The following is a 57,671-nucleotide window of genomic DNA, read 5'->3' as shown; positions in this document are numbered from 1 at the left end:
ATGGCCTGGCGGATCCGGGCCAATACCGCGGCCGTGCAGGCCATCCGGCTGTGGGACGCGACCCTGCTAGCGAACTTCTTCGAGGCGGGCTCGATCGACGAGGTTTCGGTGTCCGGGCCGGCCTCCGTGGCGCTGGGCCGGACGAAGAACGGCTGGCAGCTGGCTGTTTCGGATCCGACGCAGAAGCAGGGCGTCATCCGGGTGACGGTGCGGCGCAAGACCGTCGAGGTGCCGGTGAAGGGCACCTTCGGCGCTACTCAGGTGGTCTCGCTCGGCCGCTGAAAACCGCGGTCGTCGTGAGGCGATCGAGTTCGGTCGAGGAGTAGGGCGGATGTGGCATGTAGGGATCGGCGACGCAGCGGACTCGTCAGTGAGCACCGGCGCTCCCTTGCTGTCCACAAAGGACGTTCTTCGTGACGTCGGCGACCGTTGTGAGCTATTCGCACCGTTCTGGATGGGGGTCGTGAGTGATAAGGAGGGTTATTGAGCAGAAAGGCAGAGGTGGCGTGTTCTGTCGGTCGCCCGCACGCCGGCCTCGGGTGTTGCGAAAGCCACTTTCGCAACGTTGAAGGTTGTGGAAGTGGCTTTCGCAACACCCGGGGCTCTGCCGCCCACGAGGACCGCAGACCCGCGTCGAAGGGGACTTTCCCCTCACTGTACGAGCGGAAAGTCCCCTTCGCTCCGCTGATCACCGGTCCGTGAAGGCCTCCTTGAGGGACCCAGAGTCCCTCAAGGAGGCCTTCACGGACTCGGCACCCGACACCTTTGCCTCACCCCTCAATAGAACGACACTTATCACTCACGACCCCCGTCCACGCTGCCGACGAGACCGCGGGGCCATTTAGGCCATGATCTGTCCTGAATGGCCCCTACGGTCGCCCTATGACCGACATCGAGCAGTTCCGCATCGACATCCCGCAGTCCGACTTGGACGACCTGACCGACAGGCTGGCCCGCACCCGCTGGCCGTCGGCGCTACCCGGTGCCGAGTGGAGCCGGGGCGTGCCGGTCGGCTACCTCAAGGACCTGGCCGAGTACTGGCGCGAAGGCTACGACTGGCGTTCGTGGGAGAAGCGGCTCAACGAGTTTCCGCAGTACATCACCGAGATCGACGGCCAGCGTGTCCACTTCCTGCACGTCCGCTCGCCGGAACCGGACGCGATCCCGCTGATCCTGACGCATAGCTGGCCGAACTCGATCGCGGAATTCCTGAACGTCGTCGGCCCGCTGACCGACCCGCGAGCGCACGGTCTCGACCCTTCTCTGGCCTTCCATGTGGTCGCGCCGTCGCTGCCCGGGTTCGGGTTCTCGCCGTTCCCCGAGCCCGCCGACGAGCGGCCGTGGGACATCGAGAGGGTGGCGCGGACCTGGGCCGAGCTGATGAGCCGTCTCGGCTACGAACGCTATGGCGCGCACGGGAACGACGCCGGCGCGCTGGTGACCCCGCGGCTGGCGGTGCATGCGCCCGACCACGTCATCGGCTCGCACATCACGTCCGGACTCGGGGTCCCGATGGGGGATCCGGCCGACTTCGAAGGACTCACCGAACAGGACCAGGCCGATCTGGCGGGGCTGATGGAGCGCTTCGCGGGCGGCAGCGGGTACGCGCCGTACCTGACGAACAGGCCGCAGACGTTGAGCTTCGGTTTCCTCGATTCACCGGTCGCGCAACTGGCTTACCTGGTCGAGCGGTTCAAGGAGTTCGACGGCTGGCCCGAAGGCGCGGCGCCCGCCGAGCCGATCGACCGCGACCTGCTGCTCACGAACGCGACGCTGTACTGGCTGACCGCGACCGGCGCGACCTCGTTGTGGCCGTACTACGAGGGCCAGGCCGCGATGCCGATCGACCAGACCGTGGTGCCGACCGGCGTATCGCATGGTGGGCCGTCCGTGCTGCGCAGGATCGCGTCGCGCAAGAACGACCTCGTGCGCTGGGCCGACCACGAGAGCCCCAGCCATATGGTCGCGATGGCCGTCCCGGACGACGTGGTGAACGAACTCCGGGAATTTTTCGGCGGACTCCGGCTGTGATGTCGAGCGGTGGTCATCGGCTCCGACCCAGGGACGTAGCTAGAGTCGAATGGACCCTGTGGAGGACCCGATGACCACCTCGTTCGAGACCGTGACCTCGGCCGACGGCACCCCGATCGCCTTCGACCGCACCGGTGACGGCATACCGGTGATCCTGGTCGGCGGCGCGTTCAACGACCGGACGACCGTCGCCGGCCTCGCCGCGACGCTGTCCCCGGATTTCACCGCGATCGCCTACGACCGGCGCGGCCGGGGCGACAGCGGTCCGGGCGCGGTCTACTCGGTGGAACGTGAGGTCGAGGACCTCGCCGCGCTGATCGACCACGTGGGCGGCTCGGCCGCGGTCTTCGGACATTCGTCAGGGGCGGTGCTCGCGCTGGAGGCCGCCGCCAGGGGCGTCGCCATGACCAGCCTCGCGGTGTACGAACCGCCGTACGTCGTCGACGACAGCCGCCCGAAGCCCGCCGCCGACATCTTCGACCGCGTCCGGGCGCTGATCGCCGACGGCAACCGGGACGACGCGGCGGAACTGTTCCTGGTCGAAGCGGCGGCCACCCCGGCCGAGGTCGTCAAGGGGATGCGGGACGACCCGTTCTGGGCGTGGTTCACCGGGCTCGCCCACACGCTGCCCTACGACCTCGCGCTCTGCGGCCCCGGCAGCGTGCTGCCTGCGGGCAGACTGGCCAAGATCACCGCACCGACGCTGGTCCTGGACGGCGGCGAGAGCGACGCCTGGATGCGAGCCGGCGCTCGCGCTGTCGCCGAAACGGTTCCCGGCGCCCGGTACGTCACCGTCGAGGGACAGGACCACGGCGTCCTGCACCAGCCCGACGTGCTGCGCGGCCTGCTCACCGAATTCCTCAGGTGACGACCTTCAGCGGTTCGGCGGGCAGGCCCAACGTGGCGTAGAGGTCACCTGCGGCCCGGAGATCGGCGTCGGCGTCGTCACCCAGCGCGGCGCGGGCCTGGCCGATCCCGGCGAGCGCGCGGGCCTCCTGCAGCCGGTAGCCGATCCGCCTGGCCGTCTCCAGCGCGAGGCGGTGCCGCGCCAGGCCCGCCGACGCCTCGCCGAGCGCGAGGCAGGCGGTGCCCACGCTGTTGGCCGCCATGGTCAGCAGCAGCGGATGGTTGAGCCGGGCGAGGATCGCGCACGCGAGTTCGGCGTGCTCTCGCGCGTCACGGGGCCGGTGGGCGAGCAGCAGGGCGTCGGCGTGGTCGATCCGGCTCCACGCCTCGCCGAACAGATACCCGAGGTCCTGTGCGGACCGGATCGCGCGTTCGGTGACCTCGAACGCCTCGTCGAACCGGCCGTGCCGGGCGAGGATCAGGCCGAGCTGGGCCGAACTCAGGACCGTGCCGCGGGGATTTTCGCGCAGCGCCACCGACCGTCGCGCCGAGTCCAGCGCTTCGTCCAGCCGGCCGAGGATCTCCTGCGCGTTGCTGAGATTGGTCCAGAGCGTCGCCGCGGCCTCGAGGTCGACGGCCCGGCCCACGGCGGCGAGGCCGTCGCGATAGAACCGGATGGCCTCGGGGTAGCGACCGAGCATGCTGTGCAGAGCGCCCACCCTGGACAGCGCGATGGCCTCGGCGGCACGGTCACCCGATTCGCGGATCACGTCGAGCCGCCGCAGCGCGCAGTCCATGCCCTCGGTGAGCCGCCCGTTCTCCCAGAACCCCAGGGCGAGGCTCGCGAGGCTGAGCTGGATCGCGTGCGGATCGCCGATCCGCTCGGCGGCGACGACACCCGCCTGGGCGATCGTGAGCAGTTCGTCGAGGTGACCGCTTTCCCGGAGGTGCTCGGCGGTGCTCTCGGCGATCCGCCAGGCGTGGGCGTCCTGCCCGGTGTCGAGGGCGTGACGGGTCACCGCGACCAGGTTGGCCCGTTCGGTCGCGTACCAGCCGTCACCGCCACCGTCGCGGTAATGGTCGAGCAGCCTGCCGAGCGCCGGAGCCGCTTCGTCGTCGCGTGCGGCGTTGCGGGCGTGTTCCGCGATCAGGTCGTGGAAGGAGTACCGGCCCAGGGCCGGCTGCCGCAGCAGGTGGGCGTCGAGCAGGTCTTCCAGCAGCCGTTCGGCTTCGGACTCGCTCGTCCCGGCGAGCGTGGCGGCGGCGGGAACGGCGATGTCGACGCCCGGATTCCGCCCGAGCAACCGGAACATGCGCTGCTGTGCGAGGTCCAGTTCCTGATAGGACAGTGCGAACGCCGCGGCCACATCGCGTCCGGCGACCTTCAGCTCGGCCAGCCTGTCGTGTTCGGAACCCAGTCGCTCGGCCAGGTTCCGCACGGTCCACTGTGGACGATTCTGTAACCGGGCGGCGGCGATCCGGATCGCCAGCGGCAGGTTTCCGCACAGCGCGGCGACCCCGGAGTCGGGACGTCCCGCCGCGGCGGCGAAGAGTGCGCCCGCCTGTTCGTCCGGCAGCACTTCGAGGCTGATCGCGGCGGCGCCGTCGACGGCGGCCAGACGGCGCCTGCCGGTGACCACGAGCGCGACCGTCGCGGAACCGGGCAGGAGCGGTCGTAACTGCTCGGCGCTCGCCGCGTTGTCGAGCACCACGAGAAGCGACCGGCCCGCTGTCCTCGACCGCCACAGTTCGGCCCGCCGGTCGGCGCCGCCCGGCAGGCGGCTCGCCGGGATGTCCAGCTGCCCGAGCAGCGCTTCGAGAGCGGCCTCGGGTGCGAGCGGATCGCGGGCGGGGGAGTGGCCGTGCAGGTCCACGAACAGCTGTCCGTCGGGGAAATCGGCGGCTAGGCGGTGCGCGGCGTGGACGGCGAGCGACGTCTTGCCGACACCGGCCATCCCGTCGACGACCACCGGGCGGCCGAGCCGGACCGAGTCGAGAAGCCGCCTGATCTCGCCCTCGCGTCCGGTGAAATCCGGGACGTCGTAAGGAAGGAAGCAGCGGATCTTGCCGTACTCCGGTTCGTCGCGCAGGATTCGTTCGTAGAGTTCGCGAAGTTTGGGGCCGGGGTCGATGCCGAGTTCGTCCGCCAGCCGCGTCTGTGCCTGACGGTAGGCGCTCAGCGCGTCGGCCTGCCTGCCCTGCTGGTGCAGTGCCCGCATGAGCAGGACGACGAACGCCTCCCGGAACGGATGTTCGGCGACCAGGGCCGTCAGCTCCGCGACGGCGTCCTCTCCGGCGGTGATCTCCTCGTCGAGACAACGCTCCACAACGGACAGACGTCGCTCGTCGAGTTCGTCCGCCTCGCCGCGCAGGACGGCACTGTCCATACCGGACAGTGCTGGGCCGCGCCAGCACGCGAGCGCCTCGCGGAACTCGCCGCGCGAGACGTGCTCCTCGAAGGTGCGCACGTCGAAGGAACGTGGCCGCAGGACGAAGCCGGGGCCTTCGGCGGTCAGGACGTCTTCGGTGGCGCCGTCGGCGACCAGCGTTCGCTTCAGCGCCGTGGTGAGGTTGCGGATCTGCCGGGTGGCCGTGGCGGGCGGATCCTCGTCCCAGACGACGTCCACCAGCCGCGAAACGGACACCACGCGGCCCGCGCCGAGCAGCAGGGCGGCCAGGATCCGCTCCTGACGCGGACCCGCCAGCTTCAGCGGCCGTGCGCCGCTCCGGCACTGCACCGGCCCCAAGATCCGGAACTCCATCGCACCCCCTCCCGCGAGGTTAACCGGCCGTGCACCGGGGCCGGTGTGGAAGTGATGCAGCTGTGATGCGCGGCCGGACGAACCTGCAGGTGGACGAAGTACCGGACGTGATGAGGAGAACCCTATGCGCAAGCGGTATTACGCGGCGTCGGCCGGACTGGTCGTGGCGGCGGCGGGAATCGGCGTGCCCGCCGCGGCGACCGCCGGCGAACAGCAGGCCGAGAGCGAGCGACAGTCCTGTCAGCGCGCGTTCGACCGCGCCGTCTGGGAGGACATGGACAGCTACAACAAACGCGACGAAGCCCGTTACCGGGCGATCATCCACCAGAACATGGTGACCGTCGGACGCAAGGGCAACCTGTACATCGGCTACGACGCCAACGTGGAACCGGTGGTCAAGGAACAGTTCACCCTCCCGTACGAGTGGAGCATGCCGTGGACGGTCACCCACACCGTCGTCGAGAACTGCGCGATGGGTTTCGCGATCCTCGACGCCTACTACAAGGTGCCGTCGCAGAACATCAACCGGCACTACACGATCAGCCTGACGCTGGTGCGCGAGCACGGTAAGTGGCAGGTCATCAAGGACACCGTGACCGACGTCCTGCCCTGACGTGGTCGTGAGTGGCGATTCGGGTTCTAACCCGAATCGCCACTCACGACCACGGTGACCAGGCGCTCAGGGTTTGCGGCCCACCCCGGCGTACGGGAGCGAGTTGATCTCCGGGTTGTCCGACATGTCGCCGGCGCCCTGGGGGTTCCACATCGCGCAGCCGACGACGCCGGGCTCGATGACGTCGAAACCGTCGAAGAACGACAGCACCTGGTCGTGGGTCCGGGGGATCGGGTCGTTCTGCGTGCCCTTGTACGCCTCGATGGCCTCGTCGAGCCCCTGCGAGTCCGCGTCGGCGGCGACGTGCGAGAGAGCGAGGAAGCTGCCAGGGGCGATCCGGTCGCGGTAGCGGGCCAGGATCGTGTGCGGATCCCAGGAGTCCGGCACGAAATGCAGGAGCAGCAACATGAACACGCCGACCGGCTGGTCGAGGTCGAGCAGTTCCTTGGCCTCCGGCGCGTTGAGGATGTCGTTGACGTCTCGCAGGTCCGCCTGCAGCGCCGCGCACCGGTCGTTGTCGCGCAGCAGCAGTTTCGCGTGTGCCACGGCGACCGATTCGCGGTCGACGTAGACGACCCGGCACTCCGGGTCGATCTGCTGGACGATCTCGTGCAGGTTGCCGACGGTCGGGATGCCGGAGCCGATGTCGAGGAACTGCCGCACGCCCGCTTCGACCATGTGCAGCGCGGCACGGCGCAGGAACGCGCGGTTGAGGCGTGCCGCGTCGCGGACCCCGGGCATGATCTTCAGGACCTGGTCGCCCAGGTCGCGGTCGGCCTGGAAGTTGTGGTCGCCGTCGAGCCAGTAGTCGTAGACCCGCGCGGGATTCGGCACGTTCGTGTCGACCTCTGGGGGGACCCAGCTCAGGTTCGAAGTCACCGTCGTCGCCGCCGTTCCGTTGGGAATCCGTTGGGGCACAGGAGTCTATCGGGCATCCGGGAGCGCGTCGCCATCGTCCGATCGTGTGGATGTGCGGCGGCGGAACCCCGTCCACCCTCCTGCGGCCCTAAGGTGGCCGGGTTCAACGCCTAGGCACGGGAGACGAGCACGATGGCACCACGTCCGGACGTCCCCGTCGCACCCGGTCGCTGGCCCCTGCTGGGGCATACCGTCCCGATGCTCCGTGACCCGCTGAAACTGCTGTCCTCACTGGGTTCGAGCGGTGACGTCGTCCGGCTGGACTTCGGCCCGATGCCGGTCTACCTGGTCACCACGCCGGAACTGGCCTGGCGGCTGCTCGCCGCCGACGCGGGAAAATTCGACAAAGGCATCGTGTTCGACAAAATGCGGCCGCTGTTCGGTGACGGCCTCGCGACTTCGAACGGTGCCTTCAACCAGCGGCAACGGCGGATGATGTTGCCCGCGTTCCAGCGAAGCCGCATCGCGCTCTACGCCGAGACGACGATGACGAAGCTCGCTGTAGACCTTGCCGACTCGTGGAAACCGGGCGAGGTGGTGGACTTCGACCGGCGGATGCAGGATCTCGCGCTGACCATCTCCGGGCGCACGCTGTTCTCCACCGAACTCGGCGACGACGCGCTGTCGGAGATCCAGCGGTCGATCCCGATCATGCTGAAGTACGTGATGGTGCGAGCCTTCTCGCCGAAGTTCGTGGAACGGCTGCCGATCCCGGCGAACCGCGAGTTCGACGCCGCGGCCGCGCGGCTGCGCCGGGTCATCGGCGACGCCGTCCTGAAGGCGCGGGAGAAGGGTGGCGACCACGGCGACCTGTTGTCGATGTTGTTGCTGGCCAAGGACGACGAGACCGGCGAGAAGATGACCGACCGTCAGGTGGAGGACGAGGTCATCACGATCCTCACCACCGGCGCCGAGACCACCGCCGTCGCGCTGGCCTGGTTCTTTCACGAGATCGGCGCGCATCCGGAGATCGAACGCCGGTTCCACGCCGAGGTCGACGACGTGCTGGCGGGCGGTCCCGCGCGCTTCGAACACTTGCCACGCCTGGTCTACACGCAACGGATCATCAACGAGGTCGTCCGCCGCACGCCGCCGGTGATCCTGATGCGGCGCGCGCGGGAGGACGTCGAACTCGGGGGCGTGCGCATTCCCGCCGGTACCGAGGTCGCGGTCAGCCAGCACACGCTGCACCGGGATGCCCGCTGGTTCCCCGATCCCGAGCGATTCGACCCCGATCGCTGGGAGCCCGAGCGAGCCGCCGCGGTGCCGAAGGGCGCGTTCATCCCGTTCGGCGCGGGGGCCCGGCTGTGTCCGGGCCATCAGTTCGCGCCGACGGAGATCGCCTTGGTGGCGGCGACGATCGGCGCGAAGTGGCGGCTGGAGCCGCTACCAGGGGTGAAGGTCTTCCCCAAGATCAAAGCGACGATGCAGCCGAACCGGTTGCCGATGACCGTGGTGCGGCGAAATCCGGGCTGACGGTGCGCGTTCGATTACCGGGTGTAGGGTTCATCCTCCTTCCGAGCGTTCCGATTCCGGAGAGGGTTCTGTGCGAATGCCGCTCAAACTGGCCACGGCGATGGCCGCCTGCTGCGTACTCCTCGGTGGATTCCTGGTAGCCGCGCCCGCCGAGGCCGTCGACGTCCGCTGTTCCGACACGGATCTGCCGGTCACCGGTCCGCTCGGCGAGCAGGCCACCGTGCACGGCCGGTTCTGCCTGCCCGAGGGCCCGGCGCCCAAGGCGGTCCAGTTGCTGGTGCACGGAGGCACCTACAACAGCGCCTACTGGGACCTGCCGTACGACCCGGATCGCTATTCGTACCAGCGCGACATGGCCAAGAACGGCTACGCGACCTTCGCCGCGGACCAGCTCGGCTCGGGCGGAAGCAGTAAACCGCTCAGCCTGCCGCTCCTGCTGCCGGTGCTCGCGCGCTCGATGCACGAGGTGGTCGGACACCTGCGCGCCGGCCGCGTCGGTGGCGTGCCGTTCGAGAAGGTCGTCATCGTCGGACATTCGGTCGGCTCGGGCATCGTGGCGGCCGAGGCGTCGACGTATCACGACGTCGACGGCGTGATCCTCACCGGCATGACGCATCTGCCCTCGGTCCCGGCCTTGACGCTCGGCGTCCTTTTCGGGCTGCAGCCCGCATTCGCGGACGACCGGCTCGGTTCCCTCGGCAGCGATCCGTTGTATTTCACGACGAAACCGGGAGCGCGTGCCGGACTGTTCTACGCGACGGAAAATGCCGACCCGCGGGTCATCGAAGCGGATGAGGCGACCAAGGACCAGGTTTCGGTACCGGGAATGGGAACCGTCGCCGTGTTCGGCATCGTCCTGCCCGCGACCAAGGGGATCCGGGTGCCGGTTTTCCAGGCGGTCGGTGAGAAGGACATCCTGTTCTGCGGTCTCTTCGCCCTTCGGGACTGCTCGAGCGGGCAGACCCTGCGGCCGTCGGAAGCGCCGTACTACCGGCCCGAAGCCGAGCTTTCCACGTATGTTCTGCCCGGTGCCGGACATTCGCTGGCGTTACATCGCAACGCGGCCGCGTATCGGGATGCCACCCGCGCTTGGCTTCGGGAAAAGGTCGGTGTTGCAGTACCGTAGGGTTACCACCCGATTGGGTGACGGATAAACCGTGAGTATGGCCAGAGAATCGTGGAGGATGTTCCTCCACCACGGAATACGAAAACGACCCCAGGACCGGCAGACGTGACTGCCCCATTTCCGGACGGCGACGAGTACCCCGCGTCCCCGAACGCGCCCAAGATAACCGCGTCCTCCGCTTCGCCCAAGAGGAAGAATTCCGCGCCGACGCGGGCGACACTTGCCCGCAAGTGGGCCTACCTGGTCACGAGCGCGGTCTATCTTCCGTACACCCACGCCCAGATCGAAGAGCATTTCACGGCTCTCCTGGACCAGGTGTTCGCGGCGGTGCTGAGCGACGAAGCCGAGCCCGCGCAGGCCACCGAGGCAGGCGCGCGGCTCGTCGCGCTCAGGTGTGTCGGGCCGGACAGCCTGCGTCGCACGATGGAGGTACTGGGCAAGGGGCTTTTGCACGAGCCGGAATTGCGGAGCGTGAGGTCGCTTCCCGAACGGGTGCTCCAGGTGCTCGGCGCGCTCGCGGCCGGCTACGGCGAGGCCCTGCGGGAGAGCATCCAGCGGCAGCAGGAGGATCTGAGCCGCACACTGGTCACCCTCGAACGCGAGACCCGGCGTGAGCTGGTGCTCACGCAGGCACGGTTCGAGCAGCTGTTCTCCGGTTCGTCGACCGGGGTCGCCGTCACCAGGGTCGACGGTCGCGTCCAGCGGGTGAACCCGGCACTGGCCGACCTCTTGAACCGGCCGGTCGCCGACGTGATCGGTCTCAATCTCTACGACCTGCTCCACGTCGAAGACGCCGACGGCCTGCGCGAGGGTTACCGGAAGCTGCTCGAAGGCGAGAGCCAGCGACTCGAACTGTCACGAAGACTCGTCGGCGAAGAGGGCGACACGATGTGGGCCGCGTTCACCGGCGCCGTCATCCGCGACCCGGCGGGCGAGCCGCAGCAGCTGATCACCCTGGTCGAGGGCGACACCGACGTCTCCCTGCTCCAGCGGCAACTGAGCCGCCAGGCCCTGCACGATCCACTGACGGGCCTGCCGAACCGGCAGTTCTTCAGTACTCGTCTGGAGCGGGCGCTGCGGCACGCCGACCCCGCTTTCGGCGTCACGGTCTATCACCTCGACCTCGACGGGTTCTCCCTGATCGCGGGCGGGCTCGGCCAGAAACCGAGCGACGACCTGTTGAAGAACGTCGCCGCGAAGCTGCGAGCCGTGGTGGGCGGCGAAGAGGCGATCGTCGCGCGGATCGGCGGCGACGAGTTCGGCATCCTCCTCCAGAACACCGCCGCCAGTCCCGACGTGGCGACCGTCATCGGCATGATCAACCAGGAACTGTCCGAGCCGGTCTACCTCGAGGGCGGGAGCGGTGTCGCGGTCTCCGCGTGCATCGGGGTCGTGCACCGGCCGCCGAGGGACATCGCGCCGACCGAGCTGCTGCGCGTCTCCGGCATGACGCTGCGCCGGGCGCAGGCCAACGGCTACCGGCAGTGGGCGATGTCCGATTCCGCGCTCGATACCAGGGAACGGCACGAGTTCGGCCTGGCCGTCTCAATGGCCAGCGCCTGGGAGATCGGTGAGATCGAGGTCGTGTTCCGGCCGCTGACGTGGCTGGCGAACAGCACGCCGGCGGGGATCGAGGCCAGGCTCGCATGGAACCATCCCCGTCACGGCCGGATCGGTCACGACACCTGCGTCCGCTTCGCCGACGAGACCGGTCTCATCGTCCCGCTCGGTGAATGGCTCATCCGCACCGCTTGCCAGGAGGCGGACGACAGGCTCCCGATGGTCGTCGGACTGACACCGCACCAGGCCGCGGACCCGGATCTCGTCGGGACGATGCGGCGCGTGCTCACGGAGACCGGGTTGGGACCGTCGCGGCTGAGGCTGGGCTTCCCGGCCGGTGCCGTGCTCGGCGACCTCGGTGAGACCGTCGACAACCTGAACCTGCTCGCCGAGATCGGGGTCGACGCGGAACTCCAGGACTTCGGCGCGGCCGGGGACGTCCTCTGTCTCGTGGACGTGCCGGTGCGGACGGTCCGGATCTCGCCGCGCCTGGCCGAACGCCGGACGGAACCGCTGGCCGAGCGCTCGTTGCGGAGTCTCATCGACACCGTGAAGAGTGCCGGTGCGACGGTGATCGCCGACGGGATCGACACCACGGGCGACGCCGGCTGGTGGCAGTCCGTCGGCGCCGACATCGGGACCGGCCGCTACTTCGGTTAGGCCATCTGCCGCACCGGGGCGGGCGTAAGTTACCGGAGGGTTGACGTGCGCGGGCGTATTGGGCAACATCCCAGGTCCCGCACCGCACCTCGGAGGCATGCACATGCAGGTAGGCCCGAGGCGTGGACGGCGTTCCCACGCGCCCGTCGTCGTCTTGAGCCTGTTGCTGGTGATCGCGCTCGGCGCCTGGTGGGGCGTCGACTATCTGCGTGCCCGGTTGGCGGGCAACGGTTGTGACGCCCTGACCCCGGTCGAGATCACCGCCGCACCCGACATCGCGCCGGTGCTCACGCGGCTCGCGGCGACCGTGCCGCAGGAGGAATGCTTCAGCGTCGACGTGACCGCGAGCGAATCGGCGAAGACGGCGGACGCGCTCGGCACCACCACCTCCTCGGGGCCCGACGTCTGGGTTCCCGAGTCGAGCACGATGTTGTTGCAGGCCAGGGACTCCGGGGCGTGGAACCTGCCGGAGTCCGGTCAATCGGTGGCGAGTTCCCCGGTGGTGCTGGGACTTCCCGACGAAAGCGCGCGGCGGTTCGGCTGGCCGGGCAGGGGCCTCGCCTGGCAGGAGGTCCTCGACGGGGCGCCGGTCGGGATGCCGGATCCGGCTCGTGATCCGCTGGGTATCGCCACCTTGCTCGGCCTGCGGAAGCTGACCGAGAAGGCACCCGATCCGGGCGCGGCCTTCACCGCCGCCATCCGCAAGCTCTCCGTGCCGGAGCAGACGCAGGGCCGGTTCCCGGCCGCCTTCCCGGCGACCGAACAAGCCGTGCTCGCGAGGAATCTGGTGGCGGCGTACCTGGGAGTCCCGGTGCAGGGCTTCGACTATCCGTATGTCGTGCTGCCCAAGGCGTCCGAGGCTTCGCGGGGTGCGGCGGAACGTTTTCTGCGGCTGCTGCTCGATCCTCTCGCCGGCGCGACCTTCGCCGACGCGGGTTTCCGGGCGCCCACCGGACAGTTCGCCGTTCCGCGAGCACAGGACAGCCGGACCGATCCGGCGCCGCAGCCGTCCGGACCCCCGCCCGCAGCGGACCTCTACGCCGCACTGCAGGCCTGGGCAGGAGCGAATCTCAGCGCCCGGGTCCAGGTCCTGCTCGACGTCTCGGGCTCGATGGCCGCCGCCGTACCCGGCGCGGGGAAGAGCCGGATGGAACTCACCCTGCAGGCGGCCACACAAGGACTCGGGCTGTTCAAACCGACCACGGAACTGGGCCTGTGGCTGTTCTCGACCAAATTGGACGGTGACAAGGACTACCGGGTCCTGTTGCCGATGCGGACGATCGCCGAGCAGAAGACCTCCGGCGGTGTGGAGCAACTCCAGGCCGTGCGCCCGAAACCCGGCGGGGCGACAGGGCTTTACGACTCGATCCTCGCCGCGTACCAGAATGCCAGGCAGAACTGGAAACCCGGCCGCATCAACCTGGTCGTCGTGCTCACCGACGGCCGCAACGAGGACGGCGACACGATCGGCCTGCCGCGTTTGCTGGAAGAACTGGGCAAGCTCCAGGACCCGCGGAAACCGTTGCCCGTCATCGGGATCGGCATCGGACCGGATATCGACGCGTCCGAGCTGAAGCAGGTTTCCACCGCCACGGGAGGGGATTCGTTCACCACCCCGGATCCGCGGAAGATCTCCGACGTCTTCTATCAGGCGCTGAGCAAGATCATGTGCCAGCCGCCCACCTGCAAGAATTGAGGCGAAAAGTGCTGGTATCGGGGGAGAAGACTCGCCTGTGGAGACCGTCGGCGATCGTTTTCGCCGCGTTCGCCGCCGGTGTGGTCCCGTTCGCGCTCCACGTGTGGGCGGCGTTGCGCGGCAGTCTCGCGCAGGACGACTTCGTCATCACCTACCACGCCGCGAAGGCGGGGCCGTTCGACTTCGGCTACTTCTTCCAGGACTACCACGGACATCTGGCACCGGGCGGGTTCCTGCTCGCCGACCTGCTGACGGCGTGGGCGCCGTTGAACTTCGCCGTGCTGATGGCGCCGGTTCTGCTCATGCAGGCGGTGTCGTCGATGCTCCTGTGGGCGATCCTGGTGCGCTGTTTCGGTCGCCGCTGGGGGATCCTCGTCCCGTTCACGATGTTCACGACGTCGACGCTGCTGCTCGTCCCGACACTGTGGTGGGCCTACGCGATCCAGATCGCACCCGTGCTGCTGGCCACCACCGCCGCACTGCACGCCCATGTGCGGTATCTCGCCGACGGCGGCCGCTGGGCGATCGCCACCGTGGCATGGACGGTCTTCGGCCTCGCTTTCTACGAGAAGGCCGTGTTCATCCCGCTCCTGGTCGCCGGGATCACCGCGCTGCTCGGCGTTTCCCTGCGACGCCAGGTCGTGCTCTGGGGCGTTTTCGTGGTGGTGCTGGCCGGATACGCCGCCGTCTTCCTCGCGTCGACCACCAGCCAGGTCGGGCAGGGCGGGGGACCGGTCACCGTCGGCACGGTCGCGGACATGACCGGCCGGATGATCGGCGACACGCTGGTCCCCGGGATGGCGGGCGGGCCTTGGTCGGGCCCGGGGCCCGGCGCGACCTTCGCCCCTTCCCCGGTGGTGGTCAGGATTCTGCTCCTGCTCGCGGCGGTCCTGATCCTGGTCGCCGGGGTCCGCGTCGGCGGACTCCGGGCGCGGAAGGCGTGGCTCCTGCTCGGTGTCGTGTTCGTGGCGGACATCGGGCTTTCCGCGGCGACCCGGCTCACCGAGGTCGGCCCGGAGCTGGGCAGCGATCCGCGCTATGTCGCCGATCTGGCGCTCGTCGTCGCGCTGTGCGTGGCTTTCGCCTTCCTGGAGCCCAAACCCTTCGACCGTGCACCGGATCCTGAGCCGTCCACGGCGAAACGTCCGCTGGCCCTGGTGCTGAGCCTGGCGCTGATCGCGAGTTCGGCCGTCGGGTTCACGCGGCTCGCACCGGGTTTGCGGTTCGAGCATTCCCGGGAATTCCTCGCCAACGCGCGTGCCTCGATGGAACGGGATCGCGATCTCGTCCTGTACGACACGACGGTGCCGGGTGACATCCTGCACGACTGGTTCGGCGAGAACGCCCGCACCTCACGGGTGGTGGGCCTGATCCCGGGAGTCCTGTTCGACCAGCCGACCAGCCGGATGTCCCTTTTGGACGCTTCGGGCACCGCGAAGACCATCACCGGGGTGGAATCGGTCGCCCGCGGGCTGCCCGGTCCGGTGGCGGGCTGCGGGTACACCGTCGGCGAGCAACTGGTGCGCGTTCCTTTGGACACGCCTGTTCTCGGGCGGTACCTGCTGCGGATCGACTACTTCACCGGGGACGGCGGCGAAGGCGTCGTGGACCGCGACGGAGTGCGCGTGCCGGTCTGGTTCCAGCCCGGTCTGCACACGATGTACCTGCCGATCGAGGGACTGTTCGACAAGGTCGGTTTCCAGTTGTCCGCCAAGGGCGCTCCCGTCTGTGTCGCGAAGGTCGACGTCGGCAGGCCGCTGACTCAGTAAGGGTCGTACGGGCTGTCGTGGCCGAAGACCTTCGCGACGGGACCCAACCGCAGGCGCAGCAGGATCTTGATCCCGACGTTGCGCAGGAACCACGGCATCTGGGCGACCACGCGCAGGCGATCCCTGGTCGAGGGTGGGGTGAGCCGGAACCGCGCCATCGAAGTGGCCCTGTCGAGATAGGTGTACCGCCGTCCGAAGAGGACCTTCGCGATCGTGCCCAGGGTGACACCGATCGAGGAAAAGCAGTCGTGGACCAGGATTTCCCCACCGGCCGCCAAGTTCGTCGACCAGCGCAGGTCGTCGGTGTAGGTCCAGTAGTCGTGTTTGCCGTCGATGTAGAGCAACTGGATCGGCCTGTCCCAGCGTGGCCGGAGTTCCGTGCTGTACTCCGCCACGAGTTCCACGACGTCTTCGACACCCGCCTTGCGGAGATTCGCCTCGAACCGTTGGCGTGTAGGTGATCCGCCGAAGAGCCGTCCGTCGACGAAGGGATCGACGGCGACCACCCGCGCGCCGACCGTGCGGGCCGCGGTGGCGAGCACGATCGTCGAACGGCCCTGGTGACTGCCGATTTCGACGATCAGATCGTCTTTGTCCAGGCGGCACGCCGCGTTCCACAGGGCCAGGCCCTGATCTCGCGTCATCCAGCCCTTGACGGGTTCGGCGAGCGACCACGCTTCTTCGAAACCGTCTGTCAGCGGTCTCTGCTCCTGAGTGATGACAGCACCTGCCTAGACCGCGGGGACGAAATGGGTAGGCGCATAGTAGCCACGTTTCCGCCTAGTATCTACCGGATGGTAACCACCGGCGAACGAACGGGTCGCGAGACGGTGCGGCGATCCGGACGTCGGTTTTCGCCGGGCGCGCTCGTCAAACGGCCGAGCACGTGGATCGTGCTCGCACTGACCGTGCTGTCCTTCCTGCAGCGTCCCGGCAGGACGACGTTCGACACCAAACTCGACCTCGCGGTGGACCCGCTCGCCTTCCTCGGCCGGGCGCTGCACCTGTGGAATCCCCAGGCGACGGCCGGGGAACTGCAGAACCAGGCCTACGGCTACCTGTTCCCGATGGGTCCGTTCTTCGCGCTGTGCCAGGCCGTCGGGATGCCGGTGTGGATCGCGCAGCGGCTGTGGTGCGCGATCCTGCTCTCCGTCGCGTTCGGCGGTGCCCTGCTGGTGGCCCGCGCGCTCAAAATGGGGAACGAACGGACTCGGCTGATCGGAGCAGTCGGTTACGCCCTGGCGCCGCGGATGGTCACCGAAATCGGTTCGCTGTCCTCGGAAATGCTGCCGGCCGTCCTGCTGCCGTGGGTGCTGCTGCCGCTGATCCTCGCCGACCGCATCGGTTCGCCACGCCGAGCCGCCGGGCTGTCCGCGCTCGCCGTCCTGTGCATGGGCGGGATCAACGGCGCGATGGTCGTGATGGCGCTCGTCCTGCCCGGGCTCTGGCTGCTGACCCGGAGATGGCGCAGCACGCACGTCGAACTCGTCATCTGGTGGTTCGTCTTCGTGATCGGCGTGGTGCTGTGGTGGATCCTTCCGCTGGTGCTGCTCGGCCAGTACAGCCTGCCTTTCCTGGACTACATCGAATCCGCGACCAACACCACGGCGCCGATGTCGTTGTTCGAGGTGCTGCGCGGCACGAACCAGTGGGTGGCCTACGTCGTGCAGGGCACGCCGTGGTGGCCGTCGGGCTGGGAGCTGATCGACAATCCCGTGCTGATGGCGGCCACCGGGCTGGTGGCCGCGGTCGGACTGTTCGGCCTGGCCCGGAGAGGGCTGCCCGAACGACGGTTCCTGATGCTCGGTGTCCTGGTCGGACTGATGCTGCTGACCGTCGGCTACGTCGGCACGCTCGACAGTCCGCTCGCCGAACCCGTCCGGCATCTGCTCGACGGCCCGCTCGCACCGCTGCGCAACGTGCACAAGTTCGAGCCCGTACTGCGGTTGCCTCTGATGCTGGCGTTCATCCACGGCATCACCAGTGCGGCACCGGCCCTGCGGCGGAATCTGCGGCCCGCGCTGGGCGCGTTGCTGGTCGTCGTGATGGCGGCGCCGGTGTGGCTGCTGACCCTGCGGCCGGGGCCGGGCTGGGACGAGATACCCGGTTACTGGTACGACGCGATGGGCTACGTCGCCAAGACCGACCCGAACGCGCGCACGCTGCTGCTGCCCGCGACGGGGTTCGGCGAGTACGACTGGGGCCGCACCGTCGACGAGCCCGCCCAGGCCATCGCGGACAGTCCGTGGGCCGTGCGCAACCAGGTTCCGCTGGGCTCGGAGGGCAACACACGGCTGATGGACTCGGTCGACGCGGCTCTGGCCGACGGCCGCGGAGATCCTGGGCTGGCCGCGCTTCTCGCGCGGTCCGGCTACCGGTTCCTGATGCTGCGCGGGGACATCGACCGCGCCAAGGTCGGCGCACCCGACTTCGCGACGTTGCGCGCGGGCCTGGCGGGTTCGCCGGGCATCGGGAAAGCGGCCCAGTTCGGGCCACTGGAGATCTACGAGGTGCGACGACCGGTACCGCTCGTCACCGCGACGTCCACAAAGGACGTTCCGACGGTGAGCGGCGGCCCGGAGAACCTGCTGCCACTACTGAACTCCGGACAACTCGATCCGGGCACCCCGACGGTGCTGACCGGGGACGGGGGTTCGCCGACCGGACCGCGTCTGGTCACCGACGGACTGCGGCGCGCGGAACGCAACGTCGGCGGGGTGCGGGACAACCTGAGCCAGACGCTGACCGCCGGGGAATCGCCGAGACAGCAACGGGCCGCGCTGGACGTCCTCCCGTTTCCCGGGGAACAGCACCAGACCGTGGCCGCGTACCGGGGAATCCGTTCGGTCAGCGCCTCGACGGCCGCGTCGTTCGCCGACGCGTTCGGCGGTTCGGATCCGAGCCATCAGCCGTTCGCCGCGCTGGACGGAGATCCGCGCACGGCTTGGCATTCCTCGACGTTCACCGGCCCGCTCGGAGAATGGCTCGAGGTCGAATTGGACACCCCGCGGCTGGTGAACACGGTCGATCTCGCGATGGTCGACGACATCCGCGTCGGCTGGCCGCCGACCCGGGTCCGGATCACCACCGACAACGGATCCGTCGATCACCAGGTCGTCCGGGGCGAAGGCGCGCACACCTACCAGGCGCCGGCGGGCGTGACCCGCAAGGTGCGGATCACGTTGCTGTCGCTGGTGGTCGGCAGGCAGGACGGCAACGTCGGCATCTCCGACCTGAAGATCCCCAGCGTCGAACCGCAACGCGCGCTCGAAGTCCCCGCCGACCTGTCCGCGGGGACGGCGCCGGGCTTCGCGTTCACGCGCGGCCAGCAGCCGAGGTACGCCTGCGTGCCGGACGACGGGCACGTGCGCTGCGACGCCAACGCGTCCCGCGACGGTGAAGAACCGGACGGGATCCGGCGGTTGTTCTCGACGACGTCGCAGAGCGCCTACGAATTCGGCGGCACCGTATTGCCCGCGGCCGGCGGGCGGAGTCCCGTGACGCTGCCCGGTGTGCAGGTGGCGGGGACTTCGCAACTGGGCGGTGATCCGGCGGCCGGCGCGTTCGCCGCGGTCGACGGCGATCCCGCGACAGCGTGGCTGCCCGACGTCACCGACCTGCGGCCGACCATGACACTGGACTGGGCGAAACCCCAGACGATCTCCGGAATCCGCGTCGCCGCGGATCCGGAAGGGACGGCGAAGGCGCCTGTCCGGTTGGAACTCACGACACCGACGTCGAGCCGCTCTGTCGAACTCGACGCTTCCGGTGCCGCGACCTTCCCGCCGATGGACACCTCGCAGCTCAAGATCGCGTTCGCCGGTCTCGACGACGACCAGCGGACGCGGAACTCGCTGGGGATCGGAAGCCTGTCCCTGACCGGTGCCGACCTTCCCGCGCCGTCCGCGGAGTTCTCGCTACCCTGCGGCGCGGGTCCGAACGTCCACCTGAACGGCCTCGACTACGACACGTCCGTGCGCGGCACCCTCGCGGATTTCGCCGCTCACCGGCCGCTGTCGCTCTCTGCCTGCCCCGATTCGCAGGGCGGCGTCGACCTGGCGGCGGGCGGGCACGAACTGCGGACGGACCGCTCGGAGTCCTTCGTGGTCCAAGACCTCTGGCTCAAACCCGTCGGCCAGGCTCCCGGCCCGGTCGGCCACCGAGCCGTCTCCGTGGACTCCTGGGACGCGACGTCCCGGACGGTCACCGTGGCCGGCGGCGACGAGTCCCTGTTGACCGTCCCCGAGAACGCGAACGCCGGCTGGACCGCTTCACTCAACGGAACTCCGCTGGTGAAGACACGCGTCGACGGCTGGCAACAGGCATGGATCCTGCCCGCCGGTTCCGGCGGTGTCGTGCAACTCGAGTTCACCCCCGACTGGAAGTACCGCTCCGGCCTGCTGATCGGCGCCCTCGCGATCCTCGCCGTCCTGATCGGCGTCCTGTGGCGGGTGCGTCCCAAGCGCGTGTCCGTCGAGGCGGGTTCGGGGACCGTGGTCCCGGTGGTACTCATCGGCCTCCTCGCCGTACTGGGCGGAATGCTGCCGATCGTCCTGCTGATCACCGTCCTGCTGGCCCGCCAATTCACCGAGCGGGCGCCCCGATATCTCGCTTTCGGCGGGATGGTCGTGGGGACCGTCGTCGCGGTGGTGGGGCGACTGCTCGGGCACGGGCAGGAGTGGGCCTATGGGCCGGTGACCCAGGCCTCGCTACTGCTGGCGGCGGCGGCGATGGTGACGATGTGCGTGCCCTGGTTCCGTGGGCGGGAGGCCGAGACCGGTGAGGTGTGAGGGGGGTGTGTGGAAATAGGGACGTTGAGTGTCCCTATTTCCACACACCCTGGCATGAGAGGACCGGTCACGACCGGGATCGCCGGTTTCTGTCGGTGGCCGGGCTCAAGCTGATCAAGTGCGACGAGGAGAGTGGGCACGGCACCCACAACTGACAGAGGGCCCGGCCGTGATCGGGGTCAAGCGGCTCGAAGCCCTGGGTGTGCCCAGGAGAACGATCTGGCGTCGTTGCGAACCCGGCGGCGTCTGGCGCATGGTGCTGCCCGGCGTGGTGTTGCTCGGAAACGGCGAGCCGACCGAGGAGCAGCGCATCGAGGCCGCGTTGGTCCATGCCAGTGAAGGCTCGATGCTGACCGGTGTGTTCGCGCTCAGGCGCTACGGCCTGCGTAACCTCCCCGCCACGGAGGAAGTGCACGTCCTCGCCCCTGCCGAACGAGCCGTCGCGGGAACGGGATTCGTCCACATCGAACGGACTCGGCGGTTGCCGGAACCGAGGATCAGGTCTGGGCTTCCGACCGCCCCGGTACCTCGTGCGGTGATCGATGCGGCTCGCCGAACATCAGAACAAGACGCGGTCGCGGCGATGATGGCCGAGGCCGTCCAGCGGCGCTTCTGCCCGCCGTGGGCTCTCGCCGAGGAGGTCGATCGGTTGAACCTGTCACAGGCGACGGCGCTGTTCCCTGCACTCGTCCCGATCCTGGGCGGTGCCAGGTCGGTCGCCGAGGTCGACGCGTGGAACCTTTGGCAGCGTTCAGGGCTGCCGGAAGGCCAGTGGAACGTCCGGATCTTCGACGCGAACGGCCGGTACATCGCGACACCGGACAACTGGTGCGACGAAGTCGGCTTCGCCTGGGAAATCGATTCCTACGGCTTTCACGCTTCGGGCCCCGGCTTCCGCGCCACCCTCGCGCGAAACGCGCGTTACGCCGCGGCGGGAATCGTCGTCCTGCAGACGCTGCCGTCCCGGCTTCGATCCGAACCGGACGCGGTCATGGCCGAACTCAGGGCGGCACACGAGAGTGCCCAGCGGCGCCCGCGACCGGATGTGCACGTCCGGTGAGTCACGTCAACCCTTCCGCCGCCGCGACCGGAGTTCCAAAGCGACCCCCGAAAGTGCCAAAGCCCCGGCACAGCAAGCCGCGACGGTCACCACCTGCGTGGCCGAGGAGTGCAGCCAGGCGGTCACCAGCACGGTCTCCACGATCACGGTCGCCCACATCAGCACGGTCACCCGCCGGTCGCCGGCGGCGAGGCGCGAGAACAGCAGGATCTGGACGAGGGCGAGCATCGAGCCGGCGAGGGCGAACGGCCAGACGGGCATGGTGCTGGCGGCGTAGCCGGGGCCGCCGATGACGGCCAGCAGCCGTGGCCCGAAACCGAGGGACACGGCGAGGACGACGGCGTCGAGGGCGGCGCAGACGGCGAGGGCGGCGGGGAGGATGCGGCGGCGGTCGTCGCCGTTCGCGAAGCGGGGGAGGACGAGGACGCCGACGGCTTGGGGGAGCCAGTAGGCGATTTTCGTGACGATCGCGCCTAGGGCGTACTCGCCTGCCACGCCGGCGGGGAGGGTGTGGCGGGCCAGGACGAGGTCGAGGTTCACCAGCAGGACCAGAGCCAGCATCGCTTGCGCGGCGTGGAGGACTTCGCCGGCTTGCCAGCCGGCCTTTCGCGGTCGCGGCCGTCCACAGAGGAGCCAAGCGCAGAAGATCACCAGGTACGAGCCGATCGCGGTACCTGCCAGGGCACCGGTGGCGTTGCCGCCGATGACGAGGCCGATCAGCGAGCCGCCGACCTTGCCGACGCCTTCGAGTGACATGAGCCCGGCGAGCAGGGCGAACCGGCCGCTGCCCTGGAGCAGGCCGTGGAACAGCCCGAGCAGCGTCAGCGGGCCGAGGGTGACGGCGAGCAGCAGGGCGGGGACGACGGAATCGAGGTGCAGTACGAAGACCAGGACCGGCGCCAGGATCAGGCCGATGGTCGCGACGATGGCGCTCGTGGTGAGGCCGAGCGCGAGCAAGGTGCCGCTGTCCTGGGGTTTGCGGGCGACACGGAGCGCGACCACGGTCTGCAGGCCCATCGCGGGTACGACGCCGATCACCAGGACGGCCAGCAGCGAACTCAGCTCGCCGAACGCGCTCGGTGCGAGCAGGCGTGCGGCGACGAGGCTCAGCGCGTAGGCACCGGCGTTGTTGCCGGCCAGCGCGAGCGAGACGAGGATCGCCGCGACACGCTTGTCGGTGGGGGCCTGGTCAGCCTCGACGTCTACGCTCAAAGGCGCTCCCATTCCCGGAGATTACCGGCGAGTAATCGAGCGACCATAACCGCGGACGAGGCGGAAAGGGAAGGCCATTGGGCGCACGTGGCGGGCCACTGGGCGAACGCCTCGTCCTGGCCGCGGTTTCGGCCGGGCTGGCGTTGCTGGTGTTCCTGCCGGTGCTCGGACGCGGGTTCGTCCTGAGCTACGACATGGTTTTCGCCCCACGTCAGTCGCTGGTCCCGGACGCGTTCGGCCTCGGTTCCGCGCTGCCGCGTTCAGTGCCCGCCGATGCCGTGATCGCGCTCGCGACGGCGATCGTTCCCGGCGACATCGTCCAGAAAGCCGTACTCCTGCTGTCGCTGTTCTTCGCGGCATACGGCGCAGCGCGGCTGGTCCCGACGGAGCAACTCGGTACGCGGATCGTCGCGGCCACCGGTTACGCGTGGACGGCCTACTTCGCGGAGCGCCTGTTCATCGGACATTGGCCGCTCCTGCTCACCTACGCCTGCCTGCCGTGGATCGTGCGCGCCGCGCTGTCCTTGCGCGAAAGCGAGCCGAGAGCGCTCGCGCGGCTGGTCCTCGTTTGCGCGCCCGCGGTACTCACGCCACCCGGCGGGGTTTTGGCCGCACTGACCGCGATCGTCCTGGCGGGACCGCGAAAACTCGGCCATACCGTCGGTATCGCCGTCGTCCTCAACCTGCCGTGGCTCGTGCCGACACTGCTGCATCCCGGCGGTTCCCTGTCCGATCCCGCCGGAGTGGCCGCTTTCAGCGCCCGCGCCGAAAGCTGGGGCCCGGCGATCCTGAGTGTGCTCGGACTCGGCGGTATCTGGAACGGCGACGTCGTGCCGGGCAGCCGCGGCGCGCCGATGGCCCCCTTGCTGATCCTCGTCACCGTCGCGGTGGCCCTGGCGGGACTCCGTCCACTCGCTCGAAGGTGGGGGATGCCGCCGGCGAGGGCGTTGCTGGTGCTGGGGGTTCTCGGCGTCGTGCTGGCTTCGCTGGCGACCTTGCCGTTCGGCGAACCCGTGCTGTCGTGGGCGATGGAACACATCCCCGGTGCGGGTTTGCTGCGAGACGCCCAGAAATGGGTCGCGTGGTGGGCCCTGCCGGTCGCGCTGGGATTCGCTCTCGCGATCGAAGCGGCCGTGACGCGTCTGCGAACCGAGGCGGCGAAGGTGGCGCTCGTCGTGGCCGCGGCGCTCTTTCCCTTGCTCACCATGCCCGATCTCGCCTGGGGCGGCTGGGGCCGGATCGAAGCGGTGAGCTACCCCCAGGACTGGCAAGAGGTGCACCGGGTGCTCGCGGAAGACGACCGGCCCGGCGACGTCGTCGCGCTGCCGCTGTCGACGTTCCGCAGGTTCGCCTGGAACGACGACCGGACCCAGCTCGACCCGGCACCGCGCGCACTCCCGGAAACCGTCCTCATCGACGACACCTTGCGCGTCGGCACCGAAGAGGTCGGCGGTGAAGATTCCAGAATGGACCGTGTCCGCGCCGCGACGTCGCCCGAAGACCTGTCGGCGGCCGGAATCGGCTGGATTCTCGTCGAACACGGGACGCCCGGGCGGATCGATCCGAAGTTGCTGACCGGCGCGGAACGGGTGTGGTCCGGTCAGTGGCTCACGCTTTACCGCACTCCCGGTGAGCCCGCCGTGACCGAGACGGGATCGGCGGTCCCGGTGGTGCTGGCAAACGGAGTAGCGCTGGTGTCGATCGCGGCCGCACTGTTGTGCCTTAAGTTACCGGTGCGTACATTGAGCCGACGCAGGAATTCCCTGTCGCGGAAGGAGTAGGTCTTGGGCACCCTCATCGGCGCGGCCGCCGCCGTCATCATCGGGCTCGCAACGGCCGCAGGGGGGAGTTACGCGCTGACGAACTCCGCCGATCCGGACGCCGCACCCCAGGTGCAGGCGAAGATCAAGGAGCAGTTCAACCCGAACTCGGGACCGGACTCCGTCATCTACGGCAACCGCTGAGCCGGTGTCGCAGCTCGCCTCCGACCACGCGCATCGCGTCGTCGGGCTTTACGGCGACCCCACCGTTTCCTGGAGCATAGTCCTGGAGGCGGAGCTCTCTTCGGTCCTGACACCGGAAAAGGCGCGGATGCGACTGGCGGTCGCGACGGAGGAGCGGCCCTGGCTCGGGGCCGCTCCCGAGGTCGAAGCCGTTCCCGGGAAACAACTTCCGGCGACGCGGGACCGCTTCGCCGAGATGCCGTACGAACGCGGCGCACCGTTGATCCGGGTCGCCGTCGCCACCGACGAACCCGTCGTGCTGATCGCCGCGCACCACGGCGCACTGGACGGTCTCGGCCTGCTCGCCGTGCTCGGACTGGTCCTCGACGTCCCGATCTCCTCGGCCGCCAAGGGAATCGGCGCGCGCACGGCCGATCGATCCTTTGTCGCTTCCGCCTTCCGCAGGCTCGCTGAGGCGCTTTTCGCGCCTCCCGCGCGGATCGCCCCGGATCGGGTCGCCAGTGGCCCAGGGGATGTTTTCAGCGCCAGGAACATCCCTCGTATGCGGCTCGGTTCGCCGGTGTTCGCGGCGGCGGCCGCCACCCTGACCGAGGGATGGAATTCCCGGCACGGCGGGAAGACCGCGCGGGTGGTCGCGGCGGTCGGTGCGTCCTGGCGAGGCGGAGCGGCGCCGGAACCCGAGCACGACAGCGCGTTCTTCCGCTTGCGGCTCGGCCGGAAACCCGGCGCGGCCGAAGTGGGCGCACTGCTGGCCACGCAGCCGCCGGAACCCGATTTCCCCGCCCGCAGCAGCAGAATCGCCCGGCTGGGCACCCGCCTGCTCGCGAGCAGGCTCGGTTCGACCTACCTGGTTTCCAACCTCGGCGTCGTTTCCGCGGCGGACGCGGTCACCTCGATCGCGTTCTACCCGGCCGCCAGCGGACGCTCAGGAGTGGCGTTCGGCGCGGCGACCGTCGAGGGTACGAGCACCGTCACCGTGCGCGCACGCCGCAAGGACTTCGACGACGCCGCCACGGCCGCGCTGGCGGACGGGATCGTCGAAGCCTTGCGGCGTCAGGGTCCTGGGGTGGGGGATGGCCACCCCGGCCACGTCGCGCACGAGTGATTCGAAGCGGTTCACGCTGTGTTCCCAGTCGAACAGGCCCGCCCAGGTGACGCCGGCCTGGCCCATCTCGCTCCGGCGCACCCGGTCGGAGAGCAGGCCGTCCACCTTCGCGGTGAAGTCGTCGAAGTCGTCGGCCAGCAGGCCGGTCTTGCCCTCCACGATGGATTCCGCCACTCCGCCCGCGGCCCGGTAGGCCACCGACGGCACGCCGTGCGCGGCGGCCTCCATGATGACGATGCCCCAGCCCTCCTTGACCGACGGGCACAGGTGCAGCCAGGACCGTTCCAGGATCTCGTGTTTCTCACTCTCGTCGAGCCAGCCGTGCAGCCGCACGCGGTCCTCGACGCCGCGGTCGCGGGCGTGCTTGCGCAGGACCTCTTCCCACGGCCCCTGCCCGACCACCTCCAGTCGCAGCGTCGGCCAGCGCCGCGCCAGCTTCGCGACGACGTCGATCGCGTGCTCGATCCGCTTGTGCGGCACCAGCCTGCTGACCGCGACGAGGGTCGGTTCCGTCTCCCGGACGGCCTTGCCGCGCGGGGGAACGTCCAAACCGTTGGGTACCACGGTGATCCGCGACCCCTCGATGCCGAGGCCGGCGAGTTCGCCCTTCGTGATCTCGGAGACCGTGACGTAGCGGCAATGCCGGAACAGCCATGGCGCCAGCCGGGACTCGATCCACCAGCCGATCCGGCCCAGCGTCTCGCCGAGCGCGCTGATCCACTGTTCCTTGTGGACATGGTGCACCAGCACGAGAACCGGGCAGCCGGCCACCAGGCGGGCGAAGAACGGCATCCCGTTCTGGACGTCGACCACCAGGTCGGCGTGCGCGTTCCGGATCGCCCGCAACGCGTGCGGGTACACGCCGAACTTGTTGCCGCGGCGGCGATAGCGGACGCCGTCGCGCCATTCGCCCGCGTTCGCGCCGGGATAGGCGGCGCACTGGATTTCCACCCGGTAACCCGCCTTGGCGAGTCCCTCGGCCATCCGCTCGACGTAGCGTTCCGAACCGCCACCTTCGGGATGGCCGGTGTCGCGCCAGTTGACGAGCAGCACACGTGGCCGTTCCATCGTGGTTCTCCCAACCTGTTAGCGACAATGCTAGGTTACCGGTGCGTACACGGTAGATGAATCATTCCCCGAAAGCGATGGTTCGATGGTCGGTAATCGTTCAGTGACACTCTCGACACCGCCTCATCGCGCCACGGTGCGCAGGTCGGTGACGTTGTTCCGGACTTTTCTCACCGAGCAGACCGATCCGGACGGTTTCTACTCGATTCTCGCCGACGACTCGGTCCGGCAATTGGCCGGGCACACTCCGTTGAACGGCCGAACCATCGTCGATGTCGGCGGCGGGCCAGGCTATTTCTCGGACGCGTTCCGTGCGGCCGGAGCCACTTATCTCGGCATAGATCCCGACGTCGGAGAGCTGACGGCGCGCGGCGAGGCCGGTGAGAACATGGTCCGCGGCAGCGGCACGGAACTGCCGGTGCGCACCGGATCCGTGGACATCTGCTATTCGTCGAACGTCCTCGAACACGTTTCCGAACCCGAGGTGATGCTCGACGAGATGTGCCGGGTGACGAAACCCGGCGGGACGATATTCGCCTCGTTCACCCCGTGGTATTCGCCGTGGGGCGGTCACGAGACCGCGCCTTGGCATTTCTTCGGCGGTTCCTATGCCCGGCGGCGTTACCTCGAAAGGACGGGGAAGGAGCCGAAGAACAAATTCGGCGAGAGCCTTTTCGCCTTCTCGGTCGGCGCGGCCCTCCGGTGGGGGAAGGCCACGCCGCTCGCCGATCTCCAGGAGGCGTATCCGCGTTATCACCCCTCCTGGGCCCAGTGGATCGTCCATGTGCCCGGCGTCCGGGAAATCGCGTCCTGGAACCTCGTGATGGTGCTGCGGAAGCGCTGAGTCAGAAGGCCACGCGGCGACGGCTGTGCGGCTTCTCGGACGGCGGCGTCGGCTCGGGGCGCCGCTTCACCAGCAGGAAGACGCCGAGCGCGAGGAACGCCGCGCCGCCGATCCCGAGCACGATCGGCCCGGTGCTGCCGATGAAGTCCAGCTTGCCCTTGTTCTCGTCGACCTGCTTGACCATCGCGTCGATGGTCGCGTCGGTGAAGGTCAGTTTGCCGTCGAAGACCACCGTCGGCGTGGGATTCGCCGCCGAACGCAGTTCCTGGTGCGACTGCTGCTCCTGCTTGACCTGGATCCCGGTCACCGGCTCGATCCAGCTGGTGACGGTGCCCCGGTAGAACTGCCCCGCCTCGACGGAAGCCCCGGTTACGCCGATGAGCGAACCCGGCACCTTCTTCGTCGCGATCTTCGTGTCGAGGACCTCCTGGACGAACTTGTAGACCTCGACGCCCTTGATCTCTTCGACGCCCTGGAACCGGGCCTGGACCGGGCGACCGGTGTTGTCGTCGTAGACCTGGTAGTCCTTCTGTTCGGTGCCGAAGGGGAACTTGAAGTTCAGGCCGGGCTGCGCCTTGTTCTCCTGGATCTCCTTGGGCTTCTCGTTCTCCTTCTCGGCCTTGTCTTCGAGTTTGGTGACGAAGCTGCTGTTGGTCGAGCACTTCGCCTCCTGGTCGCCGCCCGGCGGCACGTAGCCTTCGGCCGTGCGGCGGTCGAAGCAGACCTGCCGTTTGCTCGCGCTGACCACGGTGTCGTCACGGGTGTCGACGACCGAGACGGCCAGCAGCCAGACGGCGACGTCCGTGCCCTCCCGCATCTCCGGCGGCGCGAAGTTCGCCACCACGTGGGCGGTCGCCTTCAGCTTGGCGTTGTCGCGGATCTCCGTGACCGTCGCGCCGTTCTCGGTCTTCACCGCGAGAACCTTGGACGCGGTGCCCTCGAGGATCGACGTCGAGTCCTGGTTGAGTGGCACTTTGGCGAGTTCGGGTTTCACGTAGGTGGGCAGCAACACCGCGCCGGCGATGGCGAACACTCCCAGTGCCAAGAAGATCAGGCTCAACGCACGTCGCAACGGTCCTCCTGGTGAAACATGAAACATCGACATTACCCATCGGTAATCAGTCGCCAGATACTGTCCCGCGGACCAGGCAGCGTCAAAGGTGTGACCGACGGTCACAGGAACCTCGTGCGACTGGAAGGCGGTACGGATGCCGCCATTCGGGGCAGGCAGCCAAACATGTTTGTTCCCGGGAACAACGGGGGTGGCACGACCATCGGACGACGCAGGAGGGGGAACGGAAAGGAATTCTGTGCCGCAGGACCCGATCGATCCCCGCGCGCTGGACATCGGCGCGTACTCGGACTCCATCACCGACGTCGAACTCCGGGACGCGGTCGCCGACGTCGCCGCGCTGCTTTCGTTGCACGGCAACGTGATTCGCGACCTGGACGCCAGGAGATCACGGTGGCGTCCCGGGCGGCGGTCCCCGCATCCGGACATCGTCCTGTCGGCGGCCGGACGGCGTCCACAGTGGACGCGTTCGGCGAATCCCGAAGTGACCCTTCCGGTCGGCACGACGACGCGCGGCCGCACGCTGGCGGTCCGGCTCACCGCGCGGCCCGGCCTCGGGCACACGCTGCTGGACCTCGCGAGGATCATCGACGCCGACATGGCACCGGAGCGGCACCCCTGAACCGATGACGCGGTTCAGCCCGCGTCGTCGGCCAGCCGGACGGCCTCCAGCGCGACGTAGAGTTCCCCGACGTCGACCGGGTCGGACAGGTCGCGCCGGGTGAGTTCCTGCACCCGCCGCAACCGGTACCGGACGGTGTTCGGATGCACGATCAGCCGGTCGGCGGCCTCCTTCGCCGAGCCGTGCCCGGCGAACCACGCGATCAGCGTGTCGAGCAGGACCTGGCGTTCGGCCTGGGGCAGGACCAGGATCCCGGTGAGCACCGAGCGCACGACGTCCCGGGACATCGCGGGCGCGCTCGCGACCAGGGTGGTGACGGGAGAGTCGCCGAACACGGCCACTCCGGCGGCACCGGTGGCGAGTGAACGACGGGCGATCCGGGCCCGGTGCACGGCGTCCGGGACCTCGAGGAATCCGTTGAACGGCCTGCTCATCCCCACCGCGAGCGGCAGGGTGCCCAGGACGTCGCGCAGCCGGCGGACGTCTTCGACCCGGTCGATCACGACCAGCCCGATCTCGGCGCCCGGCCGCCAGGCCGACTTCCAGCGCCGCGCCCGCAGCAGGGCCTCGACGCCGGGACGTTCCTTCGGCGCGAGGGCTTCGGTGACGACGGCGACGAACGTGCCCGCCGCGGGGAGGTCGAGTTCCTTGGCCGCGTTCTCGAGTTCGGTCTGGGTGGAGAACCGGCCCTGGAGCAGGCCGTCCAGCAGGGCCAGCTTCTCGTGGGTGAGCTCGGCGGCGACCTCGCTGTACGCGGTGGTCAGCGCGTCGGAGTAGAGGTCGATCGTCCTCCAGACGTTGGAATTGATCTCGACCGTGCGCGCGGGGTTGATGAAGCCGGGGCCCGCCAGTTCCAGCAGGCGTTCGTAGACGAAGATCCCGCCGATCCGGAACGCGCGGAGCACGGACGGTAACGGGACACCCTGCCGGGCCTGGGCCAGACCGGTCTTGCGGGCCGCGTCGAGGGGGAGTCCCCGGCCTTCGACCAGCGCCGTCAGCGCGCGTTCGAGATTCGCCCGGCAGACCTGGCGGAGTTCGTCCGGCGCGGTGCTGTCCACCTGGTGGTAGAACTCGTCCTCGTTGCTCAGCAGCTGTGCCAAGCGATCGCTGAACTCGGGTAGCCGGGTGAGCATCGCCTGCATGAGCTCGCGCTGCTCCCTGGGTACCGGAGTAGCGAGAGCTTCAGTGCCCATCCGTCAACTCTAACCCGACGGAGTGGCCGCTTTTTATCACGATGCGACGAAAGGCCGGTTTCAGGTGCTGAGCGTGGTTGACAACCGGCGCGGGATTCGGCTCCGGCCGCACCTGGCCGGCCTCGGCGAGTGATCCCGCGAGCTTGTGTTGCGAAAGTCACTTTCGCAACGTTCAAGGTTGCGAAAGTGGCTTTCGCAACCTTCACGGGGGTCTTACCCCGATGGCCACCGGCTCCCGGGCAGGGAATCCAGGGTCCGAAGTGGACGGTGCTATACCGGGACGAGCTCCGGTACGGCGACTTCCCCGATGTCCGGGACGTCGGCCGCGTAACGGGCATTCCGCTCGGTGAGCAGTACGCGAAGCCGGGCCAGCGCCCGGAACTGGGCCGCGCGGACCGCGCCGGCGCTGGGCAGGCCGAGCCGTTCGGCCGTCTCCTCCGCCGAAAGGCCGAACACGAAACGGAGTGCGAGCACCTGCCGGTGCGGCATCGGCAGTCTGGCCAGCAGCACCCCGGCCTGCATCCGGTGCTCCAGTCGTTCGATCTCGTCCGGGGAGCGGCGGATCCAGAGCGTCAGACCGTCGGCGACCTCCGGGACGGAGGCGACGGGTTCGCGCGAACGGCGCCGGTAGAGATCGGCGATCTTGTGTCCGGCGATCCCGAAGACGAACGCGAGGAACCGGTCCGGGCGGTACCGGTAGCGCGGCAACGCGATCAGGACCGCCTGCAGGACTTCCTGCGCGCAGTCCTGGGCGTCGCAGGCGCCCGATTCGGTGCGTCCGATCCTGCTGGCGCAGTAACGGAACACGTGTGGTGAAAGGAAACGGGCCAGCTCCCGGACCGCGACCGGATCACCGGCGACGGCCGCGCGGACCAGTCTGCTGTCCGGGTTGGGCAAGCTCCCGGCCGTGGCGGCGGCACGGGAGTCCGCGGGAACCGTCGATGGCGCTACCTCGTCCAAGTCGCACTCCTGGTTCGTGAGAAATGGCCGCGAGTGTGCGCCCGTCATCGGGGACTTGGACTTCGTGCGCGGTGGTTCAGCCTGCCGTGCCGCGCAAGGGATGTCCACCTGTTCGACGGGAAGTCATCCGAACCGCGCAATGTCTACTGTGGACGGCCGGGCATCGACCCCTTCAAACAGGAGAGGACCGGGGGATAGGCGGTGGTGTCGGTGCTGAGCAGATCCGAGGTCCAGACGAGGCAATGCGCGAGTACCCGGATCCGCTGGGTCAGGTCGCCGTTTTCGCAGGCCTCGCCGATCTGGTCGGCGCAGGCGTCCCGGTCGTCGCGGACGCTGGCCGCGATCGCCCGCGCGATCGCCCGCACCGCCGGATCGAGCCGGTCGGGCTGGACGGCCATTCCCGCGGGATCCCGCAGCCGCAACGTGAAGGGTTCACGAATCCGCAGCGAACGACGGCGATCCTTGGCGGCCAAGGAGAAGGTGTCGACCAGCCGTCCGACGACGTCGTCGAGTGCCGGTCCGTGCCGGGTGGATGAGGCGGTGGAGACCAGTGCGGTGGCGAGCCGGTCGGCTTCTCCCGCTCTGGTCAGGGAAAGCAGATCGCGGGCGACGGTGTGCGCGCGTCTGGGACTGGATTTCATGTCGGGGCCCCTCGTAGGTCGTGCCGACAACCGATACCCCGCTGCGAAAAGGCTAAACGTGAACCGCTGTCAGGTTGGAGCGGGTGGGGGTACGGGTTGTGCCGTTCGGTCCAAACCGCTGCTCGGCGCTGTTTCCCTAACGAGGGGAGGGGCCCCGACGATTCGGCTACTGACGCGTCAACAAGTTCCGAAGTGCCTTCACCACATCGGAAGGCGCCTCTTCGGCCAGGAAATGCCCCGCCGTGACGGTCCGATGGTCCAGGTCCGTCGCCCACGCCCGCCAGAGCGCGACGGCGTCGTAGCCGAGTGCCGCGCCCCAGTCCTGCTGGAGCACGGTGAGCGGCATAGCGAGCCGGTTACCGGCTTCGCGGTCTGCCTTGTCGTGTTCGACGTCGATACCGGCGGACGCGCGGTAGTCGGCGACGATCGACGTCACCGCGTTCCGCGACGCCTCCAGATAGGCGGCCCGGACGTCGGCGGGGATCGCGTCCCCCCGCTGGGTCCACGCGTCGAGGAAGTGACCGAAGAACGCGTCGGGAGCGGCGCCGATCAGCTGTTCCGGCAACCCGGGCGGCTGCGCCATGAGATAGAGGTGGAAGGCCACCGCAGCGGTGGCACCGTGCAGCACGTCCCACATGTCCAGCGTCGGCAGCACGTCGAGAATCGCCAGATGACTGACGACGCCGGGGTGGTCGAGCCCGGCCCGCAGCGCGACCAGCGCGCCCCGGTCGTGCCCGGCGAGGGCGAACCGGTCGTGGCCGAACGCCTTCGCGACGGCGACGACGTCGGCCGCCATCGAACGCTTGGAGTAGGTCTCGCCGGTGTCCTCCGGCTTGTCGCTTTCGCCGTATCCGCGCAGGTCAGGGCAGATGACGGTATGGTCGGCCGCCAGATCCGCGGCCACGTGCCGCCACATGAGATGCGTCTCGGGGAAGCCGTGGAGCAGCACGATCGGGCTGCCTGACCCGCCGACGGCGACGTTGAGCGCCACGCCGTCCGCCGCGGGGACGCGCTGGTAGTCGAATCCGGTGATGCGCATGGGAGCCTTCCTGTCGTCCGCGGTCACCGCTCGGCGCCGCTCCACCAGCGTCGCGGCCCCGAATCAGCGCCCGGTCAGCGCCGGCCGAGCGGGCCGGGCACGATGATCGCTGTCAGGTGGTTCAGGGAGGTGGCGATGCGGTTCGGGGTGCTCGGTCCGCTCGTGGCCGGGAACGCGCGCGGCGAGGTCGGGCTCAAGGGTCCGCGGCACCGCGCGGTGCTGGCCAGGCTGCTGATCGCCCGCGGCCGGGTCGTACCGGTGGAACGCCTGGTCGACGACCTGTGGGAGAGCCCGCCCGAGGGAGCCGTCGGCGCCGTCCAGACCTTCGTCGGCGCCTTGCGCCGGGCGCTGGAGCCGGACCGCGCGCCCCGCGAACCCGCGCGGTTGCTCGTCACTGTCGCCCGCGGCTACGCCCTGCGCGCGGAATCCGTCGACGCCTGGGAGTTCGAGGACGCCGTCGCGGGCTGCCGTGATCTGCTCGCCGCCCACCGGCCGGACGCCGCACTGTCGCAAGTGGACGAAGCGCTCGCCTTGTGGCGCGGGCCCGCGTACGCCGAGTTCGCCGACGAGGGCTGGGCACACGGCGAGGTCTCCCGACTGACCGAACTCCGTTCGCTCGCGCGGGAACTCCGCGCCGAAGCCCTGCTGGCCCTGGGGCGGGCGGCCGAGGCGGTGCCCGACCTGGAACCGCGGGTGCGTGAGCATCCGTTGCGAGAGAACGGTTCTCGGCTGCTGGCACTAGCGCTCTACCGCTCCGGCCGTCAGGGTGACGCGCTGACCGTGCTCAGAACCGCGCGGCAGGCGCTCGCCGACGAACTCGGCATCGACCCGGGTGCGGCCCTGCGCGAACTGGAAGCCGACATCCTGGCGCAGTCACCACGACTTGAGCCGGCCGCGCCGAAACCGGCCGAGCGGCCGCTGATCGGCCGCGACGCCGAACTGGTCACCCTGGCGGAAGCCGCGACCCGCACCCGGCTGGTACTGATCTCGGGCGACGCCGGGGTGGGGAAGACCGCGCTCGCCGAGGCGTTCACCGCTCGTCTCGCCGCGCAGGGCTGGACCACGGCCTGGGGGAGCAATCCCGACGACGAGGGGCTCCCGCCCGCCTGGGCTTGGAACCGGATCCTGACCACGCTCGCGGCCGCGGGACACGGCCCCGCGCCGACGGCGGACCCGTCCGGTGGAGATCCCGTGACCGCGCGCTGGCGATGGCACCGGGCGGTCACGTCCTATCTGACCGGCGCCGCACCGCTCCTGCTGGTCTTGGACGATCTGCAGTGGGCGGGTGAGCAGACCCTGGCGTTGCTGACGGCGGTGCTCGCCGAACCGGACGGCGGACCGGTGCTGATCGTCGCGACCTACCGCGGTGCGGATGTTCCCGCGCCGTTGGCCGGTTTCCTCGGCCGGGCCGCGCGCGGCGAACCGGTGCGGATCTACCTCGGGGGCCTGCCCGAGGCCGACGTCGCGGACCTGGTCCGCGCCACGACCGGTGAGGACGTCGACCCGGGAACCGCCGCCGTGATCCATCGGCGCAGCGGCGGGAACGCCTTCTTCGTCCGCGAACTCGCCCGCCTGCTGGCCACCGAGGGAGCCGCCGCGCTGGACTCGGTCCCGCCGGGCGTCCGCGACGTCGTCCGGCACCGGGTCCATGGCCTGCCGGACGCCGCCCGGAACGTGGTGCGGCGGGCGTCGGTGATCGGCACCGACGTCGAGCTGGACCTGCTGGAAGCGCTCGTCGGCGAGACCGCGCTCGACGCGGCCGAAACCGCTGTCCGGCAAGGATTCCTGACCGAACTCGCACCGCGCCGGTTCCGGTTCTCGCACGCGCTCGTACGGGACACGCTCTACCACGACCTTTCCCGGTCCCGGCGCGCCCGCGAACACGGCGCGATCGCCGAGGCGCTGGAAAGCCTGCGTCCGCGGGACATCGACGCGCTGGCCCATCATTTCGTGCTGTCCGAGTCGCACGCCGATCGCGCCGCCCACTACGCGCGCGCCGCCGCGGAACGGGCCGAAAGCCGTTTCGCCTCAAGCGAAGCGGCCCGTCTTTGGGACGCCGCGCTCGTCGCTTACGACCGCTCCGGAGAGGTCGACGTCGAGGAGCGGCTGGAGCTGATCATGGGCAAGGCGCGCGCCTCGGCCGTGTCAGGCGGTCTCGGCGAGGCCCGGCGGCACCGGGCCGAAGCGCTGGAACTGGCCGAAAAGCTGGACGATCCAGCCTTGACCGCGCGGGTGATCGGCGCCTTCGACGTCCCCGCGATCTGGACAGAGAGCGACGACCCCGCCCTGGCCACGCGGATCGCGGACACCGTCGAACGCGCACTCGCCGCGCTCCCCGCGGATCGGGAGGCCGACCGGTGCCGATTGCTGGCCACCCTCGCGGTCGAACTGCGGAACGCGGGTGGGCGGCGCGCCGGAGAAGCGGCGCGGGATGCCGAAGTGCTCGCACGCCGTCTCGGCGATCCGGCTTTGCTGGCGTTCGCGCTCAACGCCCGGTTCCTGCAGTCCTTCGACACGGCGGGCCTCGCGCCGCGGCGGGCCGAGATCGGCGCGGAACTGGTCGAGCTGGCCGCACGCCACCGGCTGGTGACGTTCGAGGTACTCGGGCATCTGATCCTCGTGCAGGCCAGGAGCGCGCTCGCCGACTTCGACGTGGCGGACCGGCACGCCACCGCGGCGGACGAACTCGGCGACGAGTACGGCACCCCGCTCGTCGCGGTCTTCACTCGCTGGTATCGCGCGATGCGCGCCGCGATGACCGGCTCCGGCGGGGAAGCCGCCTATCGGGCGGCGGCGGTCGGACTGGCGGGGACCGCGATGTCCGGAGTGGACAACGGGATCCTCGCCCTCGCCCTGTTCTGCGACCGGATCCAGCGGGGTTTGGCGCCCGAAACGAGCGAAAAGAGTTACGGCGCCTACGAAAACTGGTGCCGCCCGGTGCTCCCGATCCCGGACTCGCCCCACGACCTGCTGTACGAGGCCCGGACCTGCCTGCACGCGGGCGTCGCGATCGAACGCGGCGACCGCGTGACGATGGAGCGGCTCTACGCCGAACTCCTCCCCGCGGCCGGGGAAATCGCCGGTGCCGGAAGCGGGATGCTCACCCTCCGACCGGTCGCGCACCACCTCGGCGACCTGGCCACCGCTCTCGGCCGTCCCGACGAGGCCGCCGGACACTACCGGCGGGCCCACGCCATCGCCGTCAAGGCCGGCTCGCCGCACTGGGCGACCGCGGCCCTGAAGGCACTCGGCTGACTCACTGCTCCCGCATGGCGCGACGGATCTCGGCGAGCTTGTCCTTCGCGGCCTTGTCGCGGTCGGCGATCTTCTTGTCCAGGGAGGCCACATCCTCCTTGCCGCCGATCCCGGCGAGTTCGGTCGAGCCCAGCGACGTCGTGTACCGCTGCTCGATCCGATCACGCACGTGGTCGAACGAAGGCACGCCGGACTCGCTGTAGTCCGCTTCCGGGATCTCGACCGGTGACGCCGGGCTCTCTTCGACGATCTCGGCGTCGATCACTTCCGGTTTCTTCTCCGGAACGTTGTCACTCATCGTCCACTCCGTCCTTCGTGCCAGGGCACGGCTTCGGTCATCAACCCGAGCATGCCCGAAACCAGGCGCATCTGGTCGACCGTGCGGATGTCGGCCTCCACCAGCCGCGGCGAGCAGACCACGATGGCCAGGGCCTGTGCCCGCGAGAGCGCCACGTTCAGGCGGTTGCGGGAGAGCAGGAAGTCCAGCCCGCGCGGCAGATCCACCGCCGACGACGACGTCATCGTGGTGATCACGACCGGCGCCTCCTGGCCCTGGAAGCGGTCGACCGTGCCCACCCGGACGCCCGGGTATCCGGCCTGGTCCAGGGCGCGCGCCACGACCCGGGCCTGCAGGTTGTACGGCGCCACGACCAGGATGTCCTCGTCGCCGATCGGCCGGGGATCGCTGTGGTCGGTCCAGGCGCGGCCATGGAGATCGGCCACGATGGTGGTGACGGCTTCGGCTTCTTCGACGGAGCGGGTCGTGTTGCCGTGATGGTCGACCTCGGCCAGGTACAGACCGGCCTCGACGCCGTCGATCGCGCGCTCGGCCGCCGACGGATGCGAATGCAGGCGCCCGGCGTAGGACAGCCGCGACACCGGCGCGCAGACGGCCGGATGCATCCGGCGGGTCTCGTCCAGGAAGTAGCCGAGTTCGGCCGGGATGATGTCGGCCTCGCCGATCAGGTGCCCGAGCGCGGAAGCCTCGGCGCCGGCGGGATGCGTGCCCTGCACGACCTGCGGCAACTGCTGCGGATCGCCCAACAGCAGGAGGTTCTTCGCGCACATCGACACCGCGAGCGCGTCCGCGAGGGCGAACTGCCCGGCTTCGTCGATGATCAGCAGATCGAACGGCTCTTCGCGGACGGCGGCGTTGGCGAACGTCCAAGCGGTGCCGCCGACCAGATGCCCGGTGTCGTGCTCCTCGCGCCATTTCACCAGCGCGGGGTTGGTCTTCGGCTGTTCCCACGGCGCGGCCGGATCCGGGGTCCGCTTGGCCCGTTTCGCGCATGGCAGGTCCGGGGCGTTCTTCAACGCGGCCGAAAGCACGTTCTCCACGGCCTTGTGGCTGGTCGACGTCACCGCGATCGTCTTGCCCGCACGCACGAGCTTCGCGATCAACCTGCCCGCGAGATAGGTCTTGCCCGCGCCCGGCGGACCCTGGACGGCCAGCGCGGAACCGTCGAGCTTTTCGACGGCGTCGATCACCGTGTTCACCAGGTCGGCGCCCGGTTCGGGCAGGGTCTGGTCGTCACGCAACCGGGGCGTCGTACGTCGCAGCAGGTCGACACCGGGGTGTGCGGGCAGCGCCGGCAGCGCGTCGACGACGAGCCGGGCGAGATCCGCGACCGCGTCGTCCTTGGGTGAGGGACGCACCGGGCTTCCCGGCAGCACCGCGACGGGCCGGTCGGCGGTGGTCTCGTCGGGCGGGCAGCTCTCTTCGAGCGTCAGTTCGACGGCGGTGGCGGAGACGACCTTGGCGTCCCGCGCGGCGGCGCCGTAGCGCAGGCGGACGTCGTCGCCGGGGGCGAACGGATGCGGCCGATCCGGGTCACCGCGGAGCACCAGCGACCGTTTGGCCTTGCGGACGCGGCCCGACGGCGGCACCCACTCCCCGGTCTCCATGGTCACCGGGACGGTGCAGGCGTTGTCGGTCTCCAGATCGCCGAGTGGGGCGGCGAGCTGGCGGAAGTACTCCCACCACGCCGGATTCGTCTCACGGCGGTGGTAGCCGACCGACGCGGCCAGCAGCGCGCGGGCGCGATCCTCTCCGGTGAACTCGGCCGGATCGTCGGGCAGGCTGTCCAGCAGCGGATCGACCAGCGCGGCCAGCTGCGCCGCGCGTTCGGCGCGCTTCTGGGCGGCGACGTCCTCTTCGGTCTCGCGGAGCAGAGCGTCCACATCGGACTCTTCCGGCGGCTCGGCGAGCGCGATCCCTTCCTCGGCGCGGATCTTGTGCAGGAACTCGAACAACCGCAGCGTCGAGACGCAGTCGTATTCGTTGTAGTCGCTGATCCCGCGCAGCACCTCGTCCGCGCGTCCGGTCTCGCCGGAAGCGCTGAGCGTCAGGTATTCCTCGTAGGCCTCGATGCTCGACACGGCCGTCTTCACATCGCCGTCGCGGGCTTCGGGCATGTAGAGCGGTTCGAGATACTTGATGGAGTACGACCGCTGCGAAACGCGGAGTGCCTTACGCACCACGGCGTACAGATCGACCAAGCCGCCACTGCGCAGCAGGTGGTCGACGGCGTCCTCGCGCGTTCCGTGCACGGCCGCGAGCCGCTTGATCGCGGTGACCTCGTAAGGCGCGTAGTGGTAGACGTGCGAACCGGGATGCTCCGCGAGGCGTTCGGTGGCGAAGTCGACGAACGCCTCGAAAGCCCGCTTCTCCTGAGCCCGGTTGTGCGCCCAGAACGGCGTGAACACAGTGCTGTCTTCGGCCGTCACCGCGCCGAAGAGGTACTCGAGTCCCTCGCCGGCGAGGGCATACGGATCGCCTTCCATGTCGAAGAAGACGTCGCCTGCCGCGGGCGGCGGCAGCTCGGCCAGCGCGTCCGGATCGATGACCTCGTAGGCGATCTCCCCGGTGGCGTCCTGACGGACCTGGATCGCGGCCTGCGCGCGCAGCGTGGTGAACGACGTCGCCGAGATGTCGCGCGGCTTGTCCTCCGGCGCTGCGGCCGCGAGCGCGTCGATGGTGCCGAGTCCGGCGGCGACGAACTTGCGCCGCTGGTCACCGCGCATTCCCGCGACCAGTGAAAGATCACGGTCGGCCTCGCGGGCGCTCGCGCAGTGCTGGGAGTAGGAGCAGCCGCCGCAGGCCGGGCGTTCGTCGGCCCACAACGGGACCGGCAGCGTGGGTGGCCGGTTCCGCAGCCGGGCGCGGAGCCGGTCCACCAGCGGCAGGAAGTCGTCGACGCGGAACGAGCGCGTGGTGTGGTCGCCGAGCAACAGGTGCATCCGCGGTCCGGTCGGCCAGCCGCCGCGGCGCAGGGCGTCGGCGTACGCGGTCAACTGGACGACGGCTGCGGGTTTCGCGTGCCTGGCCAGCTTCGTGTCGTACACCTCGTAGCGGCCTTCGTCGTCCCGCATCAGGAAGTCGGCCCGGCCGGAGAACTCGCCGTCGTGGAAGACGGCCTGGTAGATCACGGGGGCGCCTGCGCGCAGAGCCTCTTCGGTGGCCTTCGCGGCGACGACCGGGTCGCGTTCGTCGATCTCGACGACGGCGCTCTTCTCGCCGCGAAGCTTGTCCAGGGTCGCGGCCTCGTGCGCGCGCCCGTGGGTGACCGCCAGCTGATCAGGCCCGGAGCCCGGCCGCGGCGCTCCCGGCAGCCCGGCGGACAGTGCCTGGTTCAGGATGCTGCGGTGCTCGCATTCGAGCAGGTCGGCGAGATCGGACGGGGTGTACATCGCCCGGGAGTCTGACATGGACTCCGGCGCGGGCGGCCCCGGCACGCCGGAGTCAGCCGGAGGTGTGGTCGAACTTCAGGTGCGAGGTGATCCGGTAGCGGTCGCCCCGGTAGATCGAGCGGGTGTACTCGACGACCCGGCCACCGGTGTCCCGCGTGGTGCGTTCGAACAGCAGCGCGGGGGAATGCTGTGGCACGTCGAGCAGCGCGGACTCGTCGGCGTCGGTCACGGTCGGTTCGGTGATCTGCACGGCCGTCGCCGGGACGACCTCGTACCGCGTGCGGAGCAGATCGTAGAACGAGCCGGACTCGAAGTCGGCGCGAGTGATGTCCGGCACGAGGTCGTGTGGGACGAGGAGCCGCTCGATCGCCATCGGCGCCTCTTCGACGACGCGGACGCGGGTGACGGCCACCAGCGCGCGTGCGGGGGAGACCTCCAGCCGTTTGCCGAGCCGGGCACCGGCCGGGACGGTGTGGAAGTCGACCACCCGGCTGGTCCAGAGGCCCTCCGCGGGTGGGGCGAACTGGTCGCCGCCGGTGGCGGGCAAGAGGTCCTGGGAGATCTTGCGCGGCGCGGCGAACGTGCCGCGGCCGTGTTCGCGGACGAGGAGACCGTCCCGGGCGAGTTCCTCCATCGCGGCGCGCAGCGTGGGGCGGGAAACGCCCAGTTCCGTGCTCAGCGCGCGTTCCGAGGGCAGCACTTCACCCGCCTGCCGCTGCTCGATGAGCTCGCGCAGCCTCTCTTTGGCCTCCGTGCGCCGCATACCCGAAGTTTAACCAGTTTCGCGGGAAACTGGCTGGTGGACAACTTGTCTAGACCTATTGACTTTACCACTTTGGGGCGCGACCTTGTTAAGGATTGACCACTGGTAAACCCTGCCGACAGGAGCACAGTGATGTCGAAGATGTCGAACCCACGTAAATCCCGTCACCTCGCGCTGGCCATCGCGGGCTTGTCGGTCGCCTCGGCTCTGCTCGCGCCGGGCACGGCGAGCGGGGCGGCCGCGTGCGGGCCACTGTTCGACGACTTCCACTACGCCTCCCACACCGACGGCCTCCTCTCCCAGCACGGCTGGCAGGTGCGCTCCGGTGGCGGCGGCCCCGGCGTCGGTGGCGCGCGATGGGCTCCGGAAGGCATCACGTTCCCGACCGCCGGCGGGGACAAGGTGCTGCAACTGGCATCCAGCACCGACGGCACGCCCGAGGGCACCACCCAGACCGAGATCATGCAGCCGGACCGGCGGTTCTTCGAAGGGACCTACGCGGCGCGAATCCGGTTCTCCGACGCGCCGGCGTCCGGTCCCGACGGCGACCGGATCAACCAGACCTTCTTCACGATCAGCCCGCTGCGCTACGCCAACGACCCGATCTACAGCGAACTGGACTTCTCGGAGTACCTGCCGAACGGCGGCTGGGGCGAGGCCGGACCGGTCAACTTCCAGACCAGCTGGCACACCTACACGCCCGACCCCTGGTACGCCGAGAACAAGAGCGACAGCCAGCGCCGCAGCATCGACGGCTGGCACTCGGTCGTCGCGACCGTGTCCGACGGGCACGTCCGGTACTACATCGACGGCACGCTGGTGGCCGACCACGATCGCGGCGGACCGTTCGACGTGTACCCGCGGCAGAACATGTCCCTGAACTTCAATCAGTGGTTCATCGATCTCACCCAGCACAGCGGCGGCGTGAGCACGTACGTCGAGCAGGCGGACTGGGTCTACTACGCGAAGAACCAGGTCCTGACGCCCGAAGCCGCCGTCGCGCAGGCCGCGTCGTATCGGTCTTCGGGCGTGCGGTTCACCGACGAGACCCGAGGTTGCTAGGCCCTGTCACAACCGTCGCTTCCCGCGGGTCGTTAAATGTGACCGGGGTTCTGCGGGAGCGAGGAGTGCGGTGGACGAGCGGGATCGGCTGACGGAACGGTTCGAGGAACACCGGACGCGGTTGCGCGCGGTGGCGTACCGGATGCTGGGTTCGGCCGGCGAGGCCGAAGACGCCGTCCAGGACACATGGCTGCGGCTCGACCGGACCGACGCGGCGGAGATCGAGAACCTCGGCGGCTGGCTGACCACGGTGGTGGCGCGGGTGTGCCTGAACGTGCTGCGCTCCCGCGACCACCGGCGGGAAGAGCCGCTCGACGCCGTATCCGAAGAGCCCGCCGGCTCCGAGGATCCCGCCCAGGAGGCCCTGCTGGCCGACTCCGTCGGGCTGGCGATGCTGGTGGTCCTGGAAACCCTGGCACCCGCCGAACGACTCGCGTTCGTCCTGCACGACATGTTCGCGGTCCCGTTCGACGAGATCGCCCCACTGATCGACCGCACCCCGGCCGCGGCACGGCAACTCGCGAGCCGCGCCCGCCGCCGGGTGCAAGGCCGCTCCGCCGCCGCGGAACCCGACCTCTCCCGACGCCGCCAGGTCGTCGACGCCTACCTGGCCGCCGCCCGGGGCGGCGACTTCGAAGCACTCCTCGAACTACTCCATCCCGAGGTCGTCCTCCGCGCCGACAAGGCCGCCGGCCCCTCGCGCGCACCGATCTTCCTGCAAGGCGCCGGTGTGGTGGCCCGCGGTGCGGCCGCGGCGTCCGTGCGGGCGCAGGTCACGCGACTCGCGCTGGTGAACGGCGGCATCGGTCTCGTGATGGCCGACGAGGGACGGCCTTCGGTGGTACTCGCGTTCGCTTTCGAGGACGGGAAGATCACCGAGATCGACGTCATCGCGGACCGGGAACGGTTGCAGGGGCTGGACTTGGTGATAGTGGAGGGGTGAACGCGCAGGTGGGGCTCGTGAGTGATTTGGGTCGTTAGGGCCAACCGTGTCTTAGGTACCTACGGGTCACGCGAAAGCACCGACCCGGCCCGGCTTGGTCGTGTGGTGAAGGCGGTTAGGGCCAACCGGGTTTTAGGTGCCACTGGGTGCTGGCTGCGGTGGGCAGTAGGTTCGGTCCGTGAAGGCCTCCTTCCCTAACCTGAAAGTAGGGAAGGAGGCCTTCACGGACTTATGGGTCGTCAACGTGCACCAGCAGCGCGGGTGGCCAGGGCGCCGCGCCGTAGTCGGTCAGGGGGCTCGTGAGTGGTAAGGGCGGTTAGAACGACCCAAATCACTCACGAGCCGGCGGGGGTCAGTCCCCGAAGTAGCCCTTGAACAGGATTTCGCTGATCTTGGTCGTGGTCTCCTGGCCGGTTTCGAAACCGTTCTGGATGACCTTCGTGTTGTTCATCAGGGCAAGGGTGTACCGCTCGTGCGGCCCGACGAAGCCGACCGAGTTCATGATCCAGGAACCGTCGTCGTTGTCGTCGGACCAGCCGTCCTTGTTCCCCGGCCGCGCGGCGGCGCCGGCGCCCCAGACTCCCCACTGCTGGTTGACGTCGACGGTCCGCATCTCGCGGACGATGTAGTCGCGGTGCTGCCGGGGAAGCCGGGTGAGCACGTAGTTGACCAGCCGGTCCAGGTCGTTCGCGGTGGTCAGGATCCAGCCCCAGTGGTGCGGGTGCTGGTCGGTGAACCGCATGTCGGTCATCCCGTAGGACGGGAACCGCTTCGCGAACTCGGCCTCCCCGCCGTACCGGGTCCACAACGTATGCGCGGCGGCGTCGTCGCTGGAGTTGAGCATCCGGTGCATCAGGTCCCGGTCTTCGGCGGTCAACTGGACCGCCCCGGAATCGTTGCGCAGCAACAGGTCGACGACCATGGCCAGTTTCGGAGTGGAGCAGGCCCAGATGAGGGTCCCCGCCGCCGCGCTCCGGTAGACCGCGCCGGTCCATCGATCCCGGAGGACGATCCCGGTGTCCCCGGGCCTGCTGTCGGCGTACGCCTGGGCTTTGGCGATACGCGTTCGAAGTTCCTTGTCGAAGCGGGCGGTCGCCCCGGCGGGAGCGGCGGACGTCAACGCTAGTACCGCCAGCATCGCGGTCAGGATGACGGAAAGTCTCTTCATCTGGTCCCCAGTTTCGGTGATGGTCGTTCCTGAGCTTGAAGGCGTTCAGGGGTGCTGCAGGTTGCCACGACCTGGCCGGCAGTGACGACGGTCACTCGTTCTACACGCCCCAGTCCGGCCGCAGCGGCATGCCCGAGTCCCCGTCCGGGCCGACCTTCACCCCGAGCACCTGGTGCAGTTCGATCTCCCGTCGTTCGAAGGCGAGCCGGCACGCGGCCATGTACAGCGCCCAGACCCGGCTCCGCCCGGCGCCGGCTTCGGCGACGGCCTCGTCCCAGTTCGCGTCGAGGTTGGCGCACCACGCGCCGAGGGTGGTGGCGTAGTGCTCGCGGAGGTTCTCCGAATGCCGCACTTCCAGGCCGGAGTCGTGCATCGCGGTGGCGATCTCGCCGACCGATTCCAGTTCGCCGTCGGGGAACACGTACCGGTCGATGAACCCGCGCGAACGATGCGCGACGGAGGTGTCCGGGTTGGTGATGCAGTGGTTCAACAGGCGTCCGTGCGGCTTCAGTTTCCCGGCGAGGAAACGGAAGTACGACGGCAGGTTCCGGGCGCCGATATGCTCGGTGAGCCCGATCGACGACACCGCGTCGAAATCCGTCTCCGTGACGTCGCGGTAGTCGAGGTGCCGAACTTCGGCCCGGTCCGCGAGACCCTTCGTGACGATGTCCTTCTGTGCCCACTGTGCCTGTTCGCGGGAAAGGGTGACGCCGAGCGCCTCGACGCCGTAGTGCGCGACCGCGTGCTCGACCATCCCACCCCAGCCACAGCCGACGTCCAGCAGCCGCATCCCTGGTTTGAGGTCGAGTTTCCGGCACACCAGGTCGAATTTGTGCGCCTGAGCCTCTTCGAGCGACGCGTCGGCCGACGGGTAGGCGGCGCAGGTGTAGGCCATCGACGGGCCGAGCACCAGTTCGTAGAAACGGTTCGAGACGTCGTAGTGGTTCGAGATCGCGTTGCTGTCCCGCGCCTTGGAATGCCGCAGTCCGTCGAGGCCGCGTTTGAAGCGGTTCGGCAGTTCCTCGGCGGGCGGCGCGACGCGGCGCAGATGCGTGCGGCCGAGTTTGCGCAGCAGCCACAGGCGATCCGCGGAGCTGAGCTGATCGACCTGGGCCACCAGCGCGCGCAGTGCCGAGTAGAGGTCACCGTCCACATCGAGCGCGCCGGCGACGTACGCCCGCGCGAGGCCGAGGTCTCCCGGCGACGACATCAGGTACGTCAGCGCCAGCGGCGACCGCACCTGGATCGACACCGGGGCGTCGGCCGGACCGCTCTTGCTCCCGTCATACGCCGTGATGGAAACTTCGGCGCTCGGGCCGAGCAACCGCTCGAAGATCTTCCCGACGGGCGTCGTCTCAGCCATGTTCGTCTCTCTTCTTCCCGGACCCGATCACCGCCGCCGCACGCATTTCGCGTACAGGTCGAGGAGGCGGCCGTCCGGGTCGTAGGCCGTCTTCAGTTTCCGGTAGGCGTCACCGTTGTAGAGCCGCCAGAATTCGTCTTCCTCGTAGAAACTGTCGGAGTACAGCGACTTCCGCCCGCCGAGCCGGGTCACTTCGGCCTCGATCAGCCGATTGTGCGTATCGGGTCCCTCTCCGGGGTCCAGCGGCACCGCGGACCAGAACCCGAAATTGACGTAGAGCGTTTCGGGGTCCATTTGGTACAGCGGCGAGTTCACGCCGCCCGGCCGCTGCTTCAGCGGGCAGACCCAGATCGGGCTGATCGGGATCTCGCGGCGGAAGAAGTCCAGGAACTCCGCGGCGCGTGAAAGCGGCACCTCGATGTCCTGGACGACGGTCTCCTCCGGCGGAAGCCGCCGAAGCTTGAGGAGTTTCGCGGCGATCCCGAACCTGCGGTCGAGCGCCACCAGTTTCCAGTAGACCGACGACCGCAGCAGCCGCCTGCCCAGCAGCAGCCGGGGGAGCCGGCTCTGCACGCCGAACGCCCGTGAGCACCAGAACCAGTCCGTGTCCCAGCGCCACAGGTAGTCCCGCACGCCCAGGTGGTCGGTCCCGCGTTCGCGGATCGACTTGTAGTAGATGTCGAGCCAGGTGTAATCGCTGGTCGCGGGCGCGGACGTGGTGAACGTGCCCAGCGTCAGGTACTGCTCGCCCGGTCCGAAGACGGTCCCGTCCACGAAGTCGGCCGAGCCCTCGCGGCACGCCTCGCCGAGCGCCGCGAAGTACTCCTCGGTGTCGTCGTACCGGATGTGGTCGAGCCGCACGTACGGCTTCACCGGTTCCAGTTCGATCTTCAGCCGCAGCGCGTAGCCGAGCGTCCCGTAGGAGTTCGGGAAGCCGTGGAACAGGTCGCTGTGCTCGTTGTCCGCCCGTGCGACGACGATGCGGCCGTCGCCGGTGAGCAGGTCCATCTCCAGCACCGATTCGTGCACGAGGCCGTTGCGGAACGACGACGACTCGATACCGAGGCCGGTCACCGCGCCGCCCAGCGTGATCGTCTTGAGCTGCGGGACGACCAGCGGCATCAGTCCGTGGGGCAGGGTCGCGTCCACCAGCTGCTCGTAGGTGACCATGCCCTCGACGTCGGCCGTCCGCGCCAGCGGGTCGACGTCGAGCACGTGTGTGAAACCCGAGACGTCCAATCCGGGTGTGCTCGTCGCCGCCCGCGACCGGAACAGGTTCGACGTCCGCTTCGCGAGCCGGATCGTTCCGTGGAGACCGGCCAGCTGAGCCCGGAGCGCTTCCGCCCGCGCTTCGTGCTCGGCGAACCGGACCAACCGAGCCGTCGCGCGGGTACCGCTGTCGCCGCTAGCCATTCCTGATCGCCATCAGCTCATCGTGCCCCACGCGACGGCCTCGCGCAGCCCTCAATATCGCTACCTCAGCCGGTGCAGCGGGACGGCGTCCGCCATGGCCGTGAAACCCTTGTCGCCGGGGTGGAGGTGATCGCCCGAGTCGTACTCCGGCTTGATCCGCTGCGGGTCGGCGGGATCGCGGATCACCGCGTCGAAGTCGATGAACCCGTCGAAGAGCCGGCTGGTCCGGATGAACCGGTTGACCGCCTGCCGGGTCTCCTCGAGTTCGGGGGTGTACGAAACCCAGCCCTTCCACGGCGTGATCGTCGCGCCGAGCACCCGCAGGCCGCGGTCGTGCGCCCGCGTCGCGATCTGCTTGAGCGCCGAGATGATCTTGTTCGGATCGGCCTGATGCGGGGTCTGCTGGATGTCGTTGATGCCCTCGAACACGATCGCCGTCCGCACACCGGACTGGTTCAGCACGTCCCGGTCGAGCCGCGCGAGCGCGTTCACCCCATAGTTGCCGCCGTCGAGCAGCAGCCGGTTCCCGCTGATCCCGGCGTTGAGCACGCCGAGATTCCGGCTGATCTTGTCGGCGAGCTGGTCGGGCCAGCGCAGGTTCGCGCCCCAGGTCGAGATGGCGCCGTCGGTGATCGAGTCGCCGATCGCGACGACGCTGCCCTGCAGACCCGGTCCCCGGACGTCCACGCCGGACACGTAGTGCCACACCGTGGTCTTCTCCGGGAACGCCGCCGCAGATTCGTCGGCCGCCTTGTCGCCGTCACGGGTGAAGTACGAGTTCTGCATCGTGAGCGGGTGATAGGTGACCGGCCCGGACGGCGTCGGCGTGTACGTGGTCACCAGCAGGTCGCCGTCCCTGGGTACGGCCAGCGCCGCGCCGTCGCTGACGATGTCGGCGCCCGGTGGGACGGTGACCTCCTTGTCGCCGCCGAAGGTCAGTGTGCGCATCGTGCCGGGGACCGCCTGCGCGGTGTCCGGGCCGGCGGCGACCGCGACGGTCACCCGCCCGAACAGCACCGGGGTGCGGCCGAAGGCGTTGGACAGCCGCACGCGCACCTCGCGTCCGCCGGCGCTGGTGTGCACGATGTTGCGGATCGAGAAGTTCGGGTAGCCGTTGTCGGTCCCGGCGACCCCGGCCGCGGGCGCCGCGGACCAGGTGCCGACCCAGCCGGTCGTCGCCGCGGCGGTCGCGACCTGGTCTTGTCCCGCTGGGGCCGCCGCGGCGGCCCCAGGTACCACTCCCAGCAGCAGGATCCCTGCCACCACAAGGTTCTTCACGCGCATGTCAGTCTTGCCTCCGCCCAGTCGGCATGATCGAAGTTCCGTCCGTCGCCGCCGTCGGTCACTCGCAGGGCGACCATCCGGACACCGGCGGTGTCGACGTTGATCGGTAACGCCGCACCCTTGCGCACGATTCCGCTGTCGTACAACATCCTTCCGTCGCCGACGACCTGGAAGACGACCGAACCGGGTTCGGTGGTCTCGTCGTCGAGGCCGATCGACGCGGTGAGGGAGCGGCAGGCGCGGCCGAGGTACACCGAAAGTTCGGACGGCGCGTGCACGCCGACGCCCTTCGCGTAGGCGACGCCGCCGATGGTGAGCGCCTGGCCGTCGCCGCCGTTGTTCTCGCCGTTCGACCGGTCGCGTTCGACCGGCCCCCAGCCGTTGCTCTCGCTCATGAACGGCAGGTCGCTCACGAACGGGGTGCCGGACGGCGTGGGCGGTGGCACGAACGCCCGCACCGCCTTCTCGGTGTGGACCTGCCGTTGCCGCGCGCGGAATTCGGCGAAGACCGGCACCTCGGTCAGTCCGACCGGGACATCGTCGCCCGCTCGCACGGTCCAACGGCCCGTGATCGTCTCGCCCGCACGCAGCAGGTTCCGCGTCACCGGCGCGCCGGTGACCGTCCAGCCGGCCGGGGGAGCGGCGCGGAACACCACGTCCCGGACGTCGGCTGTGCTGGTGAACGAGGCCGTGACCTCGAACGACGAGCCCTTCGGCACGTCGGTCTGATCCGGTGACACGGTCAGTGTGGTGGCCGGGACCCGGGTGATCGGCTGGTCGCAGGTCGTCAGCCCGGGGCGGTAGCGGCAGGCGATCACGGCGAACCCGCCGTCGCGCGGCACGGAAACCGAAAGCGCGTCCGACGACCGCAGCACCTGCCTGTCCCGCACGACGTCGCCTCGCGGCGCGGCGGAGTCGCGGACCGTCTCGACGAGCCACTGGCCGCCGCCGAGGAACCCCAGCGGCGTCCGCACGGTCCTGGCGTCGCCGGTGGAGATCCCGCCTACGAACCACCGCTCGCCGTTGCGCCGCGCCACCGTCGCGCCGGAGTCGGGATCACCGCTCAGCAGCCGGGTCTCGTCCCAGACCGTCGGCACCTGGTCGAGATAGCGCAGTGCCTCCGGATGTCGTTCGTAGGCCTCGGGTCCGTCCGCGAAATGCGTCCAGCCGGATTCGTAGACGACCGGCAGCGCGACCTCGTGCGCGATCGACGCCTCCTTCGTCCCGACCTCCAGCGAAACCGGCGTGTAGTCCATCGAACCGGCCACGTTGCGGGTGAAGAACTGGACCGGGTTGTTCGCCACGGGCGGGTAGTTCTCCGCGCCGCGCACGGCTTCCATCGTCATCACGTGCGGCCACGTCCTGGCCAGTCCGTGCGGGATCGTCGAGCCGTGGAAGTTCACCATCAGCCGCAGTTCGGCGGTTTTGGCGAGCACCGCGTCGTACCACTGGTACCGCTCGCGGGAGTCGGACTCCATGAAGTCGAGTTTGACGCCCTTCGCACCCCACTGCTTCACCTTGGGGAGTACGGAATTCCGCTCCTGCCGGGTGTCGAGGTCGGTCCACCGGAACCACAGCAGGATCTCGACGCCCCGCGCGCGGGCGTACCGGATGAGCTCCGGGACCCAGGTCGCGCTCCAGCCTTCGTCGACGAGCACGTACTGCCAGCCGTGACGCGCGGCGAAGTCGACGTACTGTTTTTGCCGCTCGTAGTTCCCCGGGCTCGAATGCTCGCTCAGCCACGACCACGCGACCTTGCCGGGTTCGATCCACGACGTGTCGGCGAGCTTGGACGACGGCGCTAGGTCGTCGACGAGGGTCGAAGTACCGACCGTCGCGAGATCGCCGATGATCGCCGTGCGCCAAGGAGTCTTCAGTTCGCCGGCGGAGACGACCTGCGGGTCCGCGAGCGCGACCTGGTAGTCGCCGTCGGTGTGCCGCAACCGGCTTCCCGGATAACGTCCGTCCACATCGGACTCGGTGAGCAGGACGTGGTCCGCGCCCACCCGGAACAGCGACGGATAGCCGAACTCGCCCTGCGCGGCACCCGCCGTGGTGCGCGTCCGATTCGCCTCGTACCAGGCGTTGTAGGGCAGCAGCCAGGCCGGCGCGTCCGCCGGGAGCGCGAACGACGACGCCTCGCCGGTGACGGTCACCGGGCCGGGTACGACGTAGCGGTACGCGACCCCGTCCGGCGCGACGCGGACGATGAGATCCAGACGCGCGCCGCCGTCGCCCTCGAAGGCAAGCTTGGTCTCGCTCATCGTCGTCGCGCGCTGGAGGCGTTTCCCGGTCGTCATCGTGTACCGCTCGGTGACGATCCGGTCCGTGCGGCCCAACGGCCGGAGCCCACGGGTGAGGTCTGCTTCCGTGGTGCGAAGGCCGACCGGCCGCGCCGGGAGCACCGTGCGGCCCGCACGCGAGACGCCGAACTTCAGGGTGCCACCGTCCAGCGAGACGTCCGCGGTGAGCGACGACGGACCCGCGATCAGCCAGCGGCCGGGCGCCGCGTGCGCGGGTGCCGGCACGGCGAGCAGGGCCAGTAAGAGAACGGCGAGCAGTCGTGACATCGTTGTCGCCTCCCAGGTCACCGTCCATCGTCGGGGAATCACCGACAGCCGGTCAATGCGCGGGAGGGCACTGGACAGGACAGGATTTCTGTCCGGTGAAGGGGCTGGATTTCGGGGCGATCCGCGACTATCGCGGAGAAAACCGCTGGTCCGGTCGCGCTAGGCTGATCGCATGAAGCCCGCCGCTCTCGAGAAGCTCTGCCTCGATTTCCCCGGCGCCCGCCTGGAGTTCCCCTTCGACGAGGGCACCAGTGTGTTCAAGGTGGCGGGCAAGGTGTTCGCGCTCGGCCCGCTCAAGGCGAAACCGCTGCGGATCAGCCTCAAATGCGACCCCGAACTGGCCGTCCGGCTGCGGTCGGAGCATCCGGCGATCATCCCCGGGTACCACCTGAACAAGCAGCACTGGAACACCGTCGAACTCGACGGTTCGCTGACCGACGACTTCGTCCGGGAGATGATCGAGGACTCCTATGACCTCGTGGTCGCCGGCCTGCCCAAGCGGGAGCAGGAGAAGCTGAAGTGGGTCGGCCTCAGCCGCGAAAACTCGACCCCAGGTCCGTGAAGGCCTCCTTCCCTACTCTCAAGGTAGGGAAGGAGGCCTTCACGGACCGCATGCCGGCCCCGGGCGTAGGTACCTGGAACGACTTCGGCCCGGCCGCGGCGTTTCATCCGGATTTCATCGGTCCGTGTCCGCCCGCCTCCTACCGTGGGCGGAGACCGGTGCCGACCGCCGCACGATGACGCGTCCCCGGGCACTTTCTAGGCTGGGGTGGTGCTGAAGATCTTGCGCGACCGGTTCCGGGCGCGGGTGCAGGTCAGCCTCACCCGGGCCGGACTGACGCTGCCCTGGTGGGGCGCGTTGTGCGCCACCGCGGTGAGCGTGGTGTTCACGGTGGTCGCGCTGGTGCAGCGGGACGCCCTGCTGCCGCCCGAGCCGATCGCGCTGGCCGGGTTGCTCGTGATCGCGCCTTCGCTGATCTGGTCGGCCACCAACTGGATCGTGCCGTGGGTGCGGATGGCGGCGCTGATCTCCGCCACCGCGATCCTGCTGACCGAGCCCGTCCTCCCGGATTTCGCGCCGTTGCTGCTGCTGGTCGCGGCCACCGAAGCGGGCAGTGTGCTGCGGACGACGACGGGGATCGCCATCGTCACCGTCGCGGCCGAGTCGGTCCTGGTCGTGGCGGGGATCTGGGGCGGGCTGATCGGCGGGCCCGTCTACATGGTCGCGATCCTGCTCGGTCTCAGCGGCGGGCTCATGGTCCGCTGGTACACCAGGCTGCTGGACGCCGAACGCGGCAAGCGTGACGTCGTACGCGACAAGGCGCTGCTGGCGGAGCGGCAGCGCATCGCCCGCGAGGTGCACGACATCGTCGGGCATTCGCTCAGCATCACGCTCCTGCACCTCACCGGCGCGAGGCACGCGCTCCAGCAGGATCGCGACGTCGACGAGGCGATCGAAGCGCTCACCGAGGCGGAAGCGGTGGGCCGGTCGGCGATGGCCGACGTCCGCCGTACGGTCGGCCTCCTCGCCGACGCCCCCTCGGGCAGCAGTCCGTTGCCGGGCGTGGAGGATATCGCCACGCTGGTCGAGCGCACCCGCGCCGCCGGGCTGGAGGTGCGCTACACCCACGAAGGCGATCTCGCCCGTGTCGGCGCCTCGGAAGGATTGGGGCTCTACCGGATCGTGCAGGAGTCACTCGTCAACGTCGTCAAACACGCGCCCGGCGCGACCGCGGAGGTCCGGCTGCACGCCGGGTCGTCCGGCGCCCGGCTGACCGTCAGCAACAGCCTGCCCGGTGTGGCCAGGCATACGTCCGAAGACGGGTCGGGGCTGGCCGGGATGGCCGCCAGGGCGACCCAGCTCGGCGCCGAAATCAGTGCCGGGCCCCAGGGACGCCAATGGGTCGTGGAGGTCACGGTGCCGGGATCACGGATGGTGCGGTCATGACGGCGGCGGGGGAGATCCGGGTGCTGCTGGTCGACGACCAGGAACTCGCCCGGTCCGGGCTGCGGCGGATCCTGCGGCGGCGCGACGGGTTCGTCATCGCGGGGGAATGCGCCGACGGCTCCGAGGTGCCCGCCGCGCTGGCCGCGCACGAGGCCGACGTCGTCGTGATGGACCTGCGGATGAAGGACGTCGGGGGTGTGGAGGCGACCAGGCGGCTGCGGCGGTCCGGCGGGCACCCGCCGGTGCTCGCGCTGACCACGTTCGACGACGACAACCTGCTGGCCGACGCGCTCCGGGCGGGCGCCGCGGGCTACGTCCTCAAGGACTCCCCGGCCGAGGACCTGATCCGGGCCGTGCGCGCGGTGGCCGCGGGCGACTCCTGGCTGGATCCCGGCGTCACCGCCCGCGTGCTCGCCACCTACCGGCAGGCCGCCGGGAACGGCAGTGGCGGCCGCCCACTCGAATTGCTGACACCGAGGGAGCAGGACGTGCTCCGGGCGATCGGTCGCGGGCTGACGAACGCCGAGATCGCCGCGTCGCTGGTGATTTCGGAGGTGACCGTGAAAAGCCATATCGGGCGGATCTTCACCAAGCTCGAGTTGCGCGACCGGGCGGCGGCGATCGTCTACGCCTTCGACAACGGGATCGTGGTGCCGGGCTGACCATGGGAAACGACGGGGGGACCATGAGGGGGGTTGGGGCGACGATGCCGGACTCGCGGCTTCGGTTCGAGGTGCTCGGTCCGTTGCGGGCCTGGCAGGGGGAGACACGGCTGGATCTCGGTCCGGTCCGGCAGCAGGCGGTGCTGGCGGCGCTGCTGTTGCGTCCGGACGTGACGGTCAGCCAGTACGAGCTCACGGACGGGCTGTGGGAGCGGCCGCCGGAGTCGAACGTGCTGCCTGTCTACGTCCGGCGGCTGCGTCAGTGCCTGGACACCTCCGGGCAGCGGCCGCGCGATTCGGTGATCGTCTCCGACCGGGGCGGCTACCGGTTCGCCAGCGGTGACGTGCACCTGGACGTCACCCGGCTCGACGAGGTCGCCGCCGCGGCGGACGCGGCCGAGGAGACCGGGGATCTCGTCACGGCGGTGGACACCTTCGCCGACGCGCTGCGGCTCTTTCACGGTGAGCCGCTGACCGGCCTGCCCGGCGCGTTCGTCCAAGGCGAGCGGCGACGACTGGAGGAACGCAAGCTCCTGCTGCTGCGCCGGAAACTGCGGGTACAGCTGAAACTCGGCCGGTTCGACGAGGTCATCGGCGAGCTTTCGGCGCTGGTGGCCGCCGATCCGCCGAGCGAACCGCTCGCGGCGCTGCTCATGCGCGCGCTCTACGGCGGCGGGCGTCAGGCGGAGGCGCTCGAAGTGTTCACCGACGTCCGCGAGCGGCTGGTGGAACAGCTCGGCGTCGAGCCGGGCGAGGAACTGCGGCAGGTGCAGGAAGCGGTGCTGCGCGGGGAGGACGCTGTTCCCGGCGTCGCCCGGCGACGGGAACAGCCGCGCCGGATCCGCAACGAACTGCCCGCCATCAACGGCGAACTGGAGGGCCGCGACCGGGAACTCGCGCTGCTCATCGAAAGCGGCGACCCGTCGACGGTCTCGGTCGACGCCGTCGACGGTGTCCCCGGCGCCGGGAAGACCACGCTCGCCGTGCGCGCCGCCCATCTGCTGTGCGAGTCCTATCCGGACGGCGCGCTGTTCGTCGATCTGCACGGGTACACCGAGGGCCGCGAGCCGGTGACCCCGGAACGCGCTCTGCGGCGGTTGCTGCGCGCGGTCGGCGTCGAAGACGGCGCCATGCCGGACGATCTCGACGAACTGGCCGCGTCGTGGCGCGCGGCGACCGCCCAGCTGCGGTTGCTCCTGGTGCTCGACAACGCCGAATCGGCGGGCCAGGTGCGGTCCCTGTTACCCGCCGGGCCCGGGAGCCGGGTGCTGGTGACCAGTCGCCGCCGGCTGTCCGGTTTGGACGCCGACCGACGCGTTTCCTTGGGAGCACTGGGTCTCGAAGCCGCGGAACGGCTGCTCGGCCGCATCGTGGGGACGCCGAGGGCCGAGGGTGAGCGGTTCGCCGTCCGTGCCCTCGCCGGTTTGTGCGGACGCCTTCCGCTCGCGCTGCGGATCGCCGGCGCCCGGTTGCAGAACCGTCCGATGTGGACGTTCAAGGATCTGGTCGACCGGATGTCGGACGACGAGCGACGGCTCGGCGAACTGACCGCCGAGGATCGCAGCGTCGAAGTGGCGCTTCGCCTGTCGTACGAGCAGCTTCGGCCCGCCGAGCAACGCACCTTCGGCATGCTGGGACTTTCGCCGACGTCCGAGTTCGACCGGCTTTCGGTGGCCGCGCTGCTCGACTGTTCGCTCACCGAAGCCGAGCGTCATCTGGAAAGCCTCGTCGACGCGAGCCTCCTGCAGGAACCGGCGAGCGGCCGCTACCGGCTGCACGACCTGGTCGCGGTCTACGCGCGACGACTGGCCGGGCAGGAAACCGCCGACGTCGTCGAGGCGGCGCGAAAACGGGTGTACGGCCTGTACCTGAGCGCCGCGCGCCGCGCGAGCGAATGGGGCGTCGCGCGGTTCCCCGTCGAGACCGAGGGCGGACCGTTCACCGGGCAACGCGACGCTTCCGCCTGGCTGGACGCAGCGGGCGACCTGACCGAAGTGGTCACCCAAGCGGCCGAGGCCGGCCTGGACGACATCGCCTGCTCGATCGCCGAAGCACTGGTCGACTACCTCGCGCGCCAGCAGCGGTACCACGAATCCCGGGCGGCGCTGCAGGTCGCGCTGCCGCTGGCCGAACAGGCGGCCGACGAGCGGATGGTCTCGTCGCTGCGGTTCTGCCTCGGCTACGCCTACGCCATGCAGGGACAACTCGACCGGGCGCGGGGCTGGTTCGACGAAGCGCTGCTGGCCGGTCAGTCCTCCGGGGACCGCGGCGTGGAGGCGCGGGCGCTCGGCGGGCTCACCATGGCGGACCTGATCGCGGGAAGACACGACGCCGCGATCCGCGGGATGCGGCAAGTGATGGTCCTCGCCGACGAGGTGGGGGACGGCTGGCTCGCCGAACGGGCGTTGTCCGCCCTCGGCTACCTCGCCTACCTGCGCGGCGAACACGAGGACGCGCTCGTCCACCTCGGCCGCGCCCGCGAACTGAGCGAAGAGATCGGCAGCGTGGGGATGCTGGCGAGGGTGCTGTGCCACAGCGGCACGGTCCGGCTCGAGATCGGCCGGGCCGCCGAGGCCGCGCTGGACCTCCGGCGCGCCGCCGAACTGGCCGAGGAGACCACGGACGGGCTGCTGATGGCGACCAGCCTGTCCCGGCTGGGCACCGCGGAGTTCGAACTCGGGAACCTCGAAAAGGCCTTCGACCTCCAGCGGCGGGCCTTGGCGGCGGTCACCGAGGAGACCATCGTCGGGATGGAATCCGAGATCCGGAACCGGCTCGGCCGTATCCACCTCGCCGCCGGCGACCCGGCGGGCGCGCGGGAGCAGTTCGAATGGGTGCTCACCACGATCGGCTTGGACGGCGACTCCCAGCAGCGCACGCTCGCGCTGGAAGGGCTGGACCTCACCAGACGGTCGGCCCACCGGCGTTGATGATCGTGAACCGGTGCCCTTCCATGTTCGTACGCCAGCGCGCGAAGTAGGCGTCACCGGAATCGGTCACGTGCACCCCGTGGCGGACCTCGTGGACGACGCAGGCCCAGTCCGCGCCGTCGCACAGCACGAGCTCCCGCGGCGCCCCGCGCTTCCGCAAGACGGAAGAGCACAGGGCGCCTCGGGAGCCGACGCTGCCGTCGTCGAGACAGCGGCGGAGGTCGCCGACGGCCTCGGCGGCGGTCCCGAACAGCGTCCACCGGTAGCGGGGCGACGGGCGTCCGGTGGCCCATGGCTGGAAGAACGCCGTCCAGCTCCAGCCCGGGCCGACGACCCCGTCCCGCTCGCCGGGACTCGGGCGGTCGTCCCGCGGCATCACCGCGTTGTACGGGGTCCGGCTCGCCGGGCTCATGACGCCTCCTCGTGCACCACCGGTCCGCCGGTGCGGAGCCGTGCTCGGAACCGTAGGGCGGTGCCATGAAATCCCGATGAAACGCTTGCGGTGTCCCGGATGAGTCCGGTGGGCGCCCGCGTTTAGTCCTCTGAATGCGTTAGTTGTGGGCTCCGGTGAGCGAGACGGCCCGCCGAGCCGGAATCAGCGCCGCCAACGGTGCGGCCAGGATCGCCGCCCCCACCAGCACGCCCAGCCGGCCCCAAGGTGGCGCGAACAGGATCGGTTCACCCCCGCCCGAAGCGACCTCCGTGATCAGCCACGCCGAGCCGATCCCGACGACCAGTCCGCAGACGGCGCCGAGTACGGCGACGAAGACCGACTCCGCCGTCAGGGCCGCGCCGAGTCCGCCCCGCGTGAGGCCGAGAGCACGCAGCAGCGCGGTTTCCCGCGTCCGTTCCAGTACCGACAGCGAAAGCGTGTTCGCGATCCCGGCGAACGCGATCAGGACGGCGAGGGCGGTCAGCGCCCACATCAGGTTCAGGGTGTCCCGCAGCGGCGCGGCCGCTTCCTCCTTGAGTTCCGTGACGCTGCTCAGTTTCGCGAACGGCGTGCCGGTCAACGCCTGCTCCAGAGGAGACCGGCCGGAGGCCTTGATCAGCACGCTCTCGTCGTAGCTCCGCTGGTCGAGGGCGAGTGCGGGTTGCTCCGCGACGTCGACCAATGCGAAGCCCAGGTCGACGCCCGGCGCGCGGACGCTGTCGTAGACCGCGACCACGCGCAGGGACCGGACGGTGTCGCCGACCGCGAGTCCCGTCTCTTCCGCCAGGTCCTTCCTGATGGCGATTTCACCGGGACCGAGCCGGTCGAGACGTCCTGAGAGCACCGACGGGCGCAGAAGATCGCCTCGGACGGCGGTCAGCTCGTACTTGCCGTACGTACCCAGGTCGCCTGAGAACGACTGGCGTGTCGCGACGGCGGTTACGCCGGGCATCCGGGCGAGGTCGTCGGCGAGCGTCGGGGGCAGGGACCGGCCGGTGAGTACCGAAGTGACGGCGAAGTCGGCGGCGAGTTGCTCGTCGACGCCGCGGCTCTGGCCCGCTTCGACGCCTGCCGCCACGGTGGTCGCGAGCGCGACGACGGCGAGTCCGATCGTGAGCGCGGCGGCGCTGGCCGCGGTGCGTTTCGGGTTGCGGTCGGCG

At 69.5% G+C, this 57,671-nt stretch carries 42 protein-coding genes (1 of these 42 running past the window's edge); 22 read left to right on the top strand and 20 right to left on the bottom strand.

Translation table 11 applies throughout. The annotated features are described in order from the left end of the window. From H5J31_RS24675 to H5J31_RS24665, 3 genes are all read left to right on the top strand, one after another. Positions 1 to 282 carry the 3' end of a polysaccharide lyase 8 family protein gene (locus H5J31_RS24675; protein WP_181775014.1) on the top strand. 2,076 nt of this gene lie to the left of the window's left edge, so the window shows 282 of its 2,358 coding nt (coding positions 2,077–2,358); its start codon lies beyond the left edge, outside the window; it ends in the stop codon at positions 280 to 282. Positions 283 to 882: 600 nt separating this feature from the next. Next, a complete protein-coding gene (locus tag H5J31_RS24670) occupies positions 883 to 2,031 on the top strand; it encodes an epoxide hydrolase family protein (RefSeq protein WP_181775013.1) in 1,149 nt (382 codons plus the stop codon). Between the two features lie 70 nt (positions 2,032 to 2,101). Then, positions 2,102 to 2,899: an alpha/beta fold hydrolase gene (locus H5J31_RS24665; RefSeq protein ID WP_181775012.1), complete on the top strand. Its 798-nt coding sequence runs from the start codon at positions 2,102 to 2,104 to the stop codon at positions 2,897 to 2,899. Here the strand turns inward: H5J31_RS24665 and H5J31_RS24660 are convergent. Continuing rightward, a complete protein-coding gene (locus H5J31_RS24660; RefSeq protein ID WP_181775011.1) occupies positions 2,892 to 5,639 on the bottom strand; it encodes an AfsR/SARP family transcriptional regulator in 2,748 nt (915 codons plus the stop codon). The two genes, H5J31_RS24665 and H5J31_RS24660, sit on opposite strands and share 8 nt — an antisense overlap. Before the next feature lie 124 nt (positions 5,640 to 5,763). Here H5J31_RS24660 and H5J31_RS24655 point away from each other — a divergent pair, with 124 nt between their 5' ends. Beyond that, complete coding sequence (locus H5J31_RS24655) at positions 5,764 to 6,252, top strand: DUF4440 domain-containing protein (protein ID WP_181775010.1); 489 nt, start codon at positions 5,764 to 5,766, stop codon at positions 6,250 to 6,252. 66 nt (positions 6,253 to 6,318) lie between these two features. On the opposite strand, the gene H5J31_RS24650 is transcribed toward H5J31_RS24655, so the two are convergent. Beyond that, complete coding sequence (locus H5J31_RS24650; RefSeq protein ID WP_181775009.1) at positions 6,319 to 7,131, bottom strand: SAM-dependent methyltransferase; 813 nt, start codon at positions 7,129 to 7,131, stop codon at positions 6,319 to 6,321. Between the two features lie 171 nt (positions 7,132 to 7,302). Between H5J31_RS24650 and H5J31_RS24645 the strand changes: the two genes are divergently transcribed. The 5 genes from H5J31_RS24645 to H5J31_RS24625 all read left to right on the top strand — a co-directional run bounded on the left by H5J31_RS24645 (position 7,303) and on the right by H5J31_RS24625 (position 15,457). After that, positions 7,303 to 8,646 (top strand): cytochrome P450, encoded by a 1,344-nt coding sequence (locus tag H5J31_RS24645; RefSeq protein ID WP_181775008.1) that lies wholly within the window; start codon positions 7,303 to 7,305, stop codon positions 8,644 to 8,646. A 76-nt stretch (positions 8,647 to 8,722) separates the two neighbouring features. After that, a complete protein-coding gene (locus tag H5J31_RS24640) occupies positions 8,723 to 9,772 on the top strand; it encodes an alpha/beta hydrolase (RefSeq protein WP_181775007.1) in 1,050 nt (349 codons plus the stop codon). Between the two features lie 105 nt (positions 9,773 to 9,877). Then, positions 9,878 to 11,992, top strand: a complete 2,115-nt coding sequence (locus H5J31_RS24635; protein WP_181775006.1) for a putative bifunctional diguanylate cyclase/phosphodiesterase — start codon at positions 9,878 to 9,880, stop codon at positions 11,990 to 11,992. A 97-nt stretch (positions 11,993 to 12,089) separates the two neighbouring features. Further along, entirely contained in the window at positions 12,090 to 13,688 is a 1,599-nt protein-coding gene (locus tag H5J31_RS24630) for a substrate-binding and VWA domain-containing protein (RefSeq protein WP_236005366.1), read from the top strand. Positions 13,689 to 13,696: 8 nt separating this feature from the next. Continuing rightward, complete coding sequence (locus H5J31_RS24625; RefSeq protein ID WP_328701597.1) at positions 13,697 to 15,457, top strand: hypothetical protein; 1,761 nt, start codon at positions 13,697 to 13,699, stop codon at positions 15,455 to 15,457. On the opposite strand, the gene H5J31_RS24620 is transcribed toward H5J31_RS24625, so the two are convergent. Beyond that, positions 15,451 to 16,101, bottom strand: a complete 651-nt coding sequence (locus H5J31_RS24620; protein ID WP_236005365.1) for a class I SAM-dependent methyltransferase — start codon at positions 16,099 to 16,101, stop codon at positions 15,451 to 15,453. The genes H5J31_RS24625 and H5J31_RS24620 overlap by 7 nt on opposite strands. A gap of 150 nt (positions 16,102 to 16,251) precedes the next feature. Here H5J31_RS24620 and H5J31_RS24615 point away from each other — a divergent pair, with 150 nt between their 5' ends. Together H5J31_RS24615 and H5J31_RS24610 are read left to right on the top strand one after the other, a co-directional pair. Beyond that, positions 16,252 to 20,247 carry an alpha-(1->3)-arabinofuranosyltransferase domain-containing protein gene (locus H5J31_RS24615; protein WP_181775005.1) on the top strand — a complete coding sequence of 1,332 codons (3,996 nt, stop codon included), beginning with the start codon at positions 16,252 to 16,254 and terminating at the stop codon, positions 20,245 to 20,247. A gap of 169 nt (positions 20,248 to 20,416) precedes the next feature. Continuing rightward, positions 20,417 to 21,307 carry a hypothetical protein gene (locus H5J31_RS24610; protein WP_328701596.1) on the top strand — a complete coding sequence of 297 codons (891 nt, stop codon included), beginning with the start codon at positions 20,417 to 20,419 and terminating at the stop codon, positions 21,305 to 21,307. 6 nt (positions 21,308 to 21,313) lie between these two features. Here the strand turns inward: H5J31_RS24610 and H5J31_RS24605 are convergent, their stop codons facing one another. Further along, positions 21,314 to 22,519: a lipopolysaccharide biosynthesis protein gene (locus H5J31_RS24605; RefSeq protein WP_407925057.1), complete on the bottom strand. Its 1,206-nt coding sequence runs from the start codon at positions 22,517 to 22,519 to the stop codon at positions 21,314 to 21,316. A gap of 77 nt (positions 22,520 to 22,596) precedes the next feature. Between H5J31_RS24605 and H5J31_RS24600 the strand changes: the two genes are divergently transcribed. Both H5J31_RS24600 and H5J31_RS24595 read left to right on the top strand, forming a co-directional pair. Continuing rightward, positions 22,597 to 24,300 (top strand): hypothetical protein, encoded by a 1,704-nt coding sequence (locus H5J31_RS24600; protein ID WP_236005364.1) that lies wholly within the window; start codon positions 22,597 to 22,599, stop codon positions 24,298 to 24,300. Between the two features lie 3 nt (positions 24,301 to 24,303). After that, entirely contained in the window at positions 24,304 to 24,483 is a 180-nt protein-coding gene (locus tag H5J31_RS24595) for a hypothetical protein (RefSeq protein ID WP_181775003.1), read from the top strand. Positions 24,484 to 25,408: 925 nt separating this feature from the next. Here H5J31_RS24595 and H5J31_RS24585 read toward each other — a convergent pair. Beyond that, positions 25,409 to 26,641, bottom strand: a complete 1,233-nt coding sequence (locus tag H5J31_RS24585) for a glycosyltransferase family 4 protein (RefSeq protein WP_181775018.1) — start codon at positions 26,639 to 26,641, stop codon at positions 25,409 to 25,411. 163 nt (positions 26,642 to 26,804) lie between these two features. Here H5J31_RS24585 and H5J31_RS24580 point away from each other — a divergent pair, with 163 nt between their 5' ends. Continuing rightward, positions 26,805 to 27,500 (top strand): class I SAM-dependent methyltransferase, encoded by a 696-nt coding sequence (locus H5J31_RS24580; protein WP_181775002.1) that lies wholly within the window; start codon positions 26,805 to 26,807, stop codon positions 27,498 to 27,500. 1 nt (position 27,501) lies between these two features. Here H5J31_RS24580 and H5J31_RS24575 read toward each other — a convergent pair whose 3' ends face one another. After that, on the bottom strand, positions 27,502 to 28,572 hold the full coding sequence (locus H5J31_RS24575; RefSeq protein WP_181775001.1) for a DUF3068 domain-containing protein: 1,071 nt from the start codon (positions 28,570 to 28,572) through the stop codon (positions 27,502 to 27,504). 238 nt (positions 28,573 to 28,810) lie between these two features. On the opposite strand from H5J31_RS24575, the gene H5J31_RS24570 reads away from it, so the two are divergent. Then, on the top strand, positions 28,811 to 29,194 hold the full coding sequence (locus tag H5J31_RS24570; protein WP_181775000.1) for a hypothetical protein: 384 nt from the start codon (positions 28,811 to 28,813) through the stop codon (positions 29,192 to 29,194). A gap of 14 nt (positions 29,195 to 29,208) precedes the next feature. On the opposite strand, the gene H5J31_RS24565 is transcribed toward H5J31_RS24570, so the two are convergent. The 4 genes from H5J31_RS24565 to H5J31_RS24550 all read right to left on the bottom strand — a co-directional run bounded on the left by H5J31_RS24565 (position 29,209) and on the right by H5J31_RS24550 (position 33,027). Continuing rightward, positions 29,209 to 30,387 carry a PucR family transcriptional regulator gene (locus tag H5J31_RS24565; RefSeq protein ID WP_181774999.1) on the bottom strand — a complete coding sequence of 393 codons (1,179 nt, stop codon included), beginning with the start codon at positions 30,385 to 30,387 and terminating at the stop codon, positions 29,209 to 29,211. A 270-nt stretch (positions 30,388 to 30,657) separates the two neighbouring features. After that, positions 30,658 to 31,347 (bottom strand): sigma-70 family RNA polymerase sigma factor, encoded by a 690-nt coding sequence (locus tag H5J31_RS24560; protein ID WP_181774998.1) that lies wholly within the window; start codon positions 31,345 to 31,347, stop codon positions 30,658 to 30,660. Between the two features lie 143 nt (positions 31,348 to 31,490). After that, a complete protein-coding gene (locus tag H5J31_RS24555) occupies positions 31,491 to 31,988 on the bottom strand; it encodes a hypothetical protein (protein WP_181774997.1) in 498 nt (165 codons plus the stop codon). Positions 31,989 to 32,154: 166 nt separating this feature from the next. Further along, complete coding sequence (locus H5J31_RS24550) at positions 32,155 to 33,027, bottom strand: alpha/beta fold hydrolase (RefSeq protein ID WP_181774996.1); 873 nt, start codon at positions 33,025 to 33,027, stop codon at positions 32,155 to 32,157. 135 nt (positions 33,028 to 33,162) lie between these two features. Here H5J31_RS24550 and H5J31_RS24545 point away from each other — a divergent pair, with 135 nt between their 5' ends. Beyond that, a complete protein-coding gene (locus tag H5J31_RS24545) occupies positions 33,163 to 36,282 on the top strand; it encodes a BTAD domain-containing putative transcriptional regulator (protein ID WP_181774995.1) in 3,120 nt (1,039 codons plus the stop codon). Position 36,283: 1 nt separating this feature from the next. Here H5J31_RS24545 and H5J31_RS24540 read toward each other — a convergent pair whose 3' ends face one another. From H5J31_RS24540 to H5J31_RS24530, 3 genes are read right to left on the bottom strand one after another with little or no spacing between them, the layout of a single operon-like run. Then, a complete protein-coding gene (locus tag H5J31_RS24540) occupies positions 36,284 to 36,580 on the bottom strand; it encodes a hypothetical protein (protein WP_181774994.1) in 297 nt (98 codons plus the stop codon). Next, the gene (locus H5J31_RS24535; RefSeq protein WP_181774993.1) at positions 36,577 to 39,972 is read right to left on the bottom strand and encodes a TM0106 family RecB-like putative nuclease; all 3,396 of its coding nucleotides are present in this window, start codon (positions 39,970 to 39,972) and stop codon (positions 36,577 to 36,579) included. Before H5J31_RS24535 ends, H5J31_RS24540 begins: the two co-directional genes overlap by 4 nt. Positions 39,973 to 40,024: 52 nt before the next feature. Then, on the bottom strand, positions 40,025 to 40,735 hold the full coding sequence (locus tag H5J31_RS24530; RefSeq protein WP_181774992.1) for a GntR family transcriptional regulator: 711 nt from the start codon (positions 40,733 to 40,735) through the stop codon (positions 40,025 to 40,027). 132 nt (positions 40,736 to 40,867) lie between these two features. Between H5J31_RS24530 and H5J31_RS24525 the strand changes: the two genes are divergently transcribed. Continuing rightward, positions 40,868 to 41,797 carry a glycoside hydrolase family 16 protein gene (locus tag H5J31_RS24525; RefSeq protein WP_236005362.1) on the top strand — a complete coding sequence of 310 codons (930 nt, stop codon included), beginning with the start codon at positions 40,868 to 40,870 and terminating at the stop codon, positions 41,795 to 41,797. Between the two features lie 70 nt (positions 41,798 to 41,867). Further along, the gene (locus H5J31_RS24520) at positions 41,868 to 42,740 is read left to right on the top strand and encodes a sigma-70 family RNA polymerase sigma factor (RefSeq protein WP_181774991.1); all 873 of its coding nucleotides are present in this window, start codon (positions 41,868 to 41,870) and stop codon (positions 42,738 to 42,740) included. Positions 42,741 to 43,092: 352 nt separating this feature from the next. Here H5J31_RS24520 and H5J31_RS24515 read toward each other — a convergent pair whose 3' ends face one another. From H5J31_RS24515 to H5J31_RS24495, 5 genes are all read right to left on the bottom strand, one after another. After that, a complete protein-coding gene (locus H5J31_RS24515) occupies positions 43,093 to 43,908 on the bottom strand; it encodes a serine hydrolase (protein WP_181774990.1) in 816 nt (271 codons plus the stop codon). Positions 43,909 to 44,008: 100 nt separating this feature from the next. After that, a complete protein-coding gene (locus H5J31_RS24510) occupies positions 44,009 to 45,271 on the bottom strand; it encodes a class I SAM-dependent methyltransferase (protein WP_181774989.1) in 1,263 nt (420 codons plus the stop codon). A gap of 27 nt (positions 45,272 to 45,298) precedes the next feature. Beyond that, positions 45,299 to 46,684, bottom strand: coding sequence for an FAD-binding oxidoreductase (locus tag H5J31_RS24505; RefSeq protein ID WP_181774988.1), 1,386 nt, complete (start codon positions 46,682 to 46,684; stop codon positions 45,299 to 45,301). 60 nt (positions 46,685 to 46,744) lie between these two features. Beyond that, positions 46,745 to 47,968 carry an SGNH/GDSL hydrolase family protein gene (locus tag H5J31_RS24500; protein WP_181774987.1) on the bottom strand — a complete coding sequence of 408 codons (1,224 nt, stop codon included), beginning with the start codon at positions 47,966 to 47,968 and terminating at the stop codon, positions 46,745 to 46,747. Next, positions 47,959 to 50,538 (bottom strand): glycoside hydrolase family 97 catalytic domain-containing protein, encoded by a 2,580-nt coding sequence (locus tag H5J31_RS24495; protein ID WP_181774986.1) that lies wholly within the window; start codon positions 50,536 to 50,538, stop codon positions 47,959 to 47,961. The genes H5J31_RS24500 and H5J31_RS24495 overlap by 10 nt, the downstream gene beginning before the upstream one ends. A gap of 172 nt (positions 50,539 to 50,710) precedes the next feature. On the opposite strand from H5J31_RS24495, the gene H5J31_RS24490 reads away from it, so the two are divergent. From H5J31_RS24490 to H5J31_RS24475, 4 genes are all read left to right on the top strand, one after another. Further along, positions 50,711 to 51,100, top strand: a complete 390-nt coding sequence (locus tag H5J31_RS24490) for an MmcQ/YjbR family DNA-binding protein (RefSeq protein ID WP_181774985.1) — start codon at positions 50,711 to 50,713, stop codon at positions 51,098 to 51,100. Between the two features lie 210 nt (positions 51,101 to 51,310). Next, the gene (locus H5J31_RS24485) at positions 51,311 to 52,486 is read left to right on the top strand and encodes a sensor histidine kinase (RefSeq protein ID WP_181774984.1); all 1,176 of its coding nucleotides are present in this window, start codon (positions 51,311 to 51,313) and stop codon (positions 52,484 to 52,486) included. After that, positions 52,483 to 53,148 carry a response regulator gene (locus H5J31_RS24480; RefSeq protein ID WP_181774983.1) on the top strand — a complete coding sequence of 222 codons (666 nt, stop codon included), beginning with the start codon at positions 52,483 to 52,485 and terminating at the stop codon, positions 53,146 to 53,148. Before H5J31_RS24485 ends, H5J31_RS24480 begins: the two co-directional genes overlap by 4 nt. Positions 53,149 to 53,171: 23 nt before the next feature. Continuing rightward, complete coding sequence (locus H5J31_RS24475; protein ID WP_236005361.1) at positions 53,172 to 56,078, top strand: AfsR/SARP family transcriptional regulator; 2,907 nt, start codon at positions 53,172 to 53,174, stop codon at positions 56,076 to 56,078. On the opposite strand, the gene H5J31_RS24470 is transcribed toward H5J31_RS24475, so the two are convergent. Both H5J31_RS24470 and H5J31_RS24465 read right to left on the bottom strand, forming a co-directional pair. Then, complete coding sequence (locus H5J31_RS24470; RefSeq protein ID WP_181774982.1) at positions 56,050 to 56,490, bottom strand: hypothetical protein; 441 nt, start codon at positions 56,488 to 56,490, stop codon at positions 56,050 to 56,052. The two genes, H5J31_RS24475 and H5J31_RS24470, sit on opposite strands and share 29 nt — an antisense overlap. Positions 56,491 to 56,629: 139 nt before the next feature. Beyond that, on the bottom strand, positions 56,630 to 57,671 hold a 1,042-nt coding region (locus H5J31_RS24465; protein WP_181774981.1), incomplete at its 5' end, for an ABC transporter permease.

The organism is Amycolatopsis pittospori, from assembly GCF_013870525.1.
GTDB classification, from domain to species: Bacteria; Actinomycetota; Actinomycetes; order Mycobacteriales; family Pseudonocardiaceae; genus Amycolatopsis; species Amycolatopsis pittospori.
The sequence above is the reverse complement of the archived record's forward strand: the minus strand, read 5'-3'. Positions and strand labels throughout refer to the sequence as shown.

Bases quoted from the DNA above. Each gene is read 5' to 3' on its own strand.
- H5J31_RS24670 (WP_181775013.1), top strand. From the start codon at position 883: ATGACCGACATCGAGCAGTTCCGCATCGACATCCCGCAGTCCGACTTG.
- H5J31_RS24665 (WP_181775012.1), top strand. From the start codon at position 2,102: ATGACCACCTCGTTCGAGACCGTGACCTCGGCCGACGGCACCCCGATC.
- H5J31_RS24660 (WP_181775011.1), bottom strand. From the start codon at position 5,639: ATGGAGTTCCGGATCTTGGGGCCGGTGCAGTGCCGGAGCGGCGCACGG.
- H5J31_RS24655 (WP_181775010.1), top strand. From the start codon at position 5,764: ATGCGCAAGCGGTATTACGCGGCGTCGGCCGGACTGGTCGTGGCGGCG.
- H5J31_RS24645 (WP_181775008.1), top strand. From the start codon at position 7,303: ATGGCACCACGTCCGGACGTCCCCGTCGCACCCGGTCGCTGGCCCCTG.
- H5J31_RS24640 (WP_181775007.1), top strand. From the start codon at position 8,723: ATGCCGCTCAAACTGGCCACGGCGATGGCCGCCTGCTGCGTACTCCTC.
- H5J31_RS24630 (WP_236005366.1), top strand. From the start codon at position 12,090: ATGCACATGCAGGTAGGCCCGAGGCGTGGACGGCGTTCCCACGCGCCC.
- H5J31_RS24620 (WP_236005365.1), bottom strand. From the start codon at position 16,101: ATGACGCGAGATCAGGGCCTGGCCCTGTGGAACGCGGCGTGCCGCCTG.
- H5J31_RS24615 (WP_181775005.1), top strand. From the start codon at position 16,252: ATGGTAACCACCGGCGAACGAACGGGTCGCGAGACGGTGCGGCGATCC.
- H5J31_RS24565 (WP_181774999.1), bottom strand. From the start codon at position 30,387: ATGGGCACTGAAGCTCTCGCTACTCCGGTACCCAGGGAGCAGCGCGAG.
- H5J31_RS24555 (WP_181774997.1), bottom strand. From the start codon at position 31,988: ATGAAATCCAGTCCCAGACGCGCGCACACCGTCGCCCGCGATCTGCTT.
- H5J31_RS24550 (WP_181774996.1), bottom strand. From the start codon at position 33,027: ATGCGCATCACCGGATTCGACTACCAGCGCGTCCCCGCGGCGGACGGC.
- H5J31_RS24545 (WP_181774995.1), top strand. From the start codon at position 33,163: ATGCGGTTCGGGGTGCTCGGTCCGCTCGTGGCCGGGAACGCGCGCGGC.
- H5J31_RS24540 (WP_181774994.1), bottom strand. From the start codon at position 36,580: ATGAGTGACAACGTTCCGGAGAAGAAACCGGAAGTGATCGACGCCGAG.
- H5J31_RS24535 (WP_181774993.1), bottom strand. From the start codon at position 39,972: ATGTACACCCCGTCCGATCTCGCCGACCTGCTCGAATGCGAGCACCGC.
- H5J31_RS24530 (WP_181774992.1), bottom strand. From the start codon at position 40,735: ATGCGGCGCACGGAGGCCAAAGAGAGGCTGCGCGAGCTCATCGAGCAG.
- H5J31_RS24525 (WP_236005362.1), top strand. From the start codon at position 40,868: ATGTCGAAGATGTCGAACCCACGTAAATCCCGTCACCTCGCGCTGGCC.
- H5J31_RS24515 (WP_181774990.1), bottom strand. From the start codon at position 43,908: ATGAAGAGACTTTCCGTCATCCTGACCGCGATGCTGGCGGTACTAGCG.
- H5J31_RS24510 (WP_181774989.1), bottom strand. From the start codon at position 45,271: ATGGCTGAGACGACGCCCGTCGGGAAGATCTTCGAGCGGTTGCTCGGC.
- H5J31_RS24505 (WP_181774988.1), bottom strand. From the start codon at position 46,684: ATGGCTAGCGGCGACAGCGGTACCCGCGCGACGGCTCGGTTGGTCCGG.
- H5J31_RS24500 (WP_181774987.1), bottom strand. From the start codon at position 47,968: ATGCGCGTGAAGAACCTTGTGGTGGCAGGGATCCTGCTGCTGGGAGTG.
- H5J31_RS24495 (WP_181774986.1), bottom strand. From the start codon at position 50,538: ATGTCACGACTGCTCGCCGTTCTCTTACTGGCCCTGCTCGCCGTGCCG.
- H5J31_RS24490 (WP_181774985.1), top strand. From the start codon at position 50,711: ATGAAGCCCGCCGCTCTCGAGAAGCTCTGCCTCGATTTCCCCGGCGCC.
- H5J31_RS24480 (WP_181774983.1), top strand. From the start codon at position 52,483: ATGACGGCGGCGGGGGAGATCCGGGTGCTGCTGGTCGACGACCAGGAA.
- H5J31_RS24475 (WP_236005361.1), top strand. From the start codon at position 53,172: ATGAGGGGGGTTGGGGCGACGATGCCGGACTCGCGGCTTCGGTTCGAG.
- H5J31_RS24470 (WP_181774982.1), bottom strand. From the start codon at position 56,490: ATGAGCCCGGCGAGCCGGACCCCGTACAACGCGGTGATGCCGCGGGAC.